61 protein-coding genes (1 of these 61 running past the window's edge) are annotated in these 53204 nt (G+C 71.4%); 34 read left to right on the top strand and 27 right to left on the bottom strand.

The annotated features are described in order from the left end of the window. Together N1F89_RS08940 and N1F89_RS08935 are read right to left on the bottom strand one after the other, a co-directional pair. A protein-coding gene (locus N1F89_RS08940) for a DsbA family oxidoreductase (protein ID WP_290083499.1) crosses the window boundary here: on the bottom strand, window positions 1-399 show its 5' portion. The gene continues 285 nt to the left of window position 1, outside the view; 399 of the gene's 684 nt are visible here — the first part of the coding sequence; it begins with the start codon at window positions 397-399; the stop codon falls past the left edge of the window. Next, window positions 378-2285 carry an extracellular solute-binding protein gene (locus N1F89_RS08935; RefSeq protein ID WP_290083497.1) on the bottom strand — a complete coding sequence of 636 codons (1908 nt, stop codon included), beginning with the start codon at window positions 2283-2285 and terminating at the stop codon, window positions 378-380. Before N1F89_RS08935 ends, N1F89_RS08940 begins: the two co-directional genes overlap by 22 nt. A 196-nt stretch (window positions 2286-2481) precedes the next feature. Between N1F89_RS08935 and N1F89_RS08930 the strand changes: the two genes are divergently transcribed. Further along, entirely contained in the window at window positions 2482-3114 is a 633-nt protein-coding gene (locus N1F89_RS08930; RefSeq protein WP_290083495.1) for an invasion associated locus B family protein, read from the top strand. A gap of 150 nt (window positions 3115-3264) precedes the next feature. Here the strand turns inward: N1F89_RS08930 and hspQ are convergent, their stop codons facing one another. Then, window positions 3265-3597, bottom strand: a complete 333-nt coding sequence (hspQ, locus tag N1F89_RS08925) for a heat shock protein HspQ (protein WP_290083493.1) — start codon at window positions 3595-3597, stop codon at window positions 3265-3267. A gap of 120 nt (window positions 3598-3717) precedes the next feature. Here hspQ and N1F89_RS08920 point away from each other — a divergent pair, with 120 nt between their 5' ends. Next, window positions 3718-4680, top strand: coding sequence for an AEC family transporter (locus tag N1F89_RS08920; protein ID WP_290083491.1), 963 nt, complete (start codon window positions 3718-3720; stop codon window positions 4678-4680). Here the strand turns inward: N1F89_RS08920 and N1F89_RS08915 are convergent. After that, window positions 4654-5868: a UbiH/UbiF family hydroxylase gene (locus tag N1F89_RS08915; RefSeq protein ID WP_290083489.1), complete on the bottom strand. Its 1215-nt coding sequence runs from the start codon at window positions 5866-5868 to the stop codon at window positions 4654-4656. The genes N1F89_RS08920 and N1F89_RS08915 overlap by 27 nt on opposite strands. A 353-nt stretch (window positions 5869-6221) precedes the next feature. Between N1F89_RS08915 and N1F89_RS08910 the strand changes: the two genes are divergently transcribed. From N1F89_RS08910 to N1F89_RS08880, 7 genes are all read left to right on the top strand, one after another. Continuing rightward, the gene (locus N1F89_RS08910; protein ID WP_290083487.1) at window positions 6222-6356 is read left to right on the top strand and encodes a hypothetical protein; all 135 of its coding nucleotides are present in this window, start codon (window positions 6222-6224) and stop codon (window positions 6354-6356) included. Beyond that, window positions 6353-7084, top strand: coding sequence for a phosphatidylcholine synthase (gene pcsA / locus N1F89_RS08905; RefSeq protein ID WP_290083486.1), 732 nt, complete (start codon window positions 6353-6355; stop codon window positions 7082-7084). Before N1F89_RS08910 ends, pcsA begins: the two co-directional genes overlap by 4 nt. Next, window positions 7081-8052: a quinone oxidoreductase gene (locus tag N1F89_RS08900; RefSeq protein ID WP_290083484.1), complete on the top strand. Its 972-nt coding sequence runs from the start codon at window positions 7081-7083 to the stop codon at window positions 8050-8052. The genes pcsA and N1F89_RS08900 overlap by 4 nt, the downstream gene beginning before the upstream one ends. A 158-nt stretch (window positions 8053-8210) precedes the next feature. Then, entirely contained in the window at window positions 8211-9788 is a 1578-nt protein-coding gene (locus N1F89_RS08895) for an ABC transporter ATP-binding protein (protein ID WP_290083482.1), read from the top strand. 1 nt (window position 9789) lies between these two features. Continuing rightward, window positions 9790-10920 carry an ABC transporter permease gene (locus N1F89_RS08890; protein WP_290083481.1) on the top strand — a complete coding sequence of 377 codons (1131 nt, stop codon included), beginning with the start codon at window positions 9790-9792 and terminating at the stop codon, window positions 10918-10920. Then, window positions 10907-11827 (top strand): ABC transporter permease, encoded by a 921-nt coding sequence (locus tag N1F89_RS08885; protein ID WP_290083479.1) that lies wholly within the window; start codon window positions 10907-10909, stop codon window positions 11825-11827. The genes N1F89_RS08890 and N1F89_RS08885 overlap by 14 nt, the downstream gene beginning before the upstream one ends. Window positions 11828-11888: 61 nt before the next feature. After that, window positions 11889-12965 carry a BMP family ABC transporter substrate-binding protein gene (locus N1F89_RS08880; RefSeq protein ID WP_290083478.1) on the top strand — a complete coding sequence of 359 codons (1077 nt, stop codon included), beginning with the start codon at window positions 11889-11891 and terminating at the stop codon, window positions 12963-12965. 180 nt (window positions 12966-13145) lie between these two features. On the opposite strand, the gene N1F89_RS08875 is transcribed toward N1F89_RS08880, so the two are convergent. Genes N1F89_RS08875 through N1F89_RS08860 form a run of 4 tightly spaced genes read right to left on the bottom strand, consistent with a single transcriptional unit; the run spans window position 13146 to window position 16664 of the window. Beyond that, window positions 13146-14645, bottom strand: coding sequence for a tripartite tricarboxylate transporter permease (locus tag N1F89_RS08875; RefSeq protein ID WP_290083476.1), 1500 nt, complete (start codon window positions 14643-14645; stop codon window positions 13146-13148). A 1-nt stretch (window position 14646) separates the two neighbouring features. Next, the gene (locus N1F89_RS08870) at window positions 14647-15150 is read right to left on the bottom strand and encodes a tripartite tricarboxylate transporter TctB family protein (protein WP_290083474.1); all 504 of its coding nucleotides are present in this window, start codon (window positions 15148-15150) and stop codon (window positions 14647-14649) included. Window positions 15151-15156: 6 nt separating this feature from the next. Next, entirely contained in the window at window positions 15157-16110 is a 954-nt protein-coding gene (locus tag N1F89_RS08865) for a tripartite tricarboxylate transporter substrate binding protein (protein WP_290083472.1), read from the bottom strand. A 41-nt stretch (window positions 16111-16151) separates the two neighbouring features. Next, window positions 16152-16664, bottom strand: a complete 513-nt coding sequence (locus tag N1F89_RS08860) for a MarR family winged helix-turn-helix transcriptional regulator (protein WP_290083471.1) — start codon at window positions 16662-16664, stop codon at window positions 16152-16154. Between the two features lie 85 nt (window positions 16665-16749). Between N1F89_RS08860 and N1F89_RS08855 the strand changes: the two genes are divergently transcribed. Continuing rightward, window positions 16750-18396, top strand: a complete 1647-nt coding sequence (locus N1F89_RS08855; protein ID WP_290083469.1) for an alkaline phosphatase family protein — start codon at window positions 16750-16752, stop codon at window positions 18394-18396. A gap of 88 nt (window positions 18397-18484) precedes the next feature. Then, window positions 18485-19918 (top strand): thiamine pyridinylase, encoded by a 1434-nt coding sequence (gene bcmE, locus N1F89_RS08850; protein WP_290083467.1) that lies wholly within the window; start codon window positions 18485-18487, stop codon window positions 19916-19918. 118 nt (window positions 19919-20036) lie between these two features. On the opposite strand, the gene N1F89_RS08845 is transcribed toward bcmE, so the two are convergent. After that, window positions 20037-21575 (bottom strand): DASS family sodium-coupled anion symporter, encoded by a 1539-nt coding sequence (locus N1F89_RS08845; protein ID WP_290083465.1) that lies wholly within the window; start codon window positions 21573-21575, stop codon window positions 20037-20039. A 203-nt stretch (window positions 21576-21778) separates the two neighbouring features. Next, window positions 21779-22669, bottom strand: coding sequence for a LysR family transcriptional regulator (locus tag N1F89_RS08840; RefSeq protein ID WP_290083463.1), 891 nt, complete (start codon window positions 22667-22669; stop codon window positions 21779-21781). Between the two features lie 103 nt (window positions 22670-22772). On the opposite strand from N1F89_RS08840, the gene N1F89_RS08835 reads away from it, so the two are divergent. Beyond that, window positions 22773-23255, top strand: coding sequence for an ester cyclase (locus tag N1F89_RS08835; protein ID WP_290083462.1), 483 nt, complete (start codon window positions 22773-22775; stop codon window positions 23253-23255). Window positions 23256-23439: 184 nt separating this feature from the next. Continuing rightward, entirely contained in the window at window positions 23440-25143 is a 1704-nt protein-coding gene (locus N1F89_RS08830; protein ID WP_290083460.1) for a hybrid sensor histidine kinase/response regulator, read from the top strand. On the opposite strand, the gene N1F89_RS08825 is transcribed toward N1F89_RS08830, so the two are convergent. Genes N1F89_RS08825 through N1F89_RS08815 form a run of 3 tightly spaced genes read right to left on the bottom strand, consistent with a single transcriptional unit; the run spans window position 25137 to window position 26494 of the window. Then, on the bottom strand, window positions 25137-25751 hold the full coding sequence (locus tag N1F89_RS08825) for a response regulator transcription factor (RefSeq protein WP_290083458.1): 615 nt from the start codon (window positions 25749-25751) through the stop codon (window positions 25137-25139). The genes N1F89_RS08830 and N1F89_RS08825 overlap by 7 nt on opposite strands. A 55-nt stretch (window positions 25752-25806) precedes the next feature. Further along, entirely contained in the window at window positions 25807-26205 is a 399-nt protein-coding gene (locus tag N1F89_RS08820) for a hypothetical protein (RefSeq protein WP_290083457.1), read from the bottom strand. A 16-nt stretch (window positions 26206-26221) separates the two neighbouring features. After that, the gene (locus N1F89_RS08815; RefSeq protein WP_290083455.1) at window positions 26222-26494 is read right to left on the bottom strand and encodes a hypothetical protein; all 273 of its coding nucleotides are present in this window, start codon (window positions 26492-26494) and stop codon (window positions 26222-26224) included. A gap of 210 nt (window positions 26495-26704) precedes the next feature. Here N1F89_RS08815 and N1F89_RS08810 point away from each other — a divergent pair, with 210 nt between their 5' ends. The 7 genes from N1F89_RS08810 (at window position 26705) to N1F89_RS08780 (ending at window position 31968) form a co-directional block, all read left to right on the top strand. Next, window positions 26705-27175: a hypothetical protein gene (locus tag N1F89_RS08810; RefSeq protein ID WP_290083454.1), complete on the top strand. Its 471-nt coding sequence runs from the start codon at window positions 26705-26707 to the stop codon at window positions 27173-27175. A 106-nt stretch (window positions 27176-27281) separates the two neighbouring features. Next, a complete protein-coding gene (gene napE / locus N1F89_RS08805) occupies window positions 27282-27458 on the top strand; it encodes a periplasmic nitrate reductase, NapE protein (RefSeq protein ID WP_290083451.1) in 177 nt (58 codons plus the stop codon). Window positions 27459-27462: 4 nt separating this feature from the next. Continuing rightward, complete coding sequence (locus tag N1F89_RS08800) at window positions 27463-27975, top strand: ferredoxin-type protein NapF (protein WP_290083450.1); 513 nt, start codon at window positions 27463-27465, stop codon at window positions 27973-27975. Further along, a complete protein-coding gene (locus N1F89_RS08795) occupies window positions 27965-28282 on the top strand; it encodes a chaperone NapD (protein ID WP_290083449.1) in 318 nt (105 codons plus the stop codon). The genes N1F89_RS08800 and N1F89_RS08795 overlap by 11 nt, the downstream gene beginning before the upstream one ends. After that, window positions 28279-30777, top strand: coding sequence for a periplasmic nitrate reductase subunit alpha (gene napA / locus N1F89_RS08790; protein WP_290083447.1), 2499 nt, complete (start codon window positions 28279-28281; stop codon window positions 30775-30777). The genes N1F89_RS08795 and napA overlap by 4 nt, the downstream gene beginning before the upstream one ends. Next, window positions 30774-31247: a nitrate reductase cytochrome c-type subunit gene (locus N1F89_RS08785; RefSeq protein ID WP_290083445.1), complete on the top strand. Its 474-nt coding sequence runs from the start codon at window positions 30774-30776 to the stop codon at window positions 31245-31247. The genes napA and N1F89_RS08785 overlap by 4 nt, the downstream gene beginning before the upstream one ends. 10 nt (window positions 31248-31257) lie before the next feature. Beyond that, window positions 31258-31968 (top strand): NapC/NirT family cytochrome c, encoded by a 711-nt coding sequence (locus N1F89_RS08780; protein WP_290083444.1) that lies wholly within the window; start codon window positions 31258-31260, stop codon window positions 31966-31968. 33 nt (window positions 31969-32001) lie between these two features. Here the strand turns inward: N1F89_RS08780 and N1F89_RS08775 are convergent, their stop codons facing one another. Genes N1F89_RS08775 through N1F89_RS08765 form a run of 3 tightly spaced genes read right to left on the bottom strand, consistent with a single transcriptional unit; the run spans window position 32002 to window position 33003 of the window. Next, window positions 32002-32307: a DUF6522 family protein gene (locus N1F89_RS08775; RefSeq protein ID WP_290083442.1), complete on the bottom strand. Its 306-nt coding sequence runs from the start codon at window positions 32305-32307 to the stop codon at window positions 32002-32004. Further along, window positions 32304-32537 carry a hexameric tyrosine-coordinated heme protein gene (locus N1F89_RS08770; RefSeq protein WP_290083440.1) on the bottom strand — a complete coding sequence of 78 codons (234 nt, stop codon included), beginning with the start codon at window positions 32535-32537 and terminating at the stop codon, window positions 32304-32306. Before N1F89_RS08770 ends, N1F89_RS08775 begins: the two co-directional genes overlap by 4 nt. A gap of 46 nt (window positions 32538-32583) precedes the next feature. Beyond that, window positions 32584-33003, bottom strand: coding sequence for an Rrf2 family transcriptional regulator (locus tag N1F89_RS08765; RefSeq protein ID WP_290083438.1), 420 nt, complete (start codon window positions 33001-33003; stop codon window positions 32584-32586). A 168-nt stretch (window positions 33004-33171) separates the two neighbouring features. Between N1F89_RS08765 and N1F89_RS08760 the strand changes: the two genes are divergently transcribed. The 3 genes from N1F89_RS08760 to N1F89_RS08750 are packed head-to-tail and all read left to right on the top strand — an operon-like array spanning window position 33172 to window position 34851. After that, window positions 33172-33597, top strand: coding sequence for a DUF5602 domain-containing protein (locus N1F89_RS08760; RefSeq protein ID WP_290083436.1), 426 nt, complete (start codon window positions 33172-33174; stop codon window positions 33595-33597). Further along, window positions 33594-34115, top strand: coding sequence for a plastocyanin/azurin family copper-binding protein (locus N1F89_RS08755; protein ID WP_290083434.1), 522 nt, complete (start codon window positions 33594-33596; stop codon window positions 34113-34115). Before N1F89_RS08760 ends, N1F89_RS08755 begins: the two co-directional genes overlap by 4 nt. Window positions 34116-34143: 28 nt before the next feature. Further along, a complete protein-coding gene (locus N1F89_RS08750) occupies window positions 34144-34851 on the top strand; it encodes an RNA polymerase sigma factor (protein ID WP_290083432.1) in 708 nt (235 codons plus the stop codon). A gap of 32 nt (window positions 34852-34883) precedes the next feature. Here N1F89_RS08750 and N1F89_RS08745 read toward each other — a convergent pair whose 3' ends face one another. From N1F89_RS08745 to N1F89_RS08700, 10 genes are all read right to left on the bottom strand, one after another. Then, on the bottom strand, window positions 34884-35015 hold the full coding sequence (locus tag N1F89_RS08745) for a hypothetical protein (RefSeq protein WP_290083430.1): 132 nt from the start codon (window positions 35013-35015) through the stop codon (window positions 34884-34886). Continuing rightward, window positions 35012-35359: a cbb3-type cytochrome oxidase assembly protein CcoS gene (gene ccoS / locus N1F89_RS08740; protein WP_290083428.1), complete on the bottom strand. Its 348-nt coding sequence runs from the start codon at window positions 35357-35359 to the stop codon at window positions 35012-35014. The genes N1F89_RS08745 and ccoS overlap by 4 nt, the downstream gene beginning before the upstream one ends. A 52-nt stretch (window positions 35360-35411) precedes the next feature. Then, window positions 35412-36230: a DUF2189 domain-containing protein gene (locus N1F89_RS08735; RefSeq protein ID WP_290083426.1), complete on the bottom strand. Its 819-nt coding sequence runs from the start codon at window positions 36228-36230 to the stop codon at window positions 35412-35414. Between the two features lie 10 nt (window positions 36231-36240). Further along, on the bottom strand, window positions 36241-36441 hold the full coding sequence (locus N1F89_RS08730; protein WP_290083424.1) for a hypothetical protein: 201 nt from the start codon (window positions 36439-36441) through the stop codon (window positions 36241-36243). Continuing rightward, entirely contained in the window at window positions 36438-37322 is an 885-nt protein-coding gene (gene ccoP / locus N1F89_RS08725) for a cytochrome-c oxidase, cbb3-type subunit III (protein ID WP_290083423.1), read from the bottom strand. The genes N1F89_RS08730 and ccoP overlap by 4 nt, the downstream gene beginning before the upstream one ends. Further along, window positions 37319-37483, bottom strand: coding sequence for a cbb3-type cytochrome c oxidase subunit 3 (locus N1F89_RS08720; protein ID WP_290083512.1), 165 nt, complete (start codon window positions 37481-37483; stop codon window positions 37319-37321). The genes ccoP and N1F89_RS08720 overlap by 4 nt, the downstream gene beginning before the upstream one ends. 17 nt (window positions 37484-37500) lie before the next feature. Further along, complete coding sequence (ccoO, locus tag N1F89_RS08715; protein WP_290083422.1) at window positions 37501-38253, bottom strand: cytochrome-c oxidase, cbb3-type subunit II; 753 nt, start codon at window positions 38251-38253, stop codon at window positions 37501-37503. 5 nt (window positions 38254-38258) lie between these two features. Beyond that, entirely contained in the window at window positions 38259-39905 is a 1647-nt protein-coding gene (gene ccoN, locus N1F89_RS08710; protein WP_290083421.1) for a cytochrome-c oxidase, cbb3-type subunit I, read from the bottom strand. Window positions 39906-40098: 193 nt separating this feature from the next. Then, a complete protein-coding gene (locus tag N1F89_RS08705; protein WP_290083420.1) occupies window positions 40099-40968 on the bottom strand; it encodes a hypothetical protein in 870 nt (289 codons plus the stop codon). Continuing rightward, window positions 40955-43423: an AAA family ATPase gene (locus N1F89_RS08700; protein WP_290083418.1), complete on the bottom strand. Its 2469-nt coding sequence runs from the start codon at window positions 43421-43423 to the stop codon at window positions 40955-40957. The genes N1F89_RS08705 and N1F89_RS08700 overlap by 14 nt, the downstream gene beginning before the upstream one ends. Before the next feature lie 528 nt (window positions 43424-43951). On the opposite strand from N1F89_RS08700, the gene N1F89_RS08695 reads away from it, so the two are divergent. From N1F89_RS08695 to N1F89_RS08675, 5 genes are all read left to right on the top strand, one after another. Continuing rightward, window positions 43952-44377, top strand: a complete 426-nt coding sequence (locus N1F89_RS08695; protein WP_290083416.1) for a hypothetical protein — start codon at window positions 43952-43954, stop codon at window positions 44375-44377. Window positions 44378-44590: 213 nt separating this feature from the next. Further along, entirely contained in the window at window positions 44591-45232 is a 642-nt protein-coding gene (locus N1F89_RS08690; RefSeq protein WP_290083414.1) for a hypothetical protein, read from the top strand. 112 nt (window positions 45233-45344) lie between these two features. Next, window positions 45345-45590, top strand: a complete 246-nt coding sequence (locus N1F89_RS08685) for a LysM peptidoglycan-binding domain-containing protein (RefSeq protein WP_354670315.1) — start codon at window positions 45345-45347, stop codon at window positions 45588-45590. Between the two features lie 56 nt (window positions 45591-45646). After that, window positions 45647-45928 (top strand): GlsB/YeaQ/YmgE family stress response membrane protein, encoded by a 282-nt coding sequence (locus N1F89_RS08680; protein ID WP_290083411.1) that lies wholly within the window; start codon window positions 45647-45649, stop codon window positions 45926-45928. 5 nt (window positions 45929-45933) lie between these two features. After that, entirely contained in the window at window positions 45934-46644 is a 711-nt protein-coding gene (locus N1F89_RS08675) for an META domain-containing protein (protein ID WP_290083409.1), read from the top strand. 41 nt (window positions 46645-46685) lie between these two features. On the opposite strand, the gene N1F89_RS08670 is transcribed toward N1F89_RS08675, so the two are convergent. Then, complete coding sequence (locus N1F89_RS08670) at window positions 46686-47255, bottom strand: NAD(P)H-dependent oxidoreductase (protein WP_290083407.1); 570 nt, start codon at window positions 47253-47255, stop codon at window positions 46686-46688. A 208-nt stretch (window positions 47256-47463) separates the two neighbouring features. Here N1F89_RS08670 and nirK point away from each other — a divergent pair, with 208 nt between their 5' ends. The 6 genes from nirK to N1F89_RS08640 form a co-directional block, all read left to right on the top strand. Further along, window positions 47464-48519, top strand: a complete 1056-nt coding sequence (nirK, locus tag N1F89_RS08665) for a copper-containing nitrite reductase (protein ID WP_290083405.1) — start codon at window positions 47464-47466, stop codon at window positions 48517-48519. 76 nt (window positions 48520-48595) lie between these two features. Next, a complete protein-coding gene (locus N1F89_RS08660; protein ID WP_290083403.1) occupies window positions 48596-48979 on the top strand; it encodes a hypothetical protein in 384 nt (127 codons plus the stop codon). A gap of 489 nt (window positions 48980-49468) precedes the next feature. Next, complete coding sequence (locus tag N1F89_RS08655; RefSeq protein WP_290083401.1) at window positions 49469-49978, top strand: TRAP transporter small permease subunit; 510 nt, start codon at window positions 49469-49471, stop codon at window positions 49976-49978. 80 nt (window positions 49979-50058) lie between these two features. Continuing rightward, a complete protein-coding gene (dctP, locus tag N1F89_RS08650; RefSeq protein ID WP_290083399.1) occupies window positions 50059-51093 on the top strand; it encodes a TRAP transporter substrate-binding protein DctP in 1035 nt (344 codons plus the stop codon). A 180-nt stretch (window positions 51094-51273) separates the two neighbouring features. Then, the gene (locus N1F89_RS08645) at window positions 51274-52581 is read left to right on the top strand and encodes a TRAP transporter large permease subunit (RefSeq protein WP_290083398.1); all 1308 of its coding nucleotides are present in this window, start codon (window positions 51274-51276) and stop codon (window positions 52579-52581) included. A gap of 143 nt (window positions 52582-52724) precedes the next feature. Continuing rightward, on the top strand, window positions 52725-53204 hold a 480-nt coding region (locus N1F89_RS08640), incomplete at its 3' end, for an MFS transporter (protein WP_290083397.1).

The raw sequence follows: 53204 nt of genomic DNA, 5'->3' as shown, positions 1-53204 counted from the left end.
GAAGTAGAGCGCGAACAGGCGGCGCGCCAGGCGGTCCTGCACGCCGGGGCCCGCACTCGCCGCCCAGCGCAGCACGCGGTGCGCGTCGAGCGTGTTGGGCGCCACCGCGATGGCGTCGAAGTCGAAGGCGATCGCCTCCTTGCGGCCGGCCTCGCGCACCGTCTCGTAGATCCGCCCGGCGCGCTCGCCGTCGCCGAACTTCTCGGCGAGATAGGCGGCGCGGTCCTTGCCTTCGGGCGGCAGCGTCGGGTCGAGCTGGAAGGGTCGCCAGCGGACCTCGACCGCGACGTCCTGCGGCAGCGCCGCAAGCGCCCGGTCGAGCCGCTTCTGGCCGATGTAGCACCACGGGCACATGACGTCGGAGACGACGTCGACATTCACTGTGACGGGTTCGGACATGGGCTTTCACCCCCGTTGCAGGCCTGTTTGTGCCACCAGGTGGGAAGCTGGTAGCCGTAGAGCGGCGTCACCTCTGGGTGGTCGAGCACGGACCAGTAGGCCAGCCACTCGTCGGTGTTGTGCTGCATGGGCACCATGTAGTGGCCGGAGATCAGCAGGCGATCGAGCGCGCGCACGGCAGCCACGTAGTGCTCCTCGTCCGGCGCGTTGAGCATGGCGTCGATCATCGCGTCGACGGCCGGATCGGCGACGCCGGCCAGGTTGAACGAGCCCTCCACTGCGGCGGCCGCCGAGCCCCAGCGCGCGCGCTGCTCGATGCCCGGCGACAGCGAGCCGGAAAAGCCGATCTGCGCGATCAGCACCTCGAAATCGTAGCGCTGCTTGCGCTGCTGCATCTGGCTGTCGTCGAGGGTGCGGATGGTGACGGCGATGCCGAGGCGTTCGAGCGTGCGCCGGTAGACGCCGGCAAGCCGCTCCTCGGTGGCCGAGGCGGTGAGGATCTCGAAGCCGAAGGGCGCGCCCTGCGGGTCGCGCAGCGTCGTGCCGTCGAGCCGGAAGCCGGCCTCCGTCAGCGTCTTCATCGCGGCGCGCAGCACCGCGCGGTCGCGCGGGCTGGTCTCCCCGGCGCCGTAGGTGCCGTCCATCACCGCCGGGTCGACGCGGTCGGCGTAGGGCGCCAGGAGATCGCGCTCGATGGGACCGGCCGGGCGCCCGAGCGCGGACAGCTCCGAGCCCTGCCAGAAGCTGAGCGTGCGCTCGAACTCCCCGCCGTAAATGTTCTGATTCACCCAGGAAAAATCGTACAGCATGGCCAGTGCCTCGCGCACCCGGCGGTCGGCGAACTTGGCCCGTCTGGTGTTGAACAGGAAGCCGCGCACGGCCGGCGGCACGCCGCTCTCGAAGGTCTCCGTCACCACGTCGCCGGCGGCCACGGCGGGAAAGTCGAAGCCGCGCTCGCGCTTGACCGGGTCGGTCTCGGCGTGGATCGAGCAGATGCCCTTCTTGAAGGCCTCGTACTTGGCGTTGGCGTTGAGGAAATACTCGATGGTGATGCGGTCGTAATTGTCGAAGCCGCGCTTGGCCGGCACGTCGCGGCCCCAGTAGTCGGGATTGCGCTCGTAGACGATGCGCTCGCCCGGCTCGACCGCGGCGACGGTGTAGGGACCGCTGCCGGTGAGCGGCTTCAGCGTCGTGCGGTCGAAGGTCTCGCGGTCGAAGGCGTGCTCGGGCACGATCGGCGTCAGCGCCACGATCAGCGGGAATTCGCGGTCGGCGCGCTCGTTGAAGGTGAAGCGCACGCTGTGCGGGCCGGTCTTCTCCAGCCTGGCGATCCGGTCCATGCGGGCGGAGTAGGGCGGCCGGCCCTTCTCGGCGAACACCTGGTAGGTGAAGATGACGTCCTCGGGCCGCACCGGCCGACCGTCCGACCAGCGCGCGTCCGGGTCGAGGTGGAACTCGGCATAGCTGCGCGCCGCGTCCATCTCGACCGATTCGGCGAGCAGGCCGTAGACGGTGAACGGCTCGTCGGCGTTGCGCGTCATCAGCGGCTCGAAGACGAGATTGCCGAAGATGACGTCGATCATGCCGCGCGCCGTGGTGCGCAGGCTCTTGATGATGAAGGGGTTGAGGTTGTCGAAGCTGCCGACGACGCAATAGGTGACCTGGCCGCCCTTCGGCGCGTCGGGGTTGGCATAGCCGAAATGGCCGTAGCCGGGCGGCAGGTCGGGCTTGCCGTGCATGGCGACGGCGTGGGCGGGCCGCGGCGCGCCGGCCTCGGCCGCGGGCTCGGCGGCGGCGGCCGGGGCGAGCGTTGCGGCGAGGCCGAGCGCCAGGCTCGGCAGGATGCGGCCGGCGGCGGAACGAAACATGGACGGGCGACTCCTCATGGCCGCACAATGGCGGCGACGGCAGCCGAAAACAATGCGCCAAGGCGGCAGGATTGTGGTCTGCCGGTCTGGATTCGACGCGCGTCGCATTGTAACAGGCGGCACGCAGTCATCCTGTTGCCTCATTTGGCCAACAGGTAGCGACCAACGAGATGCCCCTGGCGGGACTGCACGGATTCGAGAGGAAACCAGCGACATGACGAGCTTTTTGGCAACAGCGACTCGCAAGAGCCTCGCCGCTGCGGCGGCGGCCGGTCTGCTGGCGGCGGGCGTCGGCGCGGCGTTCGCGCAGCAGCAGCAACAGCAGGTGCCGCGCGGCTGGTTCAAGGCCTGCACCAAGCAGGAAGACGTCGACATCTGCAACGTCCAGAACATCATGGTCGCCGACAGCGGCCAGCTGCTCACCGGGCTCAGCCTGATCGAGGTCAAGGGCAAGGTGAACCGGCAGGTCTTCCAGATCACCGTGCCGTCCGGCCGCATGCTGCCGCCCGGCATCGGCCTGCAGGTCGACAACGGTGCGACGCAGAAGATCGACTACGTGATCTGCCTGCCCGACCGCTGCATCGCCGAGGCGCCGCTGTCGGACCAGCTCGTCGGCTCCTTCAAGCGCGGCTCCGAGCTGACGCTCACCTCGGTGAACTTCCAGAACCAGCCGAACCCGATCAAGGTGACGCTGCAGGGCTTCACCGCCGCCTATGACGGCGAGCCGCTGCAGCAGGCCGATATCGAGGACCGGCAGAAGAAGCTGCAGGAGTTCGTCAACAAGAACAACGAGGACTTCGCCCGCAAGCTCAAGGAAGAGCAGGAGAAGGCCAAGCAGGCCGAGTAGCCGGCAGCCGGCGATCGACAGGACGTCAGACGGGGCCCGCGCGGCCCCGTTTTGCTGTGTGCGCGGGGCGGCGCCAACGTCCTGCCTTAACGCGGTATTGCGGAGGGTGAGGCGGTCTCCGGTTCGCCGCAGACGCTGCGGCGCGCGCGCTCAGTGGCGCTGGATGTCCTTCGGCCGGTAGGTGCCTTCGGAGGTCTTGTCGAACAGCTCGGCGATCTGCGGGTGGCGCACCGGCTCGCCGGACTCGTCGGCCAGCAGGTTCTGCTCCGAGACGTAGGCGATGTACTCCGTCTCCTCGTTCTCGGCGAGCAGGTGATAGAAGGGCTGGTCCTTGCGCGGGCGCACCTCGGCGGGGATCGCCTGATACCATTCCTCGGTGTTGGCGAACTCCGGGTCGACGTCGAAGATGACGCCGCGGAACGGGAACAGCCTGTGCCGCACCACCTCGCCGATCCTGAACTTCGCTGTCTTCACGTCACGCATACCCACTGTCCCGACCGCCTATTTGGCGCACACAAGCCGGCAATTCAATGGCGGCGTGCGGCTTGACGGCCCGGCCGCCGCGGGCTAGCGGCAAACCGCGCGACGCTGCCGAAGGCCGCCATGGGGGACATCACCGGGCTCGTTCTGCCGTTTTTCGGGCTGATCTTCATCGGCTACGCGGTGGCGCGCATCACGCGCCAGCCGCTTTCGGCGCTCGGCTGGATGAACACCTTCATCATCTATGTCGCGCTGCCGGCGCTGTTCTTCCAGCTCCTCGCCAAGACGCCGATCGAGAAGCTGACCGAATGGGGCTACATCTTCGGCTCGGTGTTCGCCACCTACATCGTGTTCGCGCTGATGTTCGTCGTCTCGGCGCTGCGCAGCGGCGGCGAGATCGCCGAAAGCACGGTGAAGGGCCTGGCCGCGGCCTACGGCAACATCGGCTACATGGGGCCGGGCCTGGCGCTGCTCGCCTTCGGCGAGGAGGCGGCGGTGCCGGTGGCGCTGATCTTCTGCTTCGAGAACATCATGCACTTCGCCATCACGCCGATGATGATGGCGCTGGCCGGCGGCGAGAAGGGCGGCCCGCTGGCGCTGGCGGCCGGCGTCGTGCGCAAGATCGTGCTGCACCCCTTCATCATCGCCACCGCGGTCGGCGTGGCGGCCGCGGCGTTCTCCTTCCGGCCGCCGCTGCCGGTCGAGCGGCTGCTCGTCTACCTGTCGAGCGCGGCCGCGCCGTGCGCGCTGTTCGCCATGGGGGTGACGCTGGCGCTGCGGCCGCTGCAGCGCGTGCCGAGCGAGATCGCCGTCATCTCGGCGCTCAAGCTCGTGGTGCACCCGGCGCTGTGCTACGTGATGCTCAGCCTAGTCGGCAATTTCGACCCCGTGTGGGTCTATTCCGCGGTGCTTCTGGCCGGCCTGCCGACGGCGACCAACGTGTTCGTCATCGGCCAGCAATACGGCGTGTGGGTGCAGCGCGCCTCGGCCAGCATCCTGGTGACCACCGTGCTGTCGGTCGGCACCGTGACCGGCCTGCTCTACCTGATCACCAGCGGGCTATTGCCGCCCGACCTGTTCCCGTGAGCGCGGCAGCAGGGCGGACAGGCCGCTGCCGGGGCGCATGCCCTCGCGCATGACGAAGCCGCGCAGCGGCGCCACGCGGCCGAGCAGCGACAGCCCGGCGCCGCGCACGAGCTGCGCCGGCAGCAGGTTCGACAGAAGCGACATGTTGAGCAGGTTGACCGCCGTGCTGCGCGCCAGGATGTCGGGCCGGCGCCGCCGGTCGTAGGCGTCGAGCGCGCCGGCCGCGCCGGGGTCGTCGCGGTGGCGCGCGGCGATGCCGACCAGGTCCTCGACGTCGCGGATGCCGAGATTGAGCCCCTGCGCGCCGATCGGCGGGAAGACGTGCGCCGCCTCGCCGACGAGGGCGATGCGGCGCGCGGCGACGCGCTCGGGGGTGACGGCCGACAGCGGGTAGATCTGGCGCGGCCCCTCGACCGTCACCTTGCCGAGGATCGAATCGAGCCGCTGCTCGACGCGCAGCGACAGGGCGTCGTCGTCGAGCAGGCGCAGCGTCTCGGCCATCTCCGGCTCGACGACCCACACCAGGCTGGAGCGCAGGCCGGGCAGCGGCACCTGGGTGCACGGACCGGTCGCGGTGTGGAACTCGGTCGACACGCCGCCGTGCTCGCGCGTGTGGGCGAAGTTGAGCACCAGGGCGGCCTGCGGATAGCTGCGCGTGCGGCACTCGATGCCGGCGGCGCGGCGCGCCGGCGAGGCGCGCCCGTCGGCGGCGACGGCGAGCTGCGCCTCGACCGTGTCGCCGTCGGCCAGCAGCGCCGCGACGTGGCCGGCTTCGGGCCGCCACGCGGCGACCGTGGTGTCGCGCCATTCGATCAGCGGCGCCTCGGCGACGGCCGCGCGCAGCGCCTCGGCCAGCGCCCGGTTGGGGATGTTGAGGCCGAACAGGTCCTCGCCGATCTCGCGGGCGTGGAAGGTGACGGTGGGGCCGCGCAGCAGCCGGCCGGTGGCGTCGACGATGCGCATCGCCTCGAGCGGCGCGGCCGCGCCGCCGAGCCGCGCCACCACGCCGAACGCCTCGAGGACGTCGAGCGCCGGGCGCATCAGCGCCGTGGTGCGGCCGTCGTCGGGCGCGGCACGCGGGCCGACCAGCGTGACCGGCCAGCCGTCGGCGGCGAGCGCCAGGGCGGCGACGAGACCGGCCGGTCCGCTGCCGGCGACGAGGATCGGGGACTGGCTGGTCTGGGACACGGGCAAACGGTCCTTTCTTGCCGGGGCGCGCTTCGGCGGGGCGGGATCGCGCACAGGCCCGCCCCCGCGATATAGGTCAGCCGTGCCGGCGGCTTCAACGTGGCGAAACGCCCGCCGGGGCGGAACGATCCGGTCGTGCGACGGTTTCAGCCTCCACGGCGGCTGCGCCGCGTGCGCCGGGCGCGTCGCGGCCGGCCTTGCGGGCGCGGCGCAGAAGGTTGTGGCGAACCGGCCGCCGCCGCGGACCGCCGGCGGGTTCGCGCTTGTGCGGGCCGCGGCGCTGCGATTAAGGTCGGCCTGATTTCGCGAAGGGTCCGGTTTCGCAAAGGGCCTGTTCTCGCAAGGGGATGACGATGGCCGCGCAGAGCTGGACGCTCGGGGGAGAGCTGGTCTTGTCGGGCAACGGCATGCCGGTCCGCCCCTGCGTCGCCGCCACCGGCCGCCAGCCGCCGGCGGCGACCGGCAAGCGCGATCGGCGCGGGCCATGAGCCGCCGCCGCAAGGTGACGGCGCCGCAGGCCAAGGCGTTCTCCGTCCATCTGCTGACCGCGTCCGGCTCCTTCCTCGCCTTCCTGTCGCTGGTGGCGGCCAGCGAGGAGCGCTGGACGGCGATGTTCTGGTGGCTCGGCCTGGCGCTGTTCGTCGACGGCATCGACGGGCCGATCGCCCGCAAGCTCGAGGTCAAGGACGTCCTGCCGACCTGGTCGGGCGACATGCTCGACAACATCATCGACTACGTGACCTACGTGCTGATCCCCGCCTTCGCGCTCTACCAGCGCGGCTTCATGGGCGAGGGGCTGTCGTTCCTGTCGGCGGCGATCATCGTGGTGACGAGCGCCATCTACTACGCCGACACCGGCATCAAGACGAAGGAGAACTTCTTCAAGGGCTTTCCGGTGGTCTGGAACATGGTGGTCTTCACCCTGTTCGTCACCCAGCCCGGCGAATACGTCTCCTTCGCGGTGGTGCTGATCTCGGCGCTGCTGACCTTCCTGCCGATCAACTTCCTGCATCCGGTGCGCGTGCTGCGGCTGCGCACGGTCAACCTGGCCGTCTTCCTTGCCTGGTGCGGCTTCGCCGCGGTGGCGCTCGTGCAGGCGATGCAGGTCGGGCTGGCGGTCAAGATCGGCATCACCGCGGCGAGCCTCTACCTCTATGTCATCGGCGCCGTGATGCAGGCGTTTCCGCAACTCGGGAAAAGGGGAATCGGACCATGACGAAGGCGATCGTCGTGCACCAGACCGGCGGACCGGAGGTGCTGAGCTGGGAGGCGCGCGATCCCGGCCGGCCGGGGCCCGGCGAGGTGCTGGTCGAGCACCGGGCCGTCGGCCTCAACTTCATCGACGTCTACTTCCGCAGCGGCCTCTACCCGGCCGAGACGCCGTTCGTGCCGGGCAGCGAGGCGGCCGGCGTCGTGGTCGAGACGGGCGAGGGCGTCGACGGCCTGGCGGCCGGCGACCGCGTCGCCTACTGCGTGTCGGGCGGCGCCTATGCCGAGCGGCGGGTGATCGCGGCCGACCGGCTGGTCAGCGTGCCCGACGGCGTCTCCGACGAGCAGGCCGCCGGCATGATGCTCAAGGGCATGACGGCCTGGTACCTGGTGCGCCGCACCTTCCCGGTGAAGCCGGGCCAGACCGTGCTGTGCCACGCGGCGGCCGGCGGCGTCGGGCTGATCGTCGGCCAGTGGGCGAAGCATCTCGGCGCCACGGTGATCGGCACGGCGGGGTCGGAGGAGAAGATCGCGCTCGCCAAGGCGCATGGCTACGACCACGTCATCAACTACCGCGAGGCCGACTTCGTGGCGGCGGTCAAGGAGATCACCGGCGGCCGGCTGTGCGACGTGGTCTATGATTCGGTCGGCAAGGACACCTTCCCCGGCTCGCTCGACTGCCTGCGGCCGCTCGGCATGTTCGTCAGCTTCGGCCAGTCGTCGGGCAACGTGCCGCCATTCGAGCTCGGGCTCCTGGCGCGCAAGGGCTCGCTGTTCGCCACGCGGCCGACGCTGTTCACCTACATCGCCGAGCGCGGCGAACTGGAGACGGCGGCGCGCGAGCTGTTCGAGGTGGTCGAGAACGGCGCGGTCGAGATCGTCGTCAACCAGCGTTACAAGCTGGCCGAGGCCGGCCGGGCGCACGAGGACCTGGAGGGCCGCAGGACCAGCGGGGTGAGCGTGCTCACACCTTGACCGGGCGGCCGACCCGCTGAGATTCTTGAAGCACTTTCAAGGGCGGTCGCGCTTATGCTCGGCGAAGGCGCGCGCCTACCATGAGCGCGGGAACGGCAATGGCGGGCAAACCCGCACCATCGACGGCGGAAAATCCGCCGCAAGCAACGGGGGGCGCTGTGGATACGGCTCTTGAGGCGGGCGACCGGCGGCTTCTCGAGGTGCGCGGGCTGACCAAGGTGTTCGGCAGCCTCAAGGCCTGCGACGCCGTCGACCTGACGATCGAGAAGGGCGAGATCCACGCGCTGCTCGGCGAGAACGGCGCCGGCAAGTCGACGCTGGTCAAGATGCTGTTCGGCACGCTGGAGCCGGCGGCCGGCGAGATCCGCTGGAAGGGCCGGCCGGTCACCATCGGCAGCCCGGCGGAGGCGCGCGCGCTCGGCATCGGCATGGTGTTCCAGCACTTCTCGCTGTTCGACGCGCTGACGGCGGCCGAGAACATCGTCCTGTCGCTCGACGACAACACGCCGATCATGGACGTCGCGCGGCGGGCGCGCGAGCTGTCCAAGGCCTACGGCCTGCCGCTCGACCCCTTCGCCCATGTCGGCGACCTGTCGGTCGGCGAGCGCCAGCGCATCGAGATCATCCGCTGCCTGCTGCAGGAGCCCGAGCTCATCATCCTCGACGAGCCGACCTCGGTGCTGACGCCGCAGGAGGCGGACAAGCTGTTCGAGACGCTGGAGCGGCTGCGCGCGGAGGGCAAGTCGATCCTCTACATCTCGCACCGGCTGGAGGAGGTGAAGCGGCTGTGCGACCGGGCCACCGTGCTGCGGCACGGCAAGGTGGTGGGGCACTGCGACCCGCGCGAGGAGACCGCCGCCTCGCTGGCGCGCATGATGGTCGGCAACGAGGTGCAGGCGGTGGTGCGCGAGGCGCCGCCGTCCGACATCGCGCGCAAGCCGCTGCTCGAGATCTGCGGCCTCAGCCGCGAGCCGGCCAGCCCGTTCGCCATCCCGCTGCGCGACATCTGGCTGACCGTGCATGCCGGCGAGGTGGTCGGCATCGCCGGGGTGGCCGGCAACGGCCAGGGCGAGTTCTTCGAGGCGGTGTCGGGCGAGGCGCTGCAGACGGGGCCGGGCGTCGTCAGCATCTGCGGCCACGAGGCCGGCCGGCTCGACATCACCGGCCGGCGCCGGCTGGGCGCGGCCTTCGTGCCGGAGGAGCGGCTCGGCCACGGTGCGGTGCCGGTGATGTCGCTGTCGGAGAACCTGCTCCTGTCGCGCTACAGCACCGATGCGGCGCGCCTGCTCGGCGCCGGCGGGGTGATCCGCGCCGGCGCGGTGGCCAGGGCGGCGCGGCGCATCGCCGAGCACATGGACGTGCGCAAGAGCGGCGAGGACCCGGAGGCGGCGGCGCTTTCGGGCGGCAACCTGCAGAAGTTCCTGATCGGCCGCGAGCTCGACCGCGATCCCGCGGTGATGGTCGTCAACCAGCCGACCTGGGGCGTCGACGCGGGGGCGGCCGCGCGCATCCGCCAGGCGCTGATCGACCTGGCGCGGCAGGGCTCGGCGGTGCTCGTCATCAGCCAGGACCTCGACGAGCTGTTCGAGGTGTCGGACGCCATCAGCGTCATGCATGGCGGCCATTTGTCGGCGCCGATGCCGATCGGCGAGGCGACGTTCGAGAAGATCGGCCTGCTGATGGGCGGGGCGGACGCCGGCGCGCCGCCGGGCGAGCGCGTGGCGGAGGGCGTCTGAGATGCGCATCGAGCTGGTCAAGCGGCCGCAGCACTCGGCGCTGTTCAGTGCCGTCTCGCCGTTCATCGCGCTCGGCCTGACGGTGATCGCCGGCGCCATCATGTTCTCGCTGCTCGGCAAGAACCCGGTGGACGCGCTCTACTACTACTTCATCGACCCGCTGCGCGAGACCTGGTCGCTGCACGAGCTCGCCGTCAAGGCGGCGCCGCTGATCCTGATCGGCGTCGGCCTGTCGGTCTGCTACCTGTCGAACAACTGGAACATCGGCGCCGAGGGCCAGTTCATCATCGGCGCGGTGGCCGGCTCGATCCTGCCGATCGTCTTTCCCGACTTCCAGTTCTGGTTCGTGCTGCCGCTGATGCTCGTCATGGGGATCGCCGGCGGCGCGGCCTACGGCGCGATACCGGCGCTGCTCAAGGTGCGCTTCAACACCAACGAGATCCTGTCGAGCCTGATGCTGGTCTACGTCGCGCAGCTCTTCCTCGACTGGCTGGTGCGCGGGCCGTGGCGCAACCCGGAAGGCTACAACTTCCCCGAGACGCGCAACTTCCACGACTACGCCGTGCTGCCGGAGATCTGGTCGGCGTCGGGGCGCGCCCACTGGGGCTTCGTCTTCGCGCTGGTGGTGGCGGTGGCGGTCTGGTTCGTCATGGCGCGCACGCTCAAGGGCTTCGAGGTCAAGGTGATCGGCCAGAGCCCGCGGGCCGGCCGCTTCGCCGGCTTCTCGCACGGCCGCATGGTGTTCTTCGCCTTCATGCTGGCCGGCGGGCTGGCCGGCCTGGCCGGCATCTCGGAGGTGTCGGGGGCGATCGGCCAGCTGCGCCCGTCGATCTCGCCGGGCTACGGCTTCACCGCCATCATCGTCGCCTTTCTCGGCCGGCTGAACCCGCTCGGCATCGTCGCGGCCGGCCTCGTGCTGGCGCTGTCCTATCTCGGCGGCGAGGCGGCGCAGATCTCGATCGGCGTGTCGGACAAGGTGGCGCGCGCCTTCCAGGGCATGCTGCTGTTCTTCGTGCTCGCCTCCGACACGCTGATCCACTACCGCATCCGCATCACGAGCGGCCGCGCCAGGGCGGCCGGCGGCCGCGCGCAGGCCGCGCCCGCGGGGGAGGTGCCGCATGGGCATGCTTGAGGCGATCCTGCTGACGGTGGCGACGGCGGCGACGCCGCTGCTCTTGGCGGCGATCGGCGAACTGGTGTCGGAGCGCTCCGGCGTGCTCAATCTCGGCGTCGAGGGCATGATGATCATGGGCGCGGTGACCGGCTTCGGCGTGGCGCTGACGACCGGCTCGCCGTGGCTCGGCGTGTTCGCGGCGATCGCGGTGGGGGCGCTGTTCTCGCTGCTGTTCGCCTTCCTGACGCTGACGCTGGTGACCAACCAGGTGGCGACCGGCCTGGCGCTCACCCTGCTCGGGCTCGGCCTGTCGGGCATGCTGGGCGAGGGCTTCGTCGGCCGGCCCGGCGTCAAGCTGACGGCGATCGACATCCCGGTGCTGTCCGACCTGCCGCTGGTCGGCAAGCTGGTGTTCGGCCAGGACCCGCTGTTCTACGTGTCGATCGCGCTGACGGCGGCGGTCGCCTACTTCCTGTTCTACACGCGCGCCGGGCTGACGCTGCGCTCGGTCGGCGACAACCACGGCTCGGCGCATGCGCTCGGCATCCGGGTGATCCTGATCCGCTATCTGGCGGTCATGTTCGGCGGCGCCTGTGCGGGGCTGGCCGGCGCCTACCTGTCGCTGGTCTATACGCCGCAATGGGTGGAGAACATGACGGCCGGGCGCGGCTGGATCGCGCTAGCCCTGGTCGTGTTCGCCTCGTGGCGGCCGTGGCGGGTCTTCGCCGGCGCCTATCTGTTCGGCGCGGTGACGATCGGCCAGCTGCACGCCCAGGCGCTCGGCTTCGGCATTCCCTCGCAGCTTCTTTCTTCGCTTCCCTATCTGGCGACCATCGTCGTTCTTGTCCTAATCTCGCGCAACAGACGCCTGACGATGGTGAACACGCCGGCCTCGCTCGGGCGGCCGTTCGTGCCCGATCGCTAGCCGGATCGACGACCCCGGGCGGCCGGCCCGGACACAGGCAACGCAACAGAGGATGCACGCGATGACCAAGACACTGACCACACTGGCCGCGGCGGCCGCGCTGACGGCGCTCGGCGCGTCGGGCGCGGCCGCGCAGGACGCCACCAAGGCCTGCTACATCTATGTCGGCCCGATCGGCGACTTCGGCTGGTCCTACCAGCACCATCAGGGCCTGCTCGAGGTCGAGGAGGCGATGGGCGACGACGTCGAGACCGCCTATCTGGAGAGCGTGCCGGAGGGCGCCGACGCCGAGCGCGCCATCGAGCGCTTCGCGCGGTCGGGCTGCGACATCGTCTTCACCACCTCGTTCGGCTTCATGGACGCCACCAACAAGGTGGCCGGCAAGTTCCCCGACGTGAAGTTCGAGCACGCGACCGGCTACAAGCGCGAGCACCCCAACGTGGCGACCTACAACTCGCGCTTCTACGAGGGGCGCTACGTGCAGGGCGTGATCGCGGCCAAGCTGTCGGAGGCCGGCGTGGCCGGCTACATCGCCTCCTTCCCGATCCCCGAGGTGGTGCGCGGCATCAACTCCTTCATGCTCGGCGCGCAGTCGGTCAATCCCGACTTCAAGGTCAAGGTGGTGTGGGCCAACACCTGGTTCGATCCGGGCAAGGAGGCCGACGCGGCCAAGGCGCTGGTCGACCAGGGCGTCGACATCATCACCCAGCACACCGATTCGACCGCGCCGATGCAGGTGGCGGCCGAGCGCGGCATCAAGGCCTTCGGCCAGGCCTCCGACATGATCGAGTTCGGCCCCGACACGCAGCTCACCTCGATCGTCGACGACTGGGGCCCGTACTACATCGAGCGGGTCAAGGCGGTGCACGAGGGCACCTGGGAGCAGCACGACGTGTGGGCCGGCATGGCCGAGGGCCATGTGGTGATGGCGCCCTACACCAACATGCCCGACGACGTGAAGCAGATGGCCGAGGAGGTCGAGGCCAAGATCAAGTCGGGCGAGTTCCACCCGTTCACCGGCCCGGTCAACAAGCAGGACGGCTCGGCCTGGCTGGCCGAGGGCGACACGGCGAGCGACGAGGAGCTGCTCGGCATGAACTTCTACGTCGAGGGCGTCGACGACAAGCTGCCGAACTGAGCCTTCCGGCACCGCAGCAACGAGGAAGGGCGCCGCGCAGGCGCCCTTTTTCCTTTCGGGGCGGGGTGCGGCGCCGGCCTTGGACCCGATCTGCCTTCACGGAACCGCCGATCGGCTCCGCGTGATCGTCTTGACGCGGTTGCGGACGGCGCACCGGTTGCCGCGACGCCCGGAACCGCGTCAGCCGGCGCGGCCCGCCCGGGCGGCGCGGCCGGCCAGCCGGCGCAGCAGCGGCAGCAGCACGACGACGACGCCGAGCGCCAGGATCGCCAGCACGATCGGCCGCTCGAGCAGGATCGCCGGGCTGCCGTCGCCGAGGCTGAGCGTCTGGCGCAGGCGGTTTTCCACGATCGGCCCCATGACGATGCCCATCACCAGCGCGACGACCGGCCAGCCGAGCCGCAGCAGAAGATAGCCGGCGAGGCCGGCGGCGAGCGCGACGCCGCAGTCGAACAGCCGCGTGTTGACCGCGTAGATGCCGACCAGCGACACGGTGATGACGCAGACCGCGAGGATCGCCGGCGGCACCCGCACGATCATCGCGAAGGGCCGCAGCAGCAGCGCCAGCATGGCGAAGGCGACGAGGTTGATGAGCAGCATCGACCAGTAGAGGGTGGAGATCAGCGCCGGCTCCTTCACCAGCAGGAGCGGGCCGGGATAGATGCCGTTGAGGGTGAAGACGCCGAGCAGCACGGCGCTCAGCGCCTCGCCGGGAATGCCGAGCGTGAGCAGCGGCACCAGCGCGCCGGCCGGCACCGCGTTGTTGCCGGCCTCGGCGGCCAGGCAGCCTTCCGGGTTGCCCTTGCCGAAGCTCTGCGGCGCCGGCGAGCGGCGCCGCGCCACGTCGTAGGCGATGAAGGAGGCGAGCACCGAGCCGGGCCCCGGCAGCAGGCCGACGAAGGTGCCGATGACGCCGGAGCGCAGCAGCGAGCGCCAGTGCCGCAGCGTGCCGGCAATGCGCGAGAAATCGAGCGTGCTGCGGCCGAGATCGAGCCGCCGCGTCTTCAGGATGCCCTGCTCGAGCAGGAGCAGCGACTGGCCGATGCCGAACAGGCCGAGCACCAGCGCGACGAGATCGAGGCCGTTCTGCATCGGCCAGAAGCCGAAGGTGAAGCGGGCGCTGAGCGTCGGCCCGTCGATGCCGACCGTCGACAGGAAGAAGCCGGCGCCGAGCAGCATGACGCCGCGGGCGAGCCGGTCGCGGAAGGAGACGACGACGAGCAGCACGCCGAACAGCGCCGCGGCCAGGTACTCGGGCGGGCCGAAGCTCGCCGCCACGCGCGACAGCAGCGGCGCCAGCACGACGAGGATGGCGATGCTGACGAGGCCGCCGCCGAGCGAGCCGACGAGGGCGGCCGACAGCGCCGTCTGCGCCTCGCCGCGCTCGGTCAGCGGGAAGCCGTCGAAGGCGGTGACGATGGACGACGGCACGCCCGGCGTGCGCAGCAGGATCGCCGGCACCGCGCCGCCATAATAGCCGCCGCAGAAGACGCCGAGCAGCAGCGACAGCGCCACCGACGGCTCGAGCGAGAAGGTGAAGGGCAGAAGCACCACCATGCCGACCATCGGCCCGAGGCCGGGCAGCACGCCGACGGCGATGCCGACGGCGCTGCCGGCCACCAGGGCAAGGATGTTGGCCAGCGAGAAGGCGGCAGCGAAGCCGTCGACGAGGAAACCCATCTCAGCCGAGCCCGATCGCGTCGAGGAGCCAGGGCTGCGGAAACCAGATGTCGAGGAAGCTGCGGAAGGCAAGGTGCAGCACGGCGGCGAGGCCGGCGGCGATCAGACCGGCCTGCCAGGCCGGCCGGCCGACGACCAGCAGGCCGAGCAGGACCGCGGCGAAGGAGGCGGCCTGCAGGCCGACCGCGCCGATCGCCGGCGGGTAGAGAGCCATCAGCGCGAACAGCATGGCGGCGCGGCGCGGGAAGCCGCGGCCGTCGACGCGGGCCGACAGGCGGCCGGGCGCGCGCAGCGCGCGCCACAGCGCCGGCAGCGCGCCCGCCGCGCACAGGGCGAGCGCGATCAGCGGGAAGATCAGCGGGCCCTTGTAGAAGGGATCGGGGCCCGAGCGGTCGACCAGCCACGGCGCGGCGACGAGCAGCGCCAGCGCCGCCGCGCCAACGGCGAGCGCCAGCATGTCGTGGCCCGGCGCGTCCGGCCGGCCGGTCTCGGGCGTGTCGCGCATCGCCGGCTACTCGATGATGCCGAGGTCCTTCATGATGGCGCCGAACTGCGCGAGCTCGTCGTCCATGCGCCGGCGCGCCTCGGCCGGGCCGGTGGGATGCGGCACCACGCCGACATTGGCGATCACCGCCTGCACGCCGGGGTCCTGCATGGCGTCGAAGAAGGCGGTCGACAGCCGGTCGACGATCGCGGCATCGGTCTGCTTCGGCACGAAGGCGCCGAACCAGATCGAATAGGCCTCGCCGTAACCCTGCTCGGAGACGTTCGGCACGTCGGGATAGGCCGGCAGCCGGCCGGGCACCATGGCGGCGAGGATCTTCATCTGGCCGGCTTCGACGTAGTCGGTCAGGCCGGGCGTCGAATAGGTGATGACGTCGGCGTCGCCCTGCACGACGAGCAGCGGGTTGAGCTCGGAATAGGCGGTCTCCTTCCAGGCGAAGCCGCCGATGTCGGCCACCTTCATGGCGATCAGCGTGGGCACGGCGCCGAGACCCCAGTGGGCGAGGCGCAGCTCGTTGTCGGCGGCGTGCTCAGCCAGCTCGTCGAGGGTCGAATAGGGCGCGTCGGCGCGCGCGGCGAGCGTGAAGGGGCTCGACCAGACGAGGCCGAGCGGCTGCAGGTCCTCGTTCTTGTAGGGCGTCTTGCCGCGCAGCACCTGGGTGATCATCGGGCCGATGGAGATCAGGCCGAGCGTGTAGCCGTCGGGCCGGGCGTTGGCGAGCTCGGCCGCGCCGAGCACGGCGCCGCCGCCGGGCTTGTTGACCACCTTGACCGGCACGCCGAGGTCGTCGGACATGACCGGCGCGATGGCATTGGCGACCAGCGTCGAGGGATCGTTCGGCGCCGGCCACGGAATCATGATCTGGATCGGCTTCTCGGGCCATTCGGCGAGGGCGGCACCGGCGGTCAGGCCGAGCGCGGCGACGGCGGCGAGCGACAGTCTTGCGAGATGTCCGAGCATGTCTTCCTCCCTTTGTTCGGCGGCGCCGGGCCGCCCGTTCGTCACGTGTCGGCCGGCGTCCCGGCACCGCCGGCGCGGTGGGTCATGAAGGGCTGCAGCTTGTCGAGCAGGGCGAACAGCGTCTCGACCTCGTCGGGCTCGAGGGCGGCGACGACGCGCTCGTTGCGCTCCAGCGCGCGGGCCAGCACGCGGCGGTGCAGCGCCGCGCCGTCGGCCGTCGGGCTGAGGCGGATGGTGCGCTGGTCGTCGGGATCGGGCGCGCTCGCCAGCAGGCCGCGCGCGGCGAGCGCCTTGACCAGCCGGCTCAACTGGCCCTTGTCGACGATGAGCGTGCGCGCGACGTCGAGAAAGCGCACCGGACCGAGCGCGGCGACGACGCCGAGCACGCGCCATTCCATGATGCGCAGGCCGAACTCGCGCGCCAGCCAGCGCTGGCCGACCCGGTCGGCGGCCGCCGACAGCAGCGCGATGCGGAACGTCAGCAGATCGCGGATGTCGCCGATGCGCGGATGGCTGGCGCGCGGCTCGGCAAGCGGGGCGGCGCTGGAAGACAAGGGCGCGGGCTCGCGATATCGTTGCAATCGTCAACGATATCGTCTTTAGTTTTGTTGCATTTGTCAACGAGCGATCGGGCAGGCCATGGCGCGGCGGCGCAGGAACATCCTCTTCATCATGTACGACCAGCTGCGCTTCGACTATCTGAGTTGCGCCGGTCACCCGCATCTGCACACGCCGCACATGGACCGCGTGGCGCGGATGGGGGTGCGCTTCACCAACGCCTATGTCCAGTCGCCGGTGTGCGGCGCCTCGCGCATGAGCTTCTACACAGGGCGCTACGTGCACTCGCACGGGGCGAGCTGGAACGGCTTTCCGCTCAAGGTCGGCGAGATGACGCTGGGCGACCATCTGCGCGGCTGCGGCATGGATGCGGTGCTGGTCGGCAAGACGCACATGCGCGTCGACGCCGAGGGCATGGCGCGGCTCGGCCTGGCGCCCGACACGCTGATCGGCGCGCGGGTGGCCGAGTGCGGCTTCGACGTGTGGGAGCGCGACGACGGCCTGTGGGGCCGCGGGCCGGACGGCTTCTACGATGCCGGGCCGCAGCCCTACAACGCCTATCTCAAGGCGAAGGGCTATCCGGGCGACAACCCGTGGCACGACTTCGCCAATGCCGGCCTCGACGCGGACGGCGAGATGGCGTCGGGCTGGTTCATGGCCAATGCGGACAAGCCGGCCAACATCGCCGAGGAGGATTCGGAGACGCCCTACATGACGCGGCGGGCGGAGGCCTTCATCGCCCAGGCCGGGCCGGCTCCGTGGCTGTGCCACCTGTCCTACATCAAGCCGCACTGGCCCTACATCGTGCCGGCGCCCTATCACGCCATGTACGGGCCGGCCGACGTGCTGCCGCCGGTGCGCTCGAACGGCGAGCGGGCGGACCCGCATCCCGTCTACCGCGCCTTCATGGAAAACCCGATCGGCCGCGCCTTCCAGCGGCCCGAGGTGCGGGCCAAGGTGGTGCCGGCCTATATGGGCCTGGTCAAGCAGTGCGACGACCAGCTCGGCCGGCTGCTCGCCTTCCTCGAGGCCGAGGGCCGGCTCGACGACACGATGATCGTCATCACCTCCGACCACGGCGACTATCTCGGCGACCACTGGCTGGGCGAGAAGGACCTGTTCCACGAGCCCTCGGTCAAGGTGCCGCTGATCGTCTACGATCCGTCGCCGGAGGCCGACGCGACGCGCGGCACGACCTGCGACGCGCTGGTCGAGGCGATCGACCTGGCGGCGACCTTCGTCGCCTTCGCCGGCGGCCGGGTGCCCGAGCACGTCATCGAGGGGCGCTCGCTGATGCCCTTCCTGCGCGGCGAGACGCCGCCGGCCTGGCGCGACTTCGTCGTCTCCGAATACGACTACGCGCCGACGCCGATGGCCGAGCGGCTCGGCGTGTCGCCGGCCGAGGCACGGCTGTTCATGGTGCGCGACCGGCGCTGGAAGTACATCCATGCCGAGACGTTCCGGCCGATGCTGTTCGACCTGCTGAACGATCCCGACGAGTTCCGCGACCTCGGCGCCGATCCCGAGCATGCCGGCATCGTCGCCATGATGGGCGAGCGGCTGGCGGCCTGGGCGCGGCGGCCCTCGCAGCGCACCACCCGCTCGCCGGCCGAGATCGTCGCCATGCGCGGCGGCTCGCACGGCAAGGGCATCCTGATCGGCGTCTACGACGCCTCCGAGGTGGCGCCGGAGGCGGCCGCGGCCTATCGCGGCCGGCCCGGACGCTGAGCGGCGCGAGGATTCCGCGCGAGACAACTCATGCGTGCAATGCTACACTTCCCGCGCGATCATGAGCAGGAAGCAAGGGAGGGTTGTCATGCGCGGAATCCGGGTCGGCATCGCGCGGTGGCGCGGAGCATTGGCAACGGCGCTCGCCGGGCTCGTCTTCGGCCTGGCGGCCGGCCTCGCGCAGGCGCAGTCGAGCCTGACCGTGGGGCTTTATCCCTACGTGCCGCGCTACGACCAGTTCGTCACCGCGATCACGCAGGCCTGGGCGCAGGAGGAGCCGAGCGTGACGCTCAACTTCCTGCCGGAAAGCCAGTGGGACGGCGGCTATTCGATGAACCCGCCGGCCGATGCCGACGTGTTCGTGTTCGACGCGATGTATCTGGAGACCTTCCGCACGCAGAACTTCCTCGAGGCGATCGCACCCGGCGAGGTCGAGGATGCGGCCGACATCCTGTCCTATGCGCGCGAGGGGGTGCAGAGCCAGGGCAACTACTACGCCATCCCGCTGCTCGGCTGCTCGAACGTGCTGTTCTACCATCAGGACGACGGGGCGCTGGCCGCGGCTGAGACCTTCGGCGCGGTCGTCCAGGCGCTGCAGCAGTGCACCTATACCAGCCAGGTGCCGCCGGACGTGCGCGGCATCATGGTCGACATGTCGGGCGGCACGACCAACGCCTCGCTCTATCTCGACATCCAGCACGCGCTCGACGGCGTCTACCTGCCCACGCTGCCGCCGAACGAGCAGAGCCTCGATGCGCAGGCGATCGCCGAGCAGAAGACGCTGATGGCGACGGCCAGCTTCTACAACGCCACCGTGCCGACGGCGAACGAGTACGAGCACGGCACCTGGTTCAGCGAGGGCTACGGCCGCGCGGTGGTCGGCTACACCGAATACATGAGCGCGATGAGCGCCGAGACGCGCGCCAGCATCGCCTTCAAGCCGATGCCGTTCGGCGACGGCAGCCAGCCGCCGCTGTTCTATGCCGACGTGATCGGCGTCAACACGACGACCAACCAGCGCGGCACGCGCGATCTCGCCGTCAAGCTGGCCAACCTGATGGCCAGCTCCGACGTGGTGGTGGCCAGCATCGGTGCGGCGCCGGGCAAGCCGGAGCCGCAATATCTGATGGCGACGCGGGCCAGCGCCTTCGACACGCTCGGCCAGCAGTTCCCGATCTACCAGCGCATGTATGCGCTGGTCACCGACAACGACCCGCTGCTGTTCAAGCTGCCGGCCAATGCGCGCAGCTGGTTCGATTCCATGAAGGGGGTGATCCGCGGCGACGTGCGCGCCAACTATCAGTGCGGCTGCGACTTCAAGGCGGCGACCTACATCGCCGACAACACCGCCGCGCAGAGCATCTGCCCGACCACCTGCAGCGGCAATGGCGGCTGGAACGGGCAGTGGACCAACGTGCCGCCGGCCGCGCCGGCGGGCTCGTCGGTGTGCGGCTGCAATGCGTGCCCGGTGCAGGCGATGCCGCATCTGCTGAGCGTCGGCGTCGAGCGCGAGAAGCGCTGAGCGGGCGAAGCGCGGGCAAAGGCCGGCCCGCGGTTCGGCGAACCCGCGGGCCGGCCCGGACCTTCTGTTCGCCGGTCTTGCGGACGGCGCACCGGTCCTTACTTCGCCTGAAGACGCTTCAAAGCGCCACGTCGAAGACGCGCGGGCCGAGCAGCATGAAGGCGGCGAAGGCGACGGCGATGGCCATCACGTTGAGCCAGAAGCCGGCGCGCACCATGTCGCGCAGCGTCATCTCCTCGTAGGAAAAGACGATGGCGTTGGGCGGCGTGGCGACCGGCATCATGAAGGCCATCGAGGCGCCGAGCGCGACCGGCACGGCGAGCACCACGGGATCGAGGCCGAGGCCGACGGCGATCGCTCCGACGATCGGCAGGAAGGTGGCGGTGGAGGCGGTGTTGGAGGTGATCTCGGTGAGATAGACCATCGCCGCGAGCACGACGAGCACGAGCAGCGCCGGGCCGACCTCGAAGCCGGCGACGCGGCCGCCGATCCAGGCGGCAAGCCCGGTCGCGGCGAAGCCTTCGGCGAGCGCCAGGCCGCCGCCGAAAAGGAGCAGCACGCCCCATGGCAGGCCGCGCGCGGCCTCCCAGTCGAGCGCGAAGCCGTCGCCGCGGCGCGACACCGGCACCGCGAACAGCACCAGCGCGGCGGCGATGGCGATCATCGTGTCGTCGAGCGGCAGGCCGCTCCAGGCGGCGAGCGGCGTGCGCAGCACCCACAGCGTGGCGGTGGCGAGGAACACGATGCCGACCAGCCGTTCCGCCCGGCTCATGCGGCCGAGCGCGGCGAGCTGGCCGTGCACCACCGCCTCGGGGCTTTCGACACGGATGGCGTCGGCGGGAAACAGCACCCGCGTCAGCAGCAGCCAGGCCGCCGGCAGCATGACGACGACGATGGGCAGGCCGATCAGCATCCAGCGGAAGAACGAGATCTCGATGCCGTAGGTCGACTGCAGGAAGCTGGCGAGCAGCGCGTTGGGCGGCGTGCCGATCAGCGTGCCGACGCCGCCGATCGAGGCGGCATAGGCGATCGACAGCATCAGCGCTATGCCGAAGCGGCGGCTGGCGGCGGCATCGGCGGTGTTGTCGGCGACGAAGCCGATCACCGACAGGCCGACGGCGAACATCATGATCGCCGTCGCGGTGTTGGAGATCCACATCGACAGGAAGGCGGTGGCCAGCATGAAGCCGAGCACGATGCGGTCGGGCGTGGTGCCGATCCAGGCGACGATGTGCAGCGCGATGCGCCGGTGCAGCCGCACGCGCTGCATGGCGGCGGCAAGCAGGAAGCCGCCGAGGAACAGGAAGATCAGCGGATGGCCGTAGCGCGCCGCGGTGGCGCCGGCGTCCTGGATGCCGAACAGCGGCATCAGCACCAGCGGCAACAGCGCGGTGGCGGGGATCGGCACCGCCTCGCTCAGCCACCACACGACCATCCAGCCGGCCACCGCCACCATGCGCCAGGCCTCGGGCGGCATGGCGGCCGGCGGCGGGACGAGGACGGCGAGGCAGACCAGCGGCCCGGCGGCGAGGCCGGCCAGCCGCAGCCAGTCGAGCCGGTCGCCGGGGGGCGGCGGCGCGTCCGGGCCTTGTCCGTCGGGGGCTTCCGGCGCGCCGGCGTCGCGGTCGCGGGGCGCATCGCTCGTCGTGTCGGCCACTCCGGTCTCCAGGCGGTTCGGCGGCCGGCCGCGCCGGCCGGCTCCTGTCGGCTATAGCGTTTCCAGGCGACGCGGACACCGGTTCGCCGTTCGCAAACGCGTCGAGACGACAACGTTGCGCCGATCCGCGATGCCGTGGATGGCGGATCGGCGCCAGGGCTCTGGTAGCCGCGGCGCGGCAGCCGCGCAAGCGCGGCGCCGCGTCAGCCGGGCGCGCCGGCGAAGCCGCGCAGGAAGGCGACGAAGGCGCGCGCCGCCGGCGAGGGCAGCGTGTCGCGGAACCGGTAGTCGACCGCGATGGCGCCGTAGCCGAGCGTGGGAGCCACCGGCACGAGACGGCCGGCGGCGAGATCGTCGGCCACCGAGCGCGCCACGACCAGCGCCGCGCCCAGCCCCTCGCGTGCCATGGCGATCGCCGCCGCGCCGTTGTCGATGACGATGGTCTCGGCCGCGCGCAGGGTGACCGTGCGGCCGGTCGCCGCCTCGCGTGCCTCGAACCAGGCGTCGGGCCGGCGGGCGATCAGCGGCATGTCGAGGCGCAGGCCGTCGGGCGGCACCGGCTCGAGCGCCGGCCGGCGTGCGGCGACGCACAGGAGCGGCAGCGTCTCGTGCGCGGTCGGCGGCGCGCCGGGCGGCCGGTAGGTGGTGCGCACCGCCACGTCGACCATGCGCCGGCCGAGATCGACGACCGCGTCGGTCGCCTCGACGACGAGCTCGAGTCGCGGATTGCGCGCGCGGAAGGGGTGCAGCCGCTGCGCCAGCCAGTCGGAGGCGAGCTCGACCGGCAGGGTGACGGCAAGCCGCCCGGCGAGCGGCGCGTCGGGCGCGCCGATCGACCGGACGCCCTCGGCCAGGCGCAGCATCTCGTCGGCCGCCGCCCGCACCGCACGGCCCGTCTCGGTCAGCGTGAAGCGTCGCGTGGTGCGCTCGGCGAGCGTCACCGACAGCTCCGCCTCGAGCTCCGACAGCGCCTCCGAGACGACGGGCACCGACAGGCCGAGCCGCGCGGCGGCGCCGCGGATCGAGCCGGCCTCGGCGATGGCGGCGAAATAGACCAGCCGGCGCAGCGTCTGGTGCGAAGGGCTGCGGCTCATTATTTGGCAGTTCCGAGTTCTGTGTTCGACATTTCCATTCTACCGAGAAGTCGGCGGGCGGTCCACAACGCGGACGTCCCACACACACGAGAGGTGTCCCGCCATGCCCGCCATCAAGCCCCGGATCGCCGCCGCCGCGCTCGGCGCCGCGCTCGTCGCGGCCGGTCCCGCCGCCGCCGACGACCGCGCCGTCGTCGAGCGCTTTTATTCCGACCTTCTGACCACGCCCGCCGACGCGACGCCGGAGGCGGTGCGCGCGGTGGTCGCCGAGGACTGGGAATCGACGCCGACGCCGCTCGGCGGCCCCGGCGCGGAGGGGCTCGTCAACACGCTCGCCGCCTTCGGCCAGCTCATCCCCGACCTCGCCTGGCAGCCGCAGGAGATCCTGCGGGACGGCAACCGCTACATCGTGCGCGGCCGGGCGACCGGCACGCCGGTCGGACCGTTCTTCGGCGTCGATCCGGCGACCGGCAAGAGCTTCGACATCATGTCGATCGACATCCACACGGTCGAGGACGGCCGGATCGTCCGGTCCTACCATGTCGAGGAATGGGCGACGGCGATCCAGCAGCTCACCGCCGAATAGGCGGACCGTGCCTGCGGCCCCGGCCGGCGGCGGCGCCGGCCGGTGCCGCGACGAGGCCTGACGCCGGCGGTGCGTGTTGACGCTGCGTCCGCGCGATGGTGAAACGCACCTGGCGGCGCCCGCGGGGAAGGGCGGCAGACGGGGGCGGGGCATTCCACAGCACAGGCACACGACCGGCGCCGCGTTGCCGGCGCCCGACGCGCCGGGCTTCCTGCGGCCGGCCGGCTGGCAGCTCGACTACCTGTTCAGTCTCGGCGCGGCAGGCTGGGCGGTGCATGCCGCCGTCGTCACGCTGACGGCGGCCGTTCAGGACCCGGCGCGGCCCGACGTGCAGCAATGGCTGTGGGCGATGCTCGGGCTGACGGCGGCGATGATCGGCATCTGCCTGACTGGCGCGCGCACGGCGCACAAGCGGCTGGCCGGCCTGCTGCACACCGGCACCACGGCGCTCGTAGCGGTGACCTGGTCACTCGGCGCCGTGAGCTTTGCCCAGGCCTCGCTCGAGCACCTGCTGCTCTACACCCTGGCGCTCGGCGGCACGGCGCTCGGCGCGGTGTCGGCGCAGCACGCGGTGATGCGCTCGTGCATGGTCAGCATCTGGCTGTCGATCCCCGGCCTTGCGACCGGCCACTGGCTGTTCGACGCGGGTCCGCGCGGCACGGCGAACGCTGCCATGGTGCTGCTGTTCGGCTGCGTGCTGTCGATGCTCGCCTACCGCATGAGCCGCTTTCTGCGCGACAACCATGCGCTCGCGCGCTCGCTCGCCGACGAGGTGGTGGCGAGCCAGCGAGAGCGCGCCCGCGCCGACGAGGCGAACCGCGCCAAATCGCGCTTCATCGCCTATGCCAGCCACGACCTGCGCCAGCCGGTGCACGCGATCGGCATGCTGACGGAGCTGCTGCGCGGCCAGAAACTGTCGCGCCGCACGCACGAGACCGTCGGCCAGATCGCGCAGTCCGTGCAGTCGCTCTCGCGCCAGTTCCAGAGCCTGATGGACCTGTCGGCGCTCGAGCTCGGCCGGCTGGAGCCGAAGCCGGTGGTCGTGGCGCTGCGCCCGCTGCTCGACAGCCTGGCGCGGCAGAACGCGCCGGCGGCCGGCAACCGCGGCTGCACGATCGCCGTGCGCGGTGCCGCACTCGATGTGGTCACCGATCCGGCGCTGGTCGAGAACATCGTCCAGAACGTCATCTCAAACGCGATCAAGTATGCGCCGGGCACGCGCATCACGCTCGGCACCAAGCGGCGCGGCCGCACGGCCAGCATCGTCGTCGCCGACCGCGGACCGGGCATGAGCGAGAGCTTCCGCGCTGCGGCGTTCGAGGAGTTCCGCCGCGCCGCCTCGCAGATGCCGGGCCTCGGCCTCGGGTTGCCGCTGGTCGCCCGCTACAGCGCGCTGCTGGGCCTCGAGGCGCGGCTTCATTCGCGGCCGGGCACCGGCACGGTGGTGGAGATCGCCGGCCTCGCGCATGCCAGCGGCCCGGCCGACAGGCCGCCGCAGTCGTCGGCGCGCAACTGGCTGAGCGGGTTGCGCGTGCTTCTCGTCGACGACGACGCGGCGGCGCGCGAGGCGACGGGCCGGCTGCTGGAAAGCTGGGGGTGCGTCGTGATGGGCCTTGCCGCGACGCCGGCGGCGCTGCCCGAGGCCGACATCGTGCTGACCGACTTTGCGGGCGGCCGCGGCGCGCTCGCCGAGCGGTTGATCGCGGCCTGCCGGACGCGCGCGCCGGCCTGTCCCGTCATCGTGGTGACGGGCAGCGACGATCCGGCGGCGCATCGGGCCGTGGCCGGCGGCCGCGGCCTGGTGCTGCAAAAGCCGGTGCGGCCGGCCCAGCTCCGGGCCGCCATCACCTCGCTGACGATGGCCGGCGGGGCGGCCGGCGCTCAGTAGCCCATGTCGCGGCCGATGGCGGCGGCGGCCGCGCGGTTGGCCGCATTCAGGCTCTTCAGCAGCGCCGAGACGTGCAACCGAACGGTGTGCGGTGAGATCCCCAGTTCCCGCGCGATCGCCTTGTTCGACAGGCCGAGCGCGACCAGGCGCAGGATTTCGCGCTGGCGCGGCGTCAGTGCCGCCTCGCCGCCGTCCCGCGGCGTTGCGCCGGCGGCCGGCAGATCACCGGGGCCGATGCGCACGACGACGCCGTCGAGCACGTCGGCGAAGGCGCGGCCGATGCAATGCGGCGGCACAGCCTTCGACACGAAGCCGTCCGCGCCGCTCGCCAGCACGTCGTCGATGGTGGCCGGGTCGTCGGACATCGAGATGACCAGCACCGAGGCGAGCGGACAGCGGTTGCGCAGTGTGCGCATGCCGTCGGGAAAGACGAAGCCGGGAAAGTCGAGGTCGAGCACGAACAGGTCGGGTGCGCGTTCGCCGACCAGCGCCAGCACCTCCTCCATCGTGCCGGCCTGGCGGATGCGGCAGTCGGCCAAGCTGCGCTGGGCGAGCTGGCGCAGGCCGTCGCGGAAGACGGGATGGTCGTCGGCGATCACGATGTGCATGGCGCGTCCACGCGTTTCTTCTACACCGCACGGTGCGGCGATGACAGCGGCCGGCTCAACCGCCGGTGCCGGCGCGGCGCCGCGCCGTCGCGCGCCACAGCATGCGGTAGACGAGCGCGCCGACGACAGCCGGAATGGCGAAGGCAGGCGCCGTCGTCGCCAGGCCGAGCGGCACGAGGAATGGCGCGCCGCCGCCGAGCACCATGGCGACGGCCGACGTCGCGGCGAAGGCGGTGAGCAGGCCGGCCAGCGCGGCCGAACGCCAGCTTCGCGCCCCGTCGACCAGCCACCACGACAGGAAGGCGACGGCCGCGCCACAGCCGCCGAACAGGCCGAGGGTCGGCGGCGAGAGACCGGCCGCGCCATGCCAGCCGCCGGCGGCAAGCCCGCCGACGCCGATTGCCGTCGCGGCGAACAGCGCGAAGCCGGCGGCGGCCGTGAGGCGTGTGTTCATCGGCGGGCCTTGCCTGTCAGCGCGACTGGCAGACCGGGGTGCGGCCCGTCGTGGTGATCTTCCAGGCGCCGGTGCAATGGCGGTCGATCGTCCGCGAGACATAGGCGGAGAAGTAGTAGGTCCGGCCGCACACGGTGACGTCGCCGACACGCTCGGCATTGCGCCGGTCGTAGATGGTGATGTCGGCGCCGTAGCCGTCGCAGCGCAGATAGAAGGTCTCGGCGGCCGAGGGGCCTGTCGCCGCCGTCAGGGCGGTCGCCGCGGCGAGGCCGGTGAGGATGCGTTTCATGGCTGCTCCTTTGTGCGATGACGTGGCGGCGCCAGGGTGCCGGGCGGCCGCGGTGCGACGCAACTAGCCCAGGTGATCTAGTTGCATCGCGCAGGCGGCGGCCGGAGCATGACGCCAACATGCGCGCGGCGACATCGAGGAACGACCATGCTCTGTGACAGCGACCTTGCCGCCCGGCCGCATCTCCGTGGGCGGGGTGTGCCAGGACTCTTGGCAGGGCTCGTGCTGGCCGTCGCCGCGGCGCAGGCGAGCGTGGCCAGCGAGCGGCTCGAAAACGCCTTCACCAAGATCTGCATCTACGGCCTGCCGGACTACCGCGAGGCCCGCCGGCTGGTGCGCGAGGCGGGCTTCGTCGTCGGGCGCGGCGGCGCGGACGGCTTCGCGTTCTTCCAGGCGGACGGACCGGTCTACGGCTATCTGGAGACCGGCGACACGGTCTCGTGCACCGTGCACGATCCGGCCGCGACGCCCGGCGCGGCAAACGCCATCGCACGGCGGGCGATCGCCCACAATTTCGGCGAGACGCCGCGGCCCTGGCGCCGCGATGGCGCCATCCGCGCGTGGCACGCGCCCTATCCGTGGGCGTGGGACCTGGAGGTCTATTTCGGCTTCGACGACCGCGGCAACGACGACCGGCCGGGTGGCGCCACGCTGCGCGCGTTCTTCCGCGACGGGGAATAGCGGCGACCGCGGCTTGTCGGCCACCCGCCGCTGCTGCTATGACTCGTTGACAGAATGTCGCAGTCGAGCAAACGGCCGGGACTTGCCGGCCGGTGGGAGAATGCCGATGGCTTCGTCCGGCGAGGGGGCAAGCGCCGAGGCAACGCCGCAGAAGAAGCACGAGACGATCGCCTTCCTGCTCTTGGCCTTCGTCCTGTTTCCCGTCCTGAGCGTCATCTTCGTCGGCGGGTTCGGCTTCGTGGTGTGGATGCAGCACCTCGTGTTCGGCCCGCCCGGATACTGACCGCATGGCCCACCGACACGCATCGGGGGCATCGCCGGGCCGCCGCCGCCTCGCCGCGCGCGACGCGCCGCTCACCCCGCCGTGGAGCGACGCGGCGCGCGTGATGGCGCACTGCACGGCGTGCGGCGCCTGCGCGGAGGCCTGCCCGCAGGACATCCTCGCCATCGCCGGCGGCACGCATCCCGTGATCGCCTTCACCCAGCCCTGCACCTTCTGCGGGGCGTGCGCAGAGGCCTGTCCCGAGCCGGTGTTCGACACCGGCCGCACGCCGCCATGGGACGCGGTGGCGGCGGTCTCGGACGGCTGCCTGGAGCGGCAGGGCGTCACCTGCCGGGCCTGCGAGGACGTGTGCGAGGCGCGGGCGCTGCGCTGCCGGTCGCAGCCGGGCGGCCGCGCGGTGATGACGGTCGATGCCGAGGCCTGCACCGGGTGCGGCGGCTGCGTGCCGGTGTGTCCGGTCGGCGCGATCGACGTGCGCCGGCCGACGCATGCGGGGAGGGCGGCCGATGCCGCGTGAGGCGCATCTGTCGAGCCTGGTCGTGCACGCCCGGCCCGAGCGTCTAGAGGCGGTGGCCGAGGCGGTCGCGGCGCTGGGCGGCGAGGTGCAGCTCACGAACCCGGCCGGCAAGCTCGTCGTCACGCTCGAGGCCGACAGCGCGCGGGCGCTCGGCGACGCGCTGACGCGCATGCAGCTCATCGACGGCGTGCTCGCCGCCACCATGGTCTTCCATCATTGCGAACCGGCGGAGACGGGCGCGGCGCCCGCCGACGCCGCCAGAACGGTGGCCGCCAGAACGGTGGCCCCCAGAAAGGTGTCCCAATGACGATCAGCCGACGCGACGTGCTCAAGGCGCAGGCGGTGGCGACCGCCGCCGCGGCGGCCGGTATCCCGCTGGCGGCCGAGGCGCAGAACCTGGTGACCGAGCGCGAGCTGACCGAGCTCAAGTGGTCGAAGGCGCCGTGCCGCTTCTGCGGCACCGGCTGCTCGGTGATGGTGGCGACGCGCGAGGGCCGCGTGGTGGCCACGCACGGCGACGCCAAGTCGGAGGTCAACCGCGGGCTGAACTGCGTGAAGGGCTACTTCCTGTCGAAGATCATGTACGGCGCCGACCGGCTGACGACGCCGCTGCTGCGCAAGCGCGACGGCGTCTACGACAAGGAGGGCGACTTCGAGCCGGTCGGCTGGGACGAGGCCTTCGACGTGATGGCAGACAAGTTCAAGGCGGCGCTGCGCGACAAGGGCCCGGAGGCGGTCGGCATGTTCGGCTCCGGCCAGTGGACCGTGTGGGAGGGCTATGCGGCCTCCAAGCTGATGAAGGCGGGCTTCCGCTCCAACAACATCGACCCCAATGCGCGCCACTGCATGGCGAGCGCGGTGGCCGGCTTCATCCGCACCTTCGGCATCGACGAGCCGATGGGCTGCTACGACGATTTCGAGCATGCCGACGCCTTCGTCCTGTGGGGCGCCAACATGGCCGAGATGCACCCGATCCTGTGGACGCGGCTGACCGACCGGCGGCTGTCACATCCGCATGTCAAGGTGGCGGTGCTGTCGACCTTCGAGAACCGCAGCTTCGACCTCGCCGACGTGCCGATCGTCTTCACGCCGCACACCGACCTGGCGATCCTCAACTACATCGCCAACCACATCATCCAGACCGGGCGGGTCGACGAAGCCTTCATCGGCCAGAACGTGCGCTTCCAGCGCGGCCGCACCGACATCGGCTACGGCCTCAGGCCGGACCATCCGCTCGAGGTCGCGGCGCAGAACGCGGCGGCCGCCAACGAGGCCGACGAGATCGACTTCGACACCTTCGCCGCCTTCGTCGCCGACTACGACGTCGACAGCGTCAGCGCCTTGTCGGGCGTGCCGAAGAGCAAGCTCGAGGCGCTCGCCGAGCTCTACGCCGATCCCGACATCAAGGTGATGTCGCTGTGGACGATGGGCTTCAACCAGCACGTGCGCGGCGTGTGGTGCAACAATCTCGTCTACAATCTGCATCTCCTGACCGGCAAGATCGCGACGCCCGGCAACTCGCCGTTCTCGCTGACCGGCCAGCCCTCGGCCTGCGGCACGGCGCGCGAGGTCGGCACCTTCTCGCACCGGCTGCCGGCCGACCTGGTGGTCACCGATCCCGAGCACCGGGCGACGGCCGAGCGCATCTGGAAGCTGCCGGCCGGCACGGTGCCGGAGAAGCCCGGCGCCCACGCGGTGCTGCAGAACCGGCTGCTGCGCGACGGGCGGATCAACGCCTACTGGGTGCAGGTCAACAACAACATGCAGGCCGCGCCCAACATGATGGAGGAGACGCTGCCGGGCTACCGCAACCCGGACAACTTCATCGTCGTGTCGGACGCCTATCCGACGGTGACCTGCGAGGCGGCCGACCTCATCCTGCCGACGGCGATGTGGGTCGAGAAGGAGGGCGCCTACGGCAATGCCGAGCGGCGCACGCAGTTCTGGCACCAGCTCGTGCCGGCGCCCGGCGAGGCGCGCTCGGACCTGTGGCAGCTCATGGAGTTCTCCAAGCGCTTCACCACCGACGAGGTGTGGCCGCAGGCGCTGCTCGACGACAACCCGGACTATCGCGGCCGCACGCTGTACGACGTGCTGTTCCGCAACGGCAATGTCGACGCCTTTCCGCTCGCCGACGTCGATCCCGACTACGCCAACGACGAGGCGGCGCATTTCGGCTTCTACGTGCAGAAGGGCCTGTTCGAGGAGTATGCCCGGTTCGGCCGCGAGCACGGACACGACCTGGCGCCGTTCGACGTCTATCACGAGGTGCGCGGGCTGCGCTGGCCGGTGGTCGACGGCAAGGAGACGCGCTGGCGCTACAACGGCGATCACGACCCCTATGTGACGCCCGGACGCCAGATCGACTTCTACGGCAAGCCGGAAGGCCGCGCCAACATCTTCCAGCTTCCCTACGAGCCGCCGGCCGAAAGTCCCGACGAGGCGTACCCGTTCTGGCTGTCGACCGGGCGGGTGCTCGAGCACTGGCATTCCGGCTCGATGACGCAGCGGGTGCCCGAGCTGCACCGCGCGGTGCCGAACGCGCTCGTCTACATGCACCCGCTCGACGCGCGCGAGCTGGGGCTCAACCGCGGCCAGGAGGTGCGCGTCGTGTCGCGCCGCGGCGCCATCCGCAGCCGGGTCGAGACGGCCGGCCGCAACAAGGTGCCGCGCGGGCTCGTCTTCGTGCCGTGGTTCGACGCCACGCAGCTCATCAACAAGGTGACCCTCGACGCCACCGACCCGATCTCCAAGCAGACCGACTTCAAGAAATGCGCCGTGCGGCTGGAGCCGGTGACATGAGCCGCCGGATCCTGTCGCTCGCCGTCGCGCTGGTCGTCGCCGCCTCGGGCGTCGCCTTCAGCCAGTCGGACGTCGCCACGCTGCGCGGCGCGCCGCTGGCCGAGGACGCCGAGCCGCCGCCGATGCGGCCGCAGATCGACGCCGACCTGCGCCAGGTGCGCAACTATCCCGAGCAGCCGCCGGTCATTCCGCACGCGATCGACGGCTATCAGGTCGACCTCAACGCCAACAAGTGCCTGACCTGCCACGCGCGGGCGCGCACCGGCGAGAGCCAGGCGCCGATGGTCTCGGTGACGCACTACATGGACCGCGACGGCCAGTTCCTCGCCTCCGTCTCGCCGCGCCGCTATTTCTGCACGCAGTGCCACGTGCCGCAGCATCCGGCCGACACGGCGGTCGACAACCTGTTCATCGACATCGACACGCTGCTGTCGCGCGGCGCCGGGCCCGGCGCGGCGGACGGGCGCTGAGGGGGCGGGGATGCGGACCTTCCTGCTGCGGCTGTGGGCGGCGATGCGGCTGCCGAGCAGTCACTTCTCGCTCGGCTTCCTGACGCTCGGCGGCTTTTTGTGCGGCATCGTGTTCTGGGGCGGCTTCAACACCGCGCTGGAGGCGACCAACCAGGAGCGCTTCTGCATCAGCTGCCACGAGATGGAGGCCAACGTCTACGCCGACCTGCAGACGACGGTGCACTTCTCCAATTCCTCCGGCGTCAGGGCCGGCTGCCCCGACTGCCACGTGCCGCACGACTGGACCAACAAGATCGCCCGCAAGATCGCCGCCTCCAAGGAGGTCTATGGCTGGCTGTTCGGCACCATCAACACGGAGGAGAAGTTCGAGGCGCACCGGCTGGAGATGGCGCAGCGCGAATGGGCGCGCTTCCGCGCCAACGACAGCCTGGAGTGCCGCAACTGCCACTCCTATGTGGCGATGGACTTCGCCGAGCAGAGCCCGCGCGCGGCCGACATGCACCAGCGCTTCCTGGCGACCGGCGAGAAGACCTGCATCGACTGCCACGCGGGCATCGCCCACCGGCTGCCGGATATGGGCGAGCAGGCGGCGGAAAGCCTGTCGCCGGCCGCAACGGGCACGGTGCGCGGACGCGCCGCGCTCGAGGCGCTGGTGGCGGAGAACCGGCATGCGCGGCCGGACGACGGGCCGCGGGCCGAGGCGGCGACGCAAGAGCGATAGGGCGGCGCGCCGGGCGATCGGCTCTGCCGGGGTTCAGCCCCCGTTCGGCGTGTCGGGCGCGGCCGCAACGGGACGGGCGGGCCTTGGCGGGTGCGCGTCGAAGCGGCCGCGCGACAGGATGGTGCCGTCGCCGTCGACGACCAGCCGCAGGGCGCGGCCGGCATGGTAGAAGGTCAGCCGCCAGCGGCCGGCATCGGCATCGACGCCGGCCTCGCACAGGCTGGTGATCGCACCGGCGCGCAGCTTCTCGGGCACCGCCGCCGGCGCCAGCCCGAAGGCGGCGCCGAGCAGCTCGGCGTCGACCACGAAGCCGTCGTCGCTGACGGTGAGCCGGCTCACGGCGTGCCGCGCCAGTAGTCGTTGGCCGCCGCCACCGTGGCGAAGTGGGTGGCGACGACCTGGCTGACGGCGATCAGCGAATCGGCGTCCTCGGCGTAGGCCGGGCGCAGCCGGTCGCGCATGGCGGCGTCGGGCTGCGTCTTCTTGATCGTCACGCGGGCGAGCTTGATCGCCAGGTCGTAGCCCTCGGCCGGCGTTGTCGTGATGAGGCTGGGCAGCCAGTCGTCCATGGGGCGGGTCCTTTCTTCTGCGGGAATGGCAGGGCGCTGCGCGGCCTCAGGCCGGCTCGCGCTGCGGCGCGGGAAGCGCCACGTCGGCCAGCGTCGTGCGGTCGAGCTCGGCGAGGAAGGCGGCCTCGGCCGCGCGCAGCCGGCCCTTCAGCCGGCAGCAGCCGGCGATGGTGCAGCGGCCGCCCGGCGCGAAGCACTCGACCAGCGCCTGGCCGTGCTCGAGCAGGCGCACGATGTCGCCGAGCCTGAGCTCGTCGGGCGGCCGCGCCAGCACGGCGCCGCCGCCGGTGCCGCGCCGCGTCACCACGACGCCGCCGCTGGCCAGCTTCTGCATGATCTTGATCAGGTGGTTGCGCGAGACGGCGAACTCGTCGGCCAGCTCGGCGGTGGAGAAGGCGCGCTGCGGCGCGCTCGCCATGCGCATCAGCGCGCGCAGGCCGAAATCGGTGAAGGAGGTTAGCCGCATCGGCGTCGTGTCCGCGTTCCAAGTGGTATTCAGAATACCTTTTAACAGGACGGCGGCGCGACGCAAGGAGGCTTGCGGCCGGCCGGTGAGGGCGCCGGGAACCTTTGCGGCGCGGCCGCATCCAATGCCCGTCGCCCCGCAGCGGGGCCTGGATGGAAAGGACCCAACATGAAAACGCTTCTGCCGCTGCTCGCCGCCTTCGCCCTCGCCGGCGCCGCGCCCGCCCTGGCGCACGGCCCCGACGCGGCGCTCGCCGAGGCGCCGCCGGCCGCGCCCTATCAGCCGGTCAGCGCGCTGGTGACGCTGCCCGACTTCATTCCCGGGCTCGGCCAGCTCTTCGTCGACCCCGCGACGCTGCCCGCCGGGCCGTTCCTCGCCTACGACCGCGACGGGGCGCTGGTCAGCACGGTCTACATGATCCCGCTCGCCGACCTCAATCCCGACACCGCCTTCGACGACCTGGCGGCGGCGGGCGGCACGGTCGACCATGTCGACATCCACTACAATGCCGGCCACCCCGGCGTGGAGGTGCCGCATGCGCACATCGTGCTGTGGCACGTGCCGGCCGATGAGGAAGCGCGGGTGGCGCAATGAGCGTCGGCAGGCGCGACATCCTGCGGGCGGGCGGCGGCATCGTCGCCCTCCTCGCCGCCGCGACGCGGCCGGCCGGCGCCGCCGGTGTCGTCGACATCGCGATGGGCGGGCGCAGCGACGGCGGCCATGTGTGGTTCGATCCGCTCGGCCTCCTGGTCGCGCCGGGCCAGACGGTGCGCTGGACCAACCGCGATGCCGGCAACGCGCACACGGCGACGGCCTATCATCCGGCGATCGGCGACCGTCCGTCGCGCATCCCGGCCGGCGCGCGGCCCTGGGACTCCGACTATCTGCTGCCGGGCGAAAGCTTTTCCGTGCGGCTGACGGTGCCCGGCGTCTACGACTACTATTGCGTGCCGCACGAGCAGGCCGGCATGGTGGGGCGCATCGTCGTCGGCGACGCGGGCGCGGACCGGCGCGCGGCGGAGGCGGCGGTGGGCGACCTGCCCGACGCCGCGCTGCGCGCCTTTCCGCCGGTCGCCGCGATCCTGCGGCACGGCATCGTGCGGGGATCGTGAGGTGGCGCGGGCAACGAGGAGACCGGCGATGGACCAGCCGCACGCAGCGCAGGCCCGGGCAACGGACGCTTCGACGGACGACGCCGCGCTGGTGGCGCTGGCACGGCAGGGCAGCGAGGCGGCGGTGCGCGCGCTCGTCGCGCGGCACAACCGGCTGCTCTTCCGGCTGGCGCGCGGCTTCGTGCATGACGACGCGGAGGCCGAGGACGTCGTGCAGGAGACCTATGTGCGCGCCTTCGGCCGGCTGGCGCATTTCCGCGGCGAGGCGGCGTTTTCGACATGGCTGTCGCGGATCGCCATCAACGAGGCGCTCGGCCGCGCGCGGCGACGCCGGCCGAGCGCCGATCTGGCCGTGCTGGAAACGGCCGCGGGCCGTGCAAGCGGAGACAATGTCGTGATGTTCCCGATCGTGCCGTCGACGCCAGACCCGGAGGCCGAGACCGCGCGGCGGCAGCTCCGGGCGACGCTCGAACGCGCCGTCGACACCCTGCCGCCGGCTTTTCGCACGGTGTTCATCCTGCGCGACGTCGAGGGGCTGAGCACCGAGGAGACGGCCGACCATCTGCAGATCCGGCCGGAGACGGTGAAGACCCGGCTGCACCGGGCGCGGCGGCAGATGCGCGCGGCGATCGAGCGCGAGCTTTCGGTCGGTTTCGCCGATCTCTTCCCGTTCGACGGGGAGCGCTGCGCCGACATGGCCGACCGGGTGGTGGCGCGTCTGCGGCGACGCGGCTGAACCCGCGGGCCGGACCCGGCCGGCGGTGCGCCTCACACCAGCATGCGGGCGACGGCGGCGAGGGCGAGCAGCAGCGCGATCAGGCTCGGCACGACGACGGCGGCGCCGAACAGAAGGGCGAGGGCCGACACCCAGTCCGTGCGCATGCGGATCGCTCGCGTCATCGTGCGGGTCTCCCCGTTCTCGCGGCCGCCCGTGCTGCGGGACTTGCCGCTTTGGCTGCAACACCGGTCATCGGCGGCCGGTTCCGTGCTTGCCGCCGCGCCGCGGCTCCAGCTTGTCGTCCTGACGCGTTTGCGGACGGCGAACCGGTGTCCACTTCGCCTGGAAACGCGTCAGCGCGGTCGGCGAGCGGCCGGTCCTGCGCCTCGACGGTCAGCACGCGCACGGCGGCGCCGTCGAGGTCGCGGTACTGGCCGTCGCGCAGCGACCACAAGAAGGCGGCCAGGCCGACGGCGCCCATGCCGAGCGCGATGGGGACGAGGACGAGCCACAGCAGATAGCTCATCGGCCCGCGCCGCGCGGTGACGGGCCGGCCGGGCGGCGGCGGCACGGCATCGTCAGCCCTCCCGTCCGACGAGCGCGCGGTAGGCGTGCCAGGTGGCGTGGCCGAGCAGCGGGAAGACGACGATGAGGCCGACCAGCGCGGTCGCCAGCGACAGCGCCGCCAGAGCCAGCACCAGCGCGCCCCAGACGAGCATCGGCACCAGATTGTTCCAGACCAGCGCCATGCTGGTTCCCATGGCGGTCAGCGCGTCGGTGCGGCGGTCGAGCAGCATGGGAATCGAGACGGCGCTGATCGAGAAGGCGAAGGCGGCGAACAGGCCGCCCACGGCGGTGCCGACGGCCAGCAGCGCCAGGCCGCGCGGGGTCGCCAGAAGCAGCTCGGCGACATGGCCGAGGCCGGGAAACGGCCGCACGCCGAAGAACAGCGCGTAAAGCAGCACCGCCGCGCGCATCCACAGAAGCATCAGCAGGCACAGCAGCAGCCCGGTGAAGAAGATCTGCGCGCCGGCGGCCGGCCGCGCCAGCAGCATGCGCGCCAGGCCGACCGGCTCGCCGCGCTCCAGCGCCCGGCTTTTCTCGTAGAGCCCGACGGCGAGCACGGGCGCGACGATCATGAAGCCGGCGAGCGCGGGAAACAGGATGTAGTCGCGGCCGACATAGCCGAGAAACCAGACGAAGCCGGCCGACAGCGCCAGGATGCCGAGGCCATAGGCGAGGCTGGCGAGCGGCCGGGTCGCAAGGTCGCGCCAGCCGGCCGCGAGCCAGCGCAGGCCGCTCGTCGCCGGCAGATGGCGCTGCCAGCGGGCGCTGCGCGTCTCCTCGATGCCGGACGTCTCGCTGAGCAGCCCGTAGCCTCTGTCGGTCTCGCTCATGCTTTCCTCCTCAGCAGGCGGACTTGGCCGCGCGGAACGCGCCGTCGCCGGAGCCCGGCGCCTTCAGGTGGTCGACGCAGCCCGGCTGCGAGCTGACGGCGACGTAGACCAGATGGGCGTTGGCGCCGGCCAAGAGCAGCAGGGCGGCGGGAACCAGCAGCCAGACCAGGAGCCGGCCGCGGCGCCGGGCGGATGCGCGCGGGCCGCTCACGGCTCGGCGATCCCGAGGTCGTGGACGTAGAGCGCCAGCAGGCGGATCTGCGCGTCCGTCAGGCGCTCGTCCCAGGTCGGCATGTGCCCCTGGCGGCCGCCGTGCACGCTGGTGACGATGCTCTGCAGGTCGCCGCCGTAGAGCCAGTAGTCGTCGGTCAGGTTCGGCGCGCCGATCGCCGGCTCGCCGGTGCCGTCCTCGCCGTGGCAGGCCGCGCAGGTGGTCAGGAAGACCTCGCGGCCGGCCTCGATCGTGTCAATGGTGTCGGCGGTGGAATAGCCGGGGTTGCCGAGCGCATAGACATAGGCGGCGACGCTTCTGACCGCGCTGCGGTCGAGCATGCCGTCACGGCCGAAGGCCGGCATCTGCGCGATGCGGCTTTCGGGATGCGGCGCGTTGACGCCGACGCGCATCGTCTCGGCGATCGCCTCCGGGCCGCCGCCCCACTGCCAGTCGGCGTCGGTCAGGTCGGGATAGTTGGCGCGGCCGGTGCCGTCGACGCCGTGGCAGGCCGCGCAATTGTCGCCGAACAGCCGCGCGCCGGTGCTGCGCACCACGTCCATTAGTGCGGCGTCGGCGCGGATCGCATCGAAGCCGGCCGTCTCGATGCGCGCCATCCAGTCGGCGCGCCGCGCCGTCGCGGCGACGAGCTCGCGCTCGACCGTGGCGCGCTGGTCGATGCCGAGCAGCCCTTGCGTGTAGCTGGTGCCGAGCGGCCAGGCCGGCATCAGCACCCACCACAGGACGGCGAAGACATGCGTGACGATCAGGAACATCAGCACGCCGCGCGGCACCGGGGTGTCGAGCTCGGTGATGCCGTTCCACTCGTGGCCGGTGGTGCGGCGGCCGCTGACGGGATCGCGCTCGCCGGTCTCGCTCATGGCTTGTCGTCCCCGTCGAAGATGCTCTTCTTGGCGCGGCGGAACTTCTTCCGGTTCGACGGCCAGAAGGTGTAGACGAGCACGCCGACGGCGAAGGCGATCAGGTAGAACAGGCCCCAGCTCTTGGCGAAGGCGACGAGCGTCTCGTGATCGAAATCCATGACGGCCTCCTCAGTCGTCATTCCACCGGCTCCGGCGGCTCGCCGGCGGCGGCGGTGTCGCGGTAGGCGGCGTCGGTCAGCCGGCCGAGCACCTGGAGATAGGCGACCAGCGCGTCCATCTCGGTGACCTCGGTGGCGACGCCGTCGAAGGCGCGGACCTGCGTCGCTGCGCCGTAGCGCTCCGCCACGCCGTCGGCAAACGCGCTGTCGGGCGTCGCCTGGCCGTAGGCGTCGCGCGCGGCGTTCTCGATCATCGCCTCGGTGTAGGGCACGCCGAGCCTGCGCTGCGCCCTGAGATGGAGCGGCAGGTCGGCGGTGTCGAGGGTGGTGCGGGCGAGCCAGCGATAGGCCGGCATGTTGGACTGCGGCACCACGGCGCGCGGGTCGATCAGGTGCGCGACGTGCCAGAAGTCGGAATACTTGCCGCCGATGCGCGCCAGGTCGGGGCCGGTGCGCTTGGAGCCCCACAGCATCGGCCGGTCGTATTGCGATTCGACGGCGAGCGAGTAGGGGCCGTAGCGCTCGACCTCGTCGCGCAGGGTGCGGATCATCTGCGAGTGGCAGGCGTAGCAGCCCTCGCGGACGTAGATGTTGCGCCCGGCGAGCTCGAGCGGCGTGTAGAGGCGCATGTCCGGCGCCTCCTCGACCGTCTCGTCGATGGTGAACAGCGGCGCGATCTCGACGATGCCGCCGACGCTGGCCGCCGCGATGATGGCCAGCACGAAACCGATCGCCGTGCGCTCGAGCTTGCGGTGGAAGAACTCGGCCATGCCGCTCACTCCCCGGCCACGGCGGCCGCGCCGCCGGGCTGCGGCGCGTCGGCGGCGCGGCCGGCGGCGTGCGGCGCGGCGCGCACCGTCATCCAGATGTTGTAGCAGCCGACCAGCGCGCCGAGCAGGAACAGCAGGCCGCCGAAGGCGCGCGCGATGTAGTAGGGATACATGGCGACGAGGGAATCGAGGAAGGAATAGGCAAGCGTGCCTTCCTCGGTGTAGGTGCGCCACATCAGGCCCTGCACGATGCCCGAGTTCCACATCGCGAAGACGTAGACGAGCACGCCGGCGAGCGCGAGCCAGAAGTGCAGCTCGACGAGGGCGGCCGAATACATGCGCTGGCGCTGCCACAGCGCGGGAACCAGCGTGTAGATCGAGCCGAAGGTGATCAGCGCCACCCAGCCGAGCGCCCCGGCATGGACGTGGCCGACGGTCCAGTCGGTGTAGTGCGACAGCGCGTTGACCGGGCGGATCGCCATGAAGGAGCCCTCGAAGGTCGACAGGCCGTAGAACACCGCGGCGACCGTGATGAAGCGCAGCGTGGCGTCGTCGCGCACCCGGTGCCAGGCGCCGTTGAGGGTGAGCAGCGCGTTGCCGGCCGAGGCCCAGGACGGCACCAGCAGCATGACGGAGAAGGTCATGCCGAGCGTCTGCACCCAGTGCGGCAGGGCGGTGTAGTGCAGATGGTGCGAGCCGGCCCACATGTAGAAGAAGGTGATGCCCCAGAAGCTGAGGATCGACAGCCGGTAGGAGAAGATCGGCCGCTGGGCGCGGATCGGCAGGTAGTAGTAGAGCATGCCGAGGAAGCCGGCCGTCAGGAAGAAGGCGACGGCGTTGTGGCCGTACCACCACTGCACCATGGCGTCCTGCACGCCGGCCCACACGGTGTAGCTCTTGGCGTGCGCCAGCGAGACGGGGATCGCGATGTTGTTGACGACGTGCAGCACCGCGACGACCAGGATAAAGGCAAGATAGTACCAGTTGGCGACGTAGATGTGCGGCTCGCGGCGGCGCGCCAGCGTGCGCAGGTAGAGCACGAAATAGGTCACCCACACGACGACCAGCCAGATGTCGGCGTACCACTCGGCCTCGGCATACTCCTTCGACTGGGTGACGCCCATCAGGTAGCCGGAGACGGCGAGCAGGCAGAACAGGTTGTAGCCGAACAGCACGAACCACGGGCTCACCTGGCCGGCAAGGCGCGCGCGCGCGGTGCGCTGCACCACGTGGAAGGAGGTGGCGATCAGCGCGTTGCCGCCGAAGCCGAAGATCACGCCGGTCGTGTGCGTCGGCCTGAGCCGGCCGAAGCCCGACCAGGCGGCGTCGAAGGCGAGGCTCGGCCAGGCGAGCTGGGCGGCCACCCACAGCCCCATGAACAGGCCGAACACCGCCCACGCCATGGTCAGCGCGATGCCGACCTTGATGGGGTCGTCGTAGTAGCGCGTCGGCCGGTCCTCGGTCGGCTCGGGCGCGTAGAAGCCGGCAAACACCACGGCGACCAGCGCGCCGGCGAAAAGCATGACGAGAACGCCGTGCACGCCGAGCGGCCCGGTGCCGCCGAGGATCGCCATGGCCAGCCCGGCGAGCGCGACGACAAGCAGGATGACGGCGGCCGACTGCCGCTCGGCCGAGGTCAGCGCGGCGACCATCTCAGCGCGTCCGCGCGGCGGTCGCGGGGTCGGTTCCCGCGCGCGGGCATGGCGTCGCGCGCGACGGCTTGGCGTGGAGCATGGCGGCCTCCGCTCGAAAGCTGATGCTGCCTGCCTAGTCCCGCAAAGAGGTATTGTAAATACCTATTATGCCGCGCGGCGGCCGCCCGCGGACGCGGTGGCGGCCGCGCGGTCAGCCGCCGTCGGCCGGCGGCGACAGGAGCAGCAGCGGCGCGGCCAGCCGGCGCAGGATCGCCATCGCCTGGCCGGTCTCGGCGAAGGGACGGCCGGCCAGGTCGCCGACGATCATCCACGGCGCGATGCGCGCGATCGGCCGGGCCAGCTCGTCCGCCTTCCAGTCGGGCCAGCCATGCGCGACGAGGCGGTCGGAGGTGGCCAGCGCGCGCGCGCGCGCGGCGATCGCCTGGGCGGTCAGCGGCGTGCCGAGCGCCAGGACGGCGAGCGGCCGGCCGCTCGCTTGGGCGATGCGGTCGGCCAGGGCGATCGTCTCGGCGCCGGCGCGGTCGCCGTCGTCGATGGCGAGCACCGGCGCGTCGCGCGGTTCGGAGCGCACGGAGGCGGGCACCACGAGCACCGCGCCCGCGGCCGCGGCGAGCGTCTGCGCGGCGGGCCAGAGCGCGCTGTCGCGCAGCCCGTCGGCGGCGCTGATGGCGACCAGCGTGTCGCGCGCCAGCCGCGGCGTCAGCGCCGTCTCCAGCCGGCCGGCAACCGTCTCGAAGGCCGGCGCGGATGCCGCCGCCGCCCGGCCGAGCAGCGCGCGGCAGCGCGCCTCCTCGCGCCGCCAGCTCCGCTCGATGGCCGCGCCGGTCGGCCGTTGCGGCGTCGTCCGGCTGGCGTCGAGCATCGTGGCGAAGGGCAGGCCGGCGAGGTCGTCGAGCGCGACGTTGCGCACGTAGAGCCCGCTGATGCCGACGCCCAGCGCACGGGCGGCGGCGGCCGCCGTCTGCACCAGTGCACCGCCGCCGCCACCGCCGGCAAAGGCGACGACGACCTGCGAGACCGCCTGCCAGCGCAGGCGCGGGGCCGGCTCACGCGGCGTCATTGCCGCTCTCCGCCGCCTCGTCCTCGCCGTCATGCGCGGCGAACGCCTTGCGCGCCCTGGCGAATTCGGTGAGCCGCGCCTCGACGGCGGCGTTGACGCTGCCCTCGGGATAGCGCCCGTCGGCGCCGCGCGCACCGGCCGGGCGGCCGGCGAGCAGCGCGATGCCCTGGTCGATGCTGCGCACCGGCCAGATGGCGAAGCGGCCGGCGCGTGCGGCGTCGACGACGCGCGGGCGCAGCACCAGGTGCTTGACGTTGGCGGCCGGGATCAGCACGCCCTGCGTGCCGGTCAGGCCGCGCGCGGCGCAGATGTCGAAGAAGCCCTCGATCTTCTCGTTGACGCCGCCGATCGCCTGCACGTCGCCGTGCTGGTTGACCGAGCCGGTGACGGCGACGTCCTGGCGCAGCGGAACCCGGGCCAGCGCCGACAGCAGGGCGTAGAGCTCGGCCGACGAGGCGCTGTCGCCCTCGACGCCGCCATAGGACTGCTCGAAGACGAGCGAGGCCCACAGCGACATCGGCGTGCCCGAGGCATAGGTGGCGGCGAGGTAGCCCGACAGGATCAGCACGCCCTTGGAGTGGATCGGGCCGCCGAGCTTGCTCTCGCGCTCGATGTCGACGACGCGGCCGCCGCCGGTGCGCACGCGCGCGGTGATGCGGGTCGGCGCGCCGAAGGTGAAACCGCCGATCTGCATCACCGACAGGCCGTTGATCTGGCCGACGCGGCTGCCTTCGGTGTCGATCAGCACGATGTCGCGGGCGATGCGCTCGTGCCAGCGCGCGCGCAGGCGGTCGGCGCGGAAGGTGCGCTCGTCGATGGTGGTGCACAAGTCCGCGTCGGCGATGTGGTCGCGGCCGGCCTCCTGGGCGCGGAAATCGGCTTCGCGCAGCAGGTCGGCGATGGCGCCGAAGTTCAGCGTCAGGCGCTCGGCATCGCCGGCCATGCGCGCCGCCTCGACGACGGCGCGCGCGGTCGCCGCGGCGTCGGGCGGACGCAGGCCATTGCCCGCGGCGACCGAGCGGACGAGCCCGGCATAGTCGGACAGCGTGTCGGGCGCGCGCGGCAGGCTGTCCTCGAAGTCGGCCTGCACCTTGAACAGCTCGCCGAATTCGGGATCGAGCTCGACCAGCAGGTAGTAGATCAGCCGCTCGCCGACCAGGATCACCCGCAGATCGAGCGGGATCGGCTCGGGCTCGAGCGAGACCGTGCTCAGAAGGCTCATCTCCTCGCCGGGCGAGGTGATCTGCACGCGGCGCGAGCGCAGCGCCCGCTTCAGCGCCTCCCAGCTCCACGGCTCGCGCAGCAGCCGGTGCGCGTCGATCAGCAGGAAACCGCCATTGGCGCGATGCAGCGCGCCGCCGCGGATCATGCTGAAATCGGTCTCCAGCGCGCCCATCCGCGCGACATGCTCGATGCGGCCGACGAGACGGGCGAGCGTGGGATGGTCCTCGTAGACGACCGGCGCGGCGGGACCGTCGGCATGGCCGTTGGCGACGACGACGTTGACCAGGTAGCGGCGGAAGCGCCGGTCCTCGGCGATCGGCAGCATGGCCTCGGGAAACGGGCTCGCCTCGTTGCGCACCGGCTCGGCGACGAACAGCTCGACCTTGTCGATCAGGTCGCGGCGGATCTCGTCGAGCCGGCCGATCGCCGCCGGCACGTCGGCGAAGGCGTCGCGCGTCTCCGCGATCGCCGAATCGACCACCGTCGACGCCATCTCGGCGTTGAGGGCGCGGATCTCCTCGCGGTGCGCGTGCTCGCGCTCGGGCACGCCGCGCAGGAAGTCGGCAAGCCGCTCCTGCAGTTCGGCGATGCGCGCCTGGATGCGCTCGCGCTCGGCCTCCGGCAGCTTGGCGAAGGCGTCCGGCTTGACCACCTCGCCGTCGCGGATCGGCGCGAAGGCGAAGCCCATCGGCGTGCGCATGATGCCGATGCCGTCGGCCTCGGCCGCCGCGCGGATGGCGCGGAACCGCTCCTCGGCGCGCTCCTCGTGCGCCTCGTCGATGTGGCGGCGGCGCTCGCGGTAGTCCTCGGTCTCGAACAGCGCGGGAATGGCGCGGCGCAGGCGTTCGATCAGCCCCTCCACCGCGTCGCGGAACGGCACCGCGCGACCGGCCGGCAGGCGCAGCGCGCGCGGCTTCCACTCGGTCTCGAAATCGTGCACGTAGCACCAGTCGTCGGGCGCCGGGGCCTGCCGGGCGGCGGCCTCGGCGGCGCGCCGGGCCGCGCTGTGGCGGCCGGCGCCCTCGGGGCCGAGCACGAAGACGTTGAAGCCGGCATGGCGCATGCGGGTGCCGAGGTCGAGGGCGCGCACGGCCCTGTCCTGCCCGAGCAGCGGCGCGGCATCGCGGGGCCGCGCGGCGTCGGCGACGGCGTCGGCGTCGACGGCGGGACAGAGCGTCTCCGGCGCGAGCGGGGTTGCGGGGTCGTCGTCCCTCGTCGTTGCGGCAGCCATGCGGTCTCCGGTTTCGCAGCGTTCGTCGGCGCCGCCGCGGCAGGTCGCGCGGCGGGTCGTCCCTCGATGACCCACGACGCGGCGCCGCGCATTGATCGAGATCAGGCGCCGGTGGCGGGTCGCCGCGCCCGATTGCTGAATCGCGCTCAGCGATCGGCGACAGAACTCAATGGACGGCGCCCGCCCGTTTTGCTCGGAATCGGGTCCCCCTTGTGAACGTGTCGCGCGTTCCGGCGCGCCACGGCGGGACCATGGGCCGTGCTGACCTCCACGGCTCCCGCCTGGCGCGCCGGACGCCGCGCGCGGACGCCGGGGGGAACAGGAACGCCCGGCGGTGCTGGCGGCTCGGGCGGATCGGGGCCGGTTGCGAAAGTGTCACGCGTTCGTGTTCACACCGAAGCCAGCAGCGCAGCCCCAGCTTGAACGAGGCACGCCGCCGCGCCGCCGGCGCGGCGCGGGCTCCGTGCAGCCGGTCCGCGACCGGCGCCCGGCAGCCGACACGCGCGGGACGGGAAAGGACCACCGATCATGACGAAAACGACCAGACGCCGGCTCGCAGCGCTGATGGCCGCCGGGCTCGCATTCGCCGCCGGCGCCGCGAGCGCGCAGCAAAGCGCGACGGTGCGCTTCGAGCCGGGCAGCGACACCGCCACGCTGAGCGGCGCGGTCAAAGGCAACGCGTATTTCGACTATGTGCTAGGCGCCCGCGCCGGACAGACGATGTCGGTCCTGCTGACCATCGACGGCACCAACGGCCACGGCAGCGCCTACTTCAACATCCTGCCGCCGGGCAGCGACAACGTCGCCATCTTCAACGGCTCCACCGCGCCCGACCGGTTCGGCGAGGTCGTGCTGTCGCAATCGGGCGATCACACGATCCGGGTCTACCTGATGGGCAACGACAAGGATGCCGGAAAGACGGTCGGCTATACGCTTTCCGTCACGATCCAATGATCGGGAAACGGGAGGAAACGGGCCGATGAGGTCTCTCGCGACTGACCTTTTCGCGCCGGGGGCGGCGTTCGCGACAGGCCAACTCGCTGGTGACGGTCGGCGTCGGGGCGCAGCGCGCGCCGCGGCGCTGCCTCGTGTCGAACGACGGCATCGTGGCCGAGGTCACGTTCACCGGCGACGATGGCGCGTGAGAACCGAACGGGGAGCGGTGCAATGAGAAGCCTTGCCGGACCGGCCTGCCTGGCGGCGGCATTCGCGGTGGCCGCCACGGCGGCGGTCGCCCAGGGGCGGGTCTCCGACATGCTGGCGGACTGCCAGTTCGAGGCCGCCAAGCGGCTCGGCGGCGACGTCGCCGACACGACGGTCACGTATGAGAACCAGCGCGTCGACGGCACCCACGCCGTCAACGGAACGATCGGGCTCGCCGGCCGCACGGCACGCTTCCAGTGCTCCTTCGCCGCCGACCGGGTGACGCTGGTCGCGTTCTGGAGTGATGCCGGACCGGCGCAGCGCCCGCCGCACGGCGGCGCGACCTCGGCCGGCAGCCACACGGTGCGCTTCGCCGCCGGCGCCACGAACACCACGGTGACCGGTCGGCTCGGCTCCGAAGAGGCGGCGACCTACGTGCTCGGCGCGCGCGACGGCCAGTTCCTGACCGTCAGCCTGCGGCCGGACAACCGCGACACCTACATGATCGTCTACGTGCCGGGCGGCGACATCCTCTACGAATCCTCGCAGGCCGGCAACGAGTACTACGGCCAGCTCTACCGCACCGGCGATCACCGGGTCGAGGTCTTCTACAAGGGCGAGCCGGGCACCATCGGCAATTACGACGTCTACTTCGAGATCCGCTGAGCGGAGGAGACGGCTTGAGGGAGCCGTCGAGGACCAGTCCGTCTTCGAGAAGACGATCCCGGCGGTCGGCAACACGCTCGGCATCGCCAGGGTCGAGGCGTCCGAGCTCAAGGTGGCGGCGCCCGACGGCGGCCTGGCGCTGGCGCGCGACATGACCGCGCTCGTCGCCGCCTCGACGCCGGCCGGGCCGGCGCGCTTCCACACCCTGGAAAAGGGCGATACGCTGTGGGCGATCGCCAAGGCGGCGTGTGGCGACGGCACGACATACAACGCCATCTTCGAGGCGAACAGGCCGATGCTCGGCGATCCGGACGCGATCTATCCGGGGCAGGTGCTGCGCATCCCGGCGCTCGCCTGAGGCGCAGAGGCCGGCGGCCGGTCGCGCGAGCCCGCGAAGCAGACAGGAGGGCCATCATGGAGCAGGCAGTGGGAACCGGCATGGGGCTGGTGATCGCCATCCTCATTCTCGCCGTGTTCGGCGCCGTCGTCGGCTGGATCGCCGGCCTGATCGTCAAGGGCTCGGGCTACGGGCTACTCGGCGACATCGCCATCGGCATCGCCGGCGCGTGGATCGCCGGCTTCGCGATGCGCCTTCTCGGGTCGGCGCCGAGCGAGAGCATCGTCGGCGCGATCATCGCCGCGGTGATCGGCGCGGTGGTGCTGCTGCTGATCATCAAGGCCGTGCGCAGGGCCTGACCGCGATGCTGCTGCGCAACCTCTTCGCCGCCGCCGCCCTGGCCCTCGCCGCCGCGGTCCTGGCCGCCACCGCCGCGCGGGCGACCGCCGACGGCCCGGACTATTTCCGCGTCACCGGCGTGACGGCCGACGACGTCCTCAACATCCGTGCCGGGCCGAGCGCCGAGGCGGCCAAGATCGGCGAGATCCCGTGGGACGGCGACGGCATCCGCAATCTCGGCTGCCAGGGCGCGCCGAGCTACGCCGAATGGGAGGCGATGACGGAGGCCGAGCGGCGCGACGCCCCGCGCGGCTGGTGCCGCATCGCCTATCGCGGCATCGAGGGCTGGGTGGCGGCGCGCTATCTCGCCGAGGGCTCCGCTCCGGCGCAGGAGGCGGACGCGGCGGCGGGCACGGCGTGGCGCTTCGTGGCGGTCGGCGGCGCGCCGGCGCTCGGCGAGGCCGAGATCCGCTTTGCGGCGGACGGCACGGTGTCCGGCTCGACCGGCTGCAACCGGTTCAGCGGCGGCGGGCGGCTGGACGGCACGGCGCTGGTCATCGACCAGCCGATGGCGACGACCCGCATGGCCTGCGCCGACGCGGCGGTCAACGCGCAGGAACGGCGCATCCTCGATGCGCTGCAGGGCCGGCTCGCCGTCGCCTACGACCCCTTCGCCGGCACGCTCGCGCTGACCAGCGAGGCGACCGGCACGACGCTGCGGCTGAGCGGCAAGTAAGAAGGGCGGCGCGCTGCGGCCGGGTGGTGCCGGCGGCGGGATCAGCCGCCCGTGCCGGCCGTCGCCGCGACCCAGTCCGCGAACTTGTCGAGCAGATCGCCGAGAAACTTGCGCGAGGTCTCGTCGGTCAGCCGGCCGTCGGCGTCGAACTTGTCGTCGGCATCCATGATCAGCACCTCGCCATAGGGCAGCAGCGGCATGGCGTTGTAGAAGACGACGTCGCGCAGATGCGCCTGGGCGCGCGCGGTGCCGATCTTGCTCGGCGTCGCACCGAGCATGGTCGCCGGCTTGCCGTTGAGCGGGGCGGCGCCCTCCGGCCGCGACAGCCAGTCGATCGCGTTCTTCAGGACGCCGGTCATCGAGTAGTTGTATTCGGGCACCGCGAAGATCACCCCGTCGGCCGCCGCCACGCGCTCGCGCAGCGCGGCGACCGGCCCGGGCCAGCCGCGCGCCTCGACGTCGGCGTCGAACAGCGGCAGGCCGTTCAGCCTGACGACGTCGATGTCGAGGCGGTCGGCCGCCATCTCGCGCGCGGCGTGCAGCGCGGCGGTGTTGAACGAGCCCTGGCGCAGGCTCCCCGAGATGCCGACGATTCGCGCACGGTCCGGCATGGTTCCTCCTGTCGGTGACGGCCCCGCGCCGGCGGGGCGGGTTGCGTGTCGGGACAACTCGCGGGGGCGTTGCCCGTTCCGCTGTCGCCAACGCGGCGGTCGCCTCGCGCGCCGGCCATCGTCGGCGAATTTGCGCAAGCACAAAGAGGGCTGGCCCGGCGACGCCTAGGGTTCATCCATCACAACGCGAACCGGAAAGACCCGTGTCATGAATACGCGCAACACCCTCCTCGCAACCGCCGCGGCGATCGGCCTGCTGATGGCCGGCGGCGCGCCGCTGACGGCCCTTGCCGACGATGCGGCCGCGCGCGGCACCGCCGAGGCGCCGCTCGACATCGTGCGCCAGGCGACCGACCTGCCGGGCGCGGTGGGCGAGCGCGGCCCGCAGATCGTGCGGGTCGGCCTCGAGACGGTCGAGGTGGTCGGCGAACTCGCCGACGGCACGACCTACACCTACTGGACCTTCAACCGGAAGGTGCCCGGACCGCTGGTGCGCGTGCGCGTCGGCGACACGGTCGAGGTGCGGCTGAAGAACGACGACGGCAGCATGGCGATGCACAACGTCGACTTCCACGCCGTCACCGGCGTGCACGGCGGCGGCAGCGCCACGCTGGCCGCGCCCGGCGAGGAGAAGGGCTTCACCTTCAAGGCGCTCAACCCCGGGCTCTACGTCTACCACTGCGCCGTCGGTCCGGCCGCGCAGCACATCTCGAACGGCATGTACGGCCTCATCCTGGTCGAACCCGAGGGCGGCCTGCCGCCGGTCGATCGCGAGTTCTACGTCATGCAGGGCGAGCTCTACACCGAGGAGGCCTATGGCGGCAGCGGACAGCTCACCGAGAGCTATGACAAGCTGATGAACGAGACGCCGGAATACTACGTCTTCAACGGCGCCGACCAGGCGCTGACCGGCGACAATGCGCTCACGGCCGAGGTCGGCGAGACGGTGCGCATCTACTTCGGCGTGGGCGGCCCCAACAAGACCTCCAGCTTCCACGTCATCGGCGAGATCTTCGACCACGTCTACAATCTCGGCTCGCTGACCGGCGATCCGCTGCCCGACGTGCAGACGATCACGGTGCCGCCCGGCGGCGCGGCGGCGGTCGACTTCAAGGTCGAGGTGCCCGGCGAATACCTGCTCGTCGATCACGCGCTGTCGCGCGCCATGCGCGGCCTGGTCGGCAAGCTGGTCGTCGAAGGGCCGGAGCAGCCCGACATCTTCCGCGAGGGCATCGAGGAAAGGCTCGGCCTGCTCGCCGAATAGCAACCCCGCGACGGGCGAGGGGCCGCCGGCAGCCGCCGGCGGCCCGTCGCCGTTGCCGCGCCAGGAGATTTCCGCAATGTCGATCCACGACCAGGACCGCGAGACGTTCCAGACCTTCGTGGTGCAGATCCGCGACGCGCTGCTCGATGCCGATCTCGACTGCGGCTGCGAGGCGCGCGCCCGCTCGACGCTCGACCGGCTGGTGCTGGAAAGCGTCCACCTGCAGGCCGAGCTGCGGCTCGGTGAGGCGCGCGGCCGGCTCGACGCCGTGCGGCGGCTGACCGCCTTCCTCGCCGAGCTCGACGAGCTGGAGCCCGACGAGCCGGACCTGTCCGCGTTCGAGGAGGTGGCGCTGCTGTTTCAGGAGATGAGCGCGGCCGCGCTCGCCGGCGCCGCCGCCGTGCGCAGCGCCGCAGCGCTGCGCGGCACGGCCGGCCGCACCGCCGCCGCGGACCTGTAGAGCCGGTTGCCGCCCGGCATGCAGACGCGCCGCGCGGCGCGCGGGGCGCGGCATCGCGCGCCAACCGGAGCCGGCGACGGCGCCGCGGTGCGGCCACGCCCTGTCGCGCTTTTCGTTTTGCTTTTCAGTGCTCAAGCGTTTTTTCTGCAAGCGCCGTGCGAGCGCGCGCCGGCAGCGCCGGGGGCGGCGCGTCACCGGCTAAGAGCCGGCCGGGCAGACGGCGATGAAGGGCGGAAACGGCGGTGCGGCGGGCCGCCGCACGGTCCGGCCGCCGGGCGGGGTGCCGGCGCGCCGTATCGGGCGCCGGTGGACTCCGGGCCGCCTGGTGTGAAAGACTTCCATTTGGCCATATGCGAATTCTGAACTGGTCCTATACCCGCCGGTCGTTGCCTATTCAAGTTGCCGGAACTTGAGGGCCGTCGACGACAAGGCCGACGGGTCGAGGTGCTGGCGGCAAGACCGGCCGGCCGCAATGGGGAGGAGACGACATTGTGGCGGAAAGTCGAAGGACTGTTTGACGCCATCGCCGAGATCATGGGCCGCATCGGCTGGCTTCTTGTGCTCTACTGCATGATCTTCGGCGTAACCGACGTCTTCCTGCGCTATGTCATGAACGCGCCGTCGATGTGGATCGGCACGACGCTGCAGGCGGCGATGGTGCTGCTCGCCTGCGTCGGCGGGGCGTACGCGCTGAAGCACGACACCTTCGTCAAGCTCGACCTGTTCTACGCGGCGGCCTCGGAGCGCACGCAGGCCATCCTCGACATCCTGACGGCGCCGTTCGCCGTGCTCTTCCTCGGCACGCTGATCTGGAAGGGCATCGACGCGGCGAAGCTGTCGATCATGCTCAACCAGGTGACGCCGACGGCGGTGCCCATTCCGATCTATCCGATCAAGTCGGTGATCCCGCTGGCCGGGGCGATCGTGCTCCTGCTGGTTATCAAGAACCTCGTGCGCGACGTGCGCACGCTTGTGACCGGCCACAAACCGGCATCGTGACCACGGTGCAGGCAACAACAAGAAAACACGAAGCGAAGCGCAGCAAACGATGAGGGTATGAGATGAAGACGGAACATGCGATGAGATCGACGCTTCTTTCGCTCGGTGCTCTGGCGCTGTCGGGCTCCCTTGCGGTGGCGCAGGAGAACGGCCCGCCGGACGAGGTGACGGAGTGGGTCTTCCAGCCCTGCTTCGACCAGAGCGACGCCGGCTGGGCGAACGGCGTGATGCCCTGGGTGGAGGCGGTCGAGGAGGCGACGGAGGGAACCGTCAAGATCCGGGTCGAGCCGGTCGGCGCGCTGACCAGCGGCTCGGAGGCCTTCGGCGCGGCGGCCGCCGGCATGACCGACGGCACGGCCTGCTGGGCCACCGTCTATGGCGGCGACATGCCCGAGGGCATGCTCGCCTTCGGCATGGCGATGGGCGCCAACAGCACCGAAGAGGCCTGGGAGGCGATGTGGGGCAATCCCGACTACCGCATCGGCGACATCGTCCAGGAGGCGGCGAACGAGCGGAACCTGCACTGGGTCGGCTGGAGCAACCAGGGCCCCAACGCCATGTTCACCAAGTTCCGCGTGGAAAGCATGGAGGACCTCTCCGGCAAGAAGATGCGCGCCGGCGGCCCGCAGGCGATCTTCCACTCCACGATGGGCGGCTCGCCGGTCTCGCTCGACGCCGGTGACATCTACACCGCCATCCGGCTGGGCACGGTCGAAGGCACCTACTGGGACACCGGCGGCATCGACGACATGTCGTTCCACGAGGTGGTCGACTACGCCATCATGCCCGGCTGGAACCCGGCCCAGCATCAGGAGATCTTCGTCAATCTCGACGCCTGGAACGGCCTGACCGACTGGCAGCGCGAGCAGATCAACGGCGTCTTCGAGGAGGTCTACTTCGAGACCAGCCGGATGCACGCCGAGGGCGTCGAGGAGGCGCTGCAGATCCTGCGCGACGCCGGCGGCGAGGTGATCACGCTGTCCGACGAGGAGATCGCCCGCATGCGCCAGAAGTCGATCGAGGAGGTCTGGCCGCAGGTCGCCGCCCAGTCCGATCGCACGGCCAAGGGCGTCGAGCTGTGGACCAAGTACCTCAAGGACATCGGCGCCTACTGACGGCGTCGTCCGTCCGCCGACCCGGCGCCTGCCTGTGCGTGACCAGAGGCAGGCGCCTTTCACGAGGCGCGCGGCCGGCCGTCCGGGCCGGCCCCGCCGCAGCCGCCGCCACGCGCAGCCGGACGGCGGGCCGCCGCCGCACGCACCAGCCATGACCACACTCACAGCACGGGACGTCGCATGAGCCTCGAACTCGTTACGGTTCTCTACTTTCTCGTGCTGTTCGTCGTCTTGTTCATGGGGTTGCCCGTGGCCTTCGGGCTGGGCGGCGTGGCGGTGCTGTTCGCGCTGATCTTCGAGCCGCGCTCGCTCTTGGCGATCCCCAGCGCCTTCTACTACACGCCCTGGAACACCATCCTGGTCACCGTGCCGCTGTTCCTGTTCATGGGCAGCCTGATCCGCTTCTCCGGCATCGCGGAGGCGGCCTACGACGCCGTCTACAAGCTGATCGGCCACATCCACGGCGGCCTGGCGATGGGCACCGTTCAGGTGTGCACCATCTTCGCCGCCGTCACCGGCATCACTCCGCCGGCCACCATCACGATGGGCCAGATCGCCTATCCGTCGATGATGAAGTACAATTACGACCGCTCGATCGCGATCGGGTCGATCGCCGCCGGCGGCGCGCTCGGCGCGCTGATCCCGCCGAGCGTCCCGTTCATCTTCTACGGGCTCCTGGCCAAGGTCTCGATCGGCGACCTGTTCCTGGCCGGCGTCGTGCCGGGGCTGATGCTCGCCGCGTTCTACACGATCTACATCGGCATCCGCTGCCGGCTGCAGCCGCATCTCGGGCCGGCGCTGCCCGAGGACATGAAGTTCACCACGCGCGAGAAGGCGCAGGCGGTGGTCAACATCTGGCCGTTCGCGGTGCTGATCATCATCGTGCTCGGCGTCATCTGGGGCGGCATCGCGACACCGGCCGAGGCGGCCGCCTTCGGCGCGGCGGGCGCCTTCCTGATCAACCTGGTCTACGGCCGGCTGACCTGGCCGGTGCTGCGCGAGTCGCTGGCCACCACCGTGCGGCTGACCGGCATGGGCCTGTGGATCCTGATCGGCGCCAACGTCTATCTCAACATCTTCAACACGCTCGGCAGCCAGGACCTGCTCACCGAGCTGGTGCTGTCGATGCCCGGCGGCGCGACCGGCGTCATGCTGATGATGATGTTCATCATCCTGGTGCTCGGCATGTTCATGGACGACTGGGCCATCATCATGCTGTGCACGCCGCTGTTCGTGCCGATCCTCGACGAGCTCGGCGTCGACAAGCTGTGGTTCGGCGCGCTGTTCATCGTCAACATCCAGATCGCCTATCTGACGCCGCCCTTCGGCTTCGTGCTGTTCTGGCTGAAGAGCGTGATGCCAAAGGGGGTCTCGATGGGCGACATCTACGGCTCGGTCGGACCGTTCGTGGTGCTGCAGTTCATTGGCCTGATGCTGGTCTTCTTCTTCCCGGCGATCGCCACCTGGCTGCCCGGCGTGCTCGACTGACGGCCGGCGGGCCGCCGGGTTCGAGACGCCGCGCCGGCATCCGGCCGGGGCAGGGCCGCCCGACCGCTGCGCGGGCCGGCAACCTCGTGCGGGATCGCTGACGGCGCTCGCGCGTTGCCCCTTCCGCACACGGAAGGCCGGCCATGACGCCATTCTGCAAACTCTCCGCCGCCGGGTTTGCCGCCACCGCGATCACCTTCGGACCGGCCCGCATGGGTTTCGGGCTGTTCCTGCCGGAGCTGCGCTCGACGTTCTCCTTCTCGGCCGGGACCGCCGGCCTGATCTCGGGCCTCGGGTTCTCCGGCTTCGTGCTCGGCCTCGTCGCCGCCGCCGTGCTGACGGCGCGGCACGGCGCGCGGGTGCCGGTCACGGCGGGCCTGATCGCCGCCGCGCTGGGCCTCGGCATCGCGTCGATGGCGGCCAGCCTGCCGGTCCTCGTCGTCGGCGTCTTCCTGGCGATGGCGAGCGCCGGCATGGCGTGGACGCCGTTCAACCACGCGGTGCACCTGCAGGTGGCGGACGCGCGGCGGCCGGGCGCGCTGTCGATCGTCAGCACGGGCACCAGCCTCGGGGTGGCGGCGGCGGGCGCCACCGCGCTCGTCCTGACAGCGGCCGGCCTGTCG

It is taken from the genome of Aquibium sp. A9E412 (assembly GCF_030398335.1).
In the GTDB taxonomy this organism is placed as follows: domain Bacteria; phylum Pseudomonadota; class Alphaproteobacteria; order Rhizobiales; family Rhizobiaceae; genus A9E412.
Note: the sequence above shows the minus strand (reverse complement) of the source record. Positions and strands in the feature narration are given on the sequence as shown.

Bases quoted from the DNA above. Each gene is read 5' to 3' on its own strand.
- N1F89_RS08935 (WP_290083497.1), bottom strand. From the start codon at position 2,285: ATGAGGAGTCGCCCGTCCATGTTTCGTTCCGCCGCCGGCCGCATCCTG.
- N1F89_RS08930 (WP_290083495.1), top strand. From the start codon at position 2,482: ATGACGAGCTTTTTGGCAACAGCGACTCGCAAGAGCCTCGCCGCTGCG.
- hspQ (WP_290083493.1), bottom strand. From the start codon at position 3,597: ATGCGTGACGTGAAGACAGCGAAGTTCAGGATCGGCGAGGTGGTGCGG.
- N1F89_RS08920 (WP_290083491.1), top strand. From the start codon at position 3,718: ATGGGGGACATCACCGGGCTCGTTCTGCCGTTTTTCGGGCTGATCTTC.
- N1F89_RS08910 (WP_290083487.1), top strand. From the start codon at position 6,222: ATGGCCGCGCAGAGCTGGACGCTCGGGGGAGAGCTGGTCTTGTCGGGC.
- pcsA (WP_290083486.1), top strand. From the start codon at position 6,353: ATGAGCCGCCGCCGCAAGGTGACGGCGCCGCAGGCCAAGGCGTTCTCC.
- N1F89_RS08900 (WP_290083484.1), top strand. From the start codon at position 7,081: ATGACGAAGGCGATCGTCGTGCACCAGACCGGCGGACCGGAGGTGCTG.
- N1F89_RS08890 (WP_290083481.1), top strand. From the start codon at position 9,790: ATGCGCATCGAGCTGGTCAAGCGGCCGCAGCACTCGGCGCTGTTCAGT.
- N1F89_RS08885 (WP_290083479.1), top strand. From the start codon at position 10,907: ATGGGCATGCTTGAGGCGATCCTGCTGACGGTGGCGACGGCGGCGACG.
- N1F89_RS08880 (WP_290083478.1), top strand. From the start codon at position 11,889: ATGACCAAGACACTGACCACACTGGCCGCGGCGGCCGCGCTGACGGCG.
- N1F89_RS08875 (WP_290083476.1), bottom strand. From the start codon at position 14,645: ATGGGTTTCCTCGTCGACGGCTTCGCTGCCGCCTTCTCGCTGGCCAAC.
- N1F89_RS08870 (WP_290083474.1), bottom strand. From the start codon at position 15,150: ATGCGCGACACGCCCGAGACCGGCCGGCCGGACGCGCCGGGCCACGAC.
- N1F89_RS08865 (WP_290083472.1), bottom strand. From the start codon at position 16,110: ATGCTCGGACATCTCGCAAGACTGTCGCTCGCCGCCGTCGCCGCGCTC.
- N1F89_RS08855 (WP_290083469.1), top strand. From the start codon at position 16,750: ATGGCGCGGCGGCGCAGGAACATCCTCTTCATCATGTACGACCAGCTG.
- bcmE (WP_290083467.1), top strand. From the start codon at position 18,485: ATGCGCGGAATCCGGGTCGGCATCGCGCGGTGGCGCGGAGCATTGGCA.
- N1F89_RS08840 (WP_290083463.1), bottom strand. From the start codon at position 22,669: ATGAGCCGCAGCCCTTCGCACCAGACGCTGCGCCGGCTGGTCTATTTC.
- N1F89_RS08835 (WP_290083462.1), top strand. From the start codon at position 22,773: ATGCCCGCCATCAAGCCCCGGATCGCCGCCGCCGCGCTCGGCGCCGCG.
- N1F89_RS08825 (WP_290083458.1), bottom strand. From the start codon at position 25,751: ATGCACATCGTGATCGCCGACGACCATCCCGTCTTCCGCGACGGCCTG.
- N1F89_RS08820 (WP_290083457.1), bottom strand. From the start codon at position 26,205: ATGAACACACGCCTCACGGCCGCCGCCGGCTTCGCGCTGTTCGCCGCG.
- N1F89_RS08815 (WP_290083455.1), bottom strand. From the start codon at position 26,494: ATGAAACGCATCCTCACCGGCCTCGCCGCGGCGACCGCCCTGACGGCG.
- napE (WP_290083451.1), top strand. From the start codon at position 27,282: ATGGCTTCGTCCGGCGAGGGGGCAAGCGCCGAGGCAACGCCGCAGAAG.
- N1F89_RS08800 (WP_290083450.1), top strand. From the start codon at position 27,463: ATGGCCCACCGACACGCATCGGGGGCATCGCCGGGCCGCCGCCGCCTC.
- N1F89_RS08795 (WP_290083449.1), top strand. From the start codon at position 27,965: ATGCCGCGTGAGGCGCATCTGTCGAGCCTGGTCGTGCACGCCCGGCCC.
- napA (WP_290083447.1), top strand. From the start codon at position 28,279: ATGACGATCAGCCGACGCGACGTGCTCAAGGCGCAGGCGGTGGCGACC.
- N1F89_RS08785 (WP_290083445.1), top strand. From the start codon at position 30,774: ATGAGCCGCCGGATCCTGTCGCTCGCCGTCGCGCTGGTCGTCGCCGCC.
- N1F89_RS08780 (WP_290083444.1), top strand. From the start codon at position 31,258: ATGCGGACCTTCCTGCTGCGGCTGTGGGCGGCGATGCGGCTGCCGAGC.
- N1F89_RS08770 (WP_290083440.1), bottom strand. From the start codon at position 32,537: ATGGACGACTGGCTGCCCAGCCTCATCACGACAACGCCGGCCGAGGGC.
- N1F89_RS08765 (WP_290083438.1), bottom strand. From the start codon at position 33,003: ATGCGGCTAACCTCCTTCACCGATTTCGGCCTGCGCGCGCTGATGCGC.
- N1F89_RS08760 (WP_290083436.1), top strand. From the start codon at position 33,172: ATGAAAACGCTTCTGCCGCTGCTCGCCGCCTTCGCCCTCGCCGGCGCC.
- N1F89_RS08755 (WP_290083434.1), top strand. From the start codon at position 33,594: ATGAGCGTCGGCAGGCGCGACATCCTGCGGGCGGGCGGCGGCATCGTC.
- N1F89_RS08750 (WP_290083432.1), top strand. From the start codon at position 34,144: ATGGACCAGCCGCACGCAGCGCAGGCCCGGGCAACGGACGCTTCGACG.
- N1F89_RS08745 (WP_290083430.1), bottom strand. From the start codon at position 35,015: ATGACGCGAGCGATCCGCATGCGCACGGACTGGGTGTCGGCCCTCGCC.
- ccoS (WP_290083428.1), bottom strand. From the start codon at position 35,359: ATGAGCTATCTGCTGTGGCTCGTCCTCGTCCCCATCGCGCTCGGCATG.
- N1F89_RS08735 (WP_290083426.1), bottom strand. From the start codon at position 36,230: ATGAGCGAGACCGACAGAGGCTACGGGCTGCTCAGCGAGACGTCCGGC.
- ccoP (WP_290083423.1), bottom strand. From the start codon at position 37,322: ATGAGCGAGACCGGCGAGCGCGATCCCGTCAGCGGCCGCCGCACCACC.
- N1F89_RS08720 (WP_290083512.1), bottom strand. From the start codon at position 37,483: ATGGATTTCGATCACGAGACGCTCGTCGCCTTCGCCAAGAGCTGGGGC.
- ccoO (WP_290083422.1), bottom strand. From the start codon at position 38,253: ATGGCCGAGTTCTTCCACCGCAAGCTCGAGCGCACGGCGATCGGTTTC.
- ccoN (WP_290083421.1), bottom strand. From the start codon at position 39,905: ATGGTCGCCGCGCTGACCTCGGCCGAGCGGCAGTCGGCCGCCGTCATC.
- N1F89_RS08705 (WP_290083420.1), bottom strand. From the start codon at position 40,968: ATGACGCCGCGTGAGCCGGCCCCGCGCCTGCGCTGGCAGGCGGTCTCG.
- N1F89_RS08700 (WP_290083418.1), bottom strand. From the start codon at position 43,423: ATGGCTGCCGCAACGACGAGGGACGACGACCCCGCAACCCCGCTCGCG.
- N1F89_RS08695 (WP_290083416.1), top strand. From the start codon at position 43,952: ATGACGAAAACGACCAGACGCCGGCTCGCAGCGCTGATGGCCGCCGGG.
- N1F89_RS08690 (WP_290083414.1), top strand. From the start codon at position 44,591: ATGAGAAGCCTTGCCGGACCGGCCTGCCTGGCGGCGGCATTCGCGGTG.
- N1F89_RS08680 (WP_290083411.1), top strand. From the start codon at position 45,647: ATGGAGCAGGCAGTGGGAACCGGCATGGGGCTGGTGATCGCCATCCTC.
- N1F89_RS08675 (WP_290083409.1), top strand. From the start codon at position 45,934: ATGCTGCTGCGCAACCTCTTCGCCGCCGCCGCCCTGGCCCTCGCCGCC.
- N1F89_RS08670 (WP_290083407.1), bottom strand. From the start codon at position 47,255: ATGCCGGACCGTGCGCGAATCGTCGGCATCTCGGGGAGCCTGCGCCAG.
- nirK (WP_290083405.1), top strand. From the start codon at position 47,464: ATGAATACGCGCAACACCCTCCTCGCAACCGCCGCGGCGATCGGCCTG.
- N1F89_RS08660 (WP_290083403.1), top strand. From the start codon at position 48,596: ATGTCGATCCACGACCAGGACCGCGAGACGTTCCAGACCTTCGTGGTG.
- dctP (WP_290083399.1), top strand. From the start codon at position 50,059: ATGAGATCGACGCTTCTTTCGCTCGGTGCTCTGGCGCTGTCGGGCTCC.
- N1F89_RS08645 (WP_290083398.1), top strand. From the start codon at position 51,274: ATGAGCCTCGAACTCGTTACGGTTCTCTACTTTCTCGTGCTGTTCGTC.